The 57,671-nt window shown below is 42.2% G+C and carries 44 protein-coding genes and 2 riboswitches (2 of these 46 only partly in view); of the genes, 6 read left to right on the forward strand and 38 right to left on the reverse strand.

Translation table 11 applies throughout. From position 1 onward, the window contains the following. The 4 genes from AC4PM4_RS05370 to AC4PM4_RS05385 form a co-directional block, all read right to left on the reverse strand. On the reverse strand, positions 1 to 1,008 hold the 5' portion of the coding sequence (locus AC4PM4_RS05370) for a sensor histidine kinase (protein ID WP_240321317.1). 660 nt of this gene lie to the left of the window's left edge; the window shows 1,008 of its 1,668 coding nt (coding positions 1-1,008); the start codon lies at positions 1,006 to 1,008; the stop codon falls past the left edge of the window. Positions 1,009 to 1,170: 162 nt separating this feature from the next. Beyond that, on the reverse strand, positions 1,171 to 2,757 hold the full coding sequence (locus tag AC4PM4_RS05375; RefSeq protein WP_063563708.1) for an extracellular solute-binding protein: 1,587 nt from the start codon (positions 2,755 to 2,757) through the stop codon (positions 1,171 to 1,173). 64 nt (positions 2,758 to 2,821) lie between these two features. Continuing rightward, positions 2,822 to 3,691 (reverse strand): carbohydrate ABC transporter permease, encoded by an 870-nt coding sequence (locus AC4PM4_RS05380; RefSeq protein ID WP_063563707.1) that lies wholly within the window; start codon positions 3,689 to 3,691, stop codon positions 2,822 to 2,824. 13 nt (positions 3,692 to 3,704) lie between these two features. Further along, positions 3,705 to 4,652: an ABC transporter permease gene (locus AC4PM4_RS05385; protein WP_053781115.1), complete on the reverse strand. Its 948-nt coding sequence runs from the start codon at positions 4,650 to 4,652 to the stop codon at positions 3,705 to 3,707. A gap of 357 nt (positions 4,653 to 5,009) precedes the next feature. Here AC4PM4_RS05385 and AC4PM4_RS05390 point away from each other — a divergent pair, with 357 nt between their 5' ends. Both AC4PM4_RS05390 and AC4PM4_RS05395 read left to right on the forward strand, forming a co-directional pair. Then, a complete protein-coding gene (locus AC4PM4_RS05390) occupies positions 5,010 to 5,486 on the forward strand; it encodes a MarR family winged helix-turn-helix transcriptional regulator (protein ID WP_063563706.1) in 477 nt (158 codons plus the stop codon). Further along, positions 5,476 to 6,858 (forward strand): alpha/beta hydrolase, encoded by a 1,383-nt coding sequence (locus AC4PM4_RS05395; protein WP_491612933.1) that lies wholly within the window; start codon positions 5,476 to 5,478, stop codon positions 6,856 to 6,858. Before AC4PM4_RS05390 ends, AC4PM4_RS05395 begins: the two co-directional genes overlap by 11 nt. 159 nt (positions 6,859 to 7,017) lie before the next feature. On the opposite strand, the gene AC4PM4_RS05400 is transcribed toward AC4PM4_RS05395, so the two are convergent. The 12 genes from AC4PM4_RS05400 to AC4PM4_RS05455 all read right to left on the reverse strand — a co-directional run bounded on the left by AC4PM4_RS05400 (position 7,018) and on the right by AC4PM4_RS05455 (position 22,539). After that, positions 7,018 to 7,773, reverse strand: coding sequence for a class I SAM-dependent methyltransferase (locus AC4PM4_RS05400; RefSeq protein WP_491612935.1), 756 nt, complete (start codon positions 7,771 to 7,773; stop codon positions 7,018 to 7,020). Positions 7,774 to 7,790: 17 nt separating this feature from the next. Further along, the gene (gene secA2 / locus AC4PM4_RS05405) at positions 7,791 to 10,079 is read right to left on the reverse strand and encodes an accessory Sec system translocase SecA2 (protein ID WP_491612936.1); all 2,289 of its coding nucleotides are present in this window, start codon (positions 10,077 to 10,079) and stop codon (positions 7,791 to 7,793) included. Between the two features lie 182 nt (positions 10,080 to 10,261). Continuing rightward, positions 10,262 to 12,562 (reverse strand): stalk domain-containing protein, encoded by a 2,301-nt coding sequence (locus tag AC4PM4_RS05410; RefSeq protein ID WP_491612937.1) that lies wholly within the window; start codon positions 12,560 to 12,562, stop codon positions 10,262 to 10,264. 394 nt (positions 12,563 to 12,956) lie between these two features. Continuing rightward, entirely contained in the window at positions 12,957 to 13,130 is a 174-nt protein-coding gene (locus AC4PM4_RS05415; protein WP_161490550.1) for a hypothetical protein, read from the reverse strand. A gap of 169 nt (positions 13,131 to 13,299) precedes the next feature. After that, positions 13,300 to 13,504: riboswitch (cobalamin riboswitch) on the reverse strand. Positions 13,505 to 13,616: 112 nt separating this feature from the next. Further along, positions 13,617 to 15,164, reverse strand: a complete 1,548-nt coding sequence (locus tag AC4PM4_RS05420) for an ABC transporter substrate-binding protein (RefSeq protein ID WP_079693744.1) — start codon at positions 15,162 to 15,164, stop codon at positions 13,617 to 13,619. 7 nt (positions 15,165 to 15,171) lie between these two features. Beyond that, positions 15,172 to 15,933 carry a response regulator transcription factor gene (locus AC4PM4_RS05425; RefSeq protein ID WP_491612939.1) on the reverse strand — a complete coding sequence of 254 codons (762 nt, stop codon included), beginning with the start codon at positions 15,931 to 15,933 and terminating at the stop codon, positions 15,172 to 15,174. Between the two features lie 3 nt (positions 15,934 to 15,936). After that, positions 15,937 to 17,664, reverse strand: coding sequence for a sensor histidine kinase (locus AC4PM4_RS05430; protein ID WP_400345251.1), 1,728 nt, complete (start codon positions 17,662 to 17,664; stop codon positions 15,937 to 15,939). 174 nt (positions 17,665 to 17,838) lie between these two features. Next, on the reverse strand, positions 17,839 to 19,320 hold the full coding sequence (locus AC4PM4_RS05435) for an ABC transporter substrate-binding protein (RefSeq protein WP_491612940.1): 1,482 nt from the start codon (positions 19,318 to 19,320) through the stop codon (positions 17,839 to 17,841). Between the two features lie 165 nt (positions 19,321 to 19,485). Next, entirely contained in the window at positions 19,486 to 20,358 is an 873-nt protein-coding gene (locus AC4PM4_RS05440; RefSeq protein ID WP_491612941.1) for a carbohydrate ABC transporter permease, read from the reverse strand. 15 nt (positions 20,359 to 20,373) lie between these two features. Continuing rightward, positions 20,374 to 21,318, reverse strand: coding sequence for an ABC transporter permease (locus AC4PM4_RS05445; RefSeq protein ID WP_491612943.1), 945 nt, complete (start codon positions 21,316 to 21,318; stop codon positions 20,374 to 20,376). Positions 21,319 to 21,609: 291 nt separating this feature from the next. Beyond that, positions 21,610 to 21,903 carry an aldo/keto reductase gene (locus AC4PM4_RS05450; RefSeq protein ID WP_256337886.1) on the reverse strand — a complete coding sequence of 98 codons (294 nt, stop codon included), beginning with the start codon at positions 21,901 to 21,903 and terminating at the stop codon, positions 21,610 to 21,612. A 96-nt stretch (positions 21,904 to 21,999) separates the two neighbouring features. Beyond that, positions 22,000 to 22,539, reverse strand: a complete 540-nt coding sequence (locus AC4PM4_RS05455; RefSeq protein ID WP_063563693.1) for a cysteine hydrolase family protein — start codon at positions 22,537 to 22,539, stop codon at positions 22,000 to 22,002. Positions 22,540 to 22,727: 188 nt separating this feature from the next. Here AC4PM4_RS05455 and AC4PM4_RS05460 point away from each other — a divergent pair, with 188 nt between their 5' ends. Then, positions 22,728 to 23,000 carry a hypothetical protein gene (locus AC4PM4_RS05460; RefSeq protein ID WP_491612944.1) on the forward strand — a complete coding sequence of 91 codons (273 nt, stop codon included), beginning with the start codon at positions 22,728 to 22,730 and terminating at the stop codon, positions 22,998 to 23,000. A gap of 171 nt (positions 23,001 to 23,171) precedes the next feature. On the opposite strand, the gene AC4PM4_RS05465 is transcribed toward AC4PM4_RS05460, so the two are convergent. Together AC4PM4_RS05465 and AC4PM4_RS05470 are read right to left on the reverse strand one after the other, a co-directional pair. Further along, positions 23,172 to 24,470: an NCS2 family permease gene (locus AC4PM4_RS05465; RefSeq protein ID WP_491612945.1), complete on the reverse strand. Its 1,299-nt coding sequence runs from the start codon at positions 24,468 to 24,470 to the stop codon at positions 23,172 to 23,174. A gap of 444 nt (positions 24,471 to 24,914) precedes the next feature. Then, a complete protein-coding gene (locus AC4PM4_RS05470; protein ID WP_491612946.1) occupies positions 24,915 to 25,730 on the reverse strand; it encodes a GNAT family N-acetyltransferase in 816 nt (271 codons plus the stop codon). Positions 25,731 to 26,046: 316 nt separating this feature from the next. On the opposite strand from AC4PM4_RS05470, the gene AC4PM4_RS05475 reads away from it, so the two are divergent. After that, positions 26,047 to 26,448, forward strand: coding sequence for a VOC family protein (locus AC4PM4_RS05475; protein ID WP_491612947.1), 402 nt, complete (start codon positions 26,047 to 26,049; stop codon positions 26,446 to 26,448). Between the two features lie 117 nt (positions 26,449 to 26,565). On the opposite strand, the gene AC4PM4_RS05480 is transcribed toward AC4PM4_RS05475, so the two are convergent. The 7 genes from AC4PM4_RS05480 to AC4PM4_RS05510 form a co-directional block, all read right to left on the reverse strand. After that, the gene (locus AC4PM4_RS05480; protein WP_491612948.1) at positions 26,566 to 28,770 is read right to left on the reverse strand and encodes an ABC transporter ATP-binding protein; all 2,205 of its coding nucleotides are present in this window, start codon (positions 28,768 to 28,770) and stop codon (positions 26,566 to 26,568) included. A 40-nt stretch (positions 28,771 to 28,810) separates the two neighbouring features. Continuing rightward, entirely contained in the window at positions 28,811 to 29,395 is a 585-nt protein-coding gene (locus tag AC4PM4_RS05485) for a DUF1854 domain-containing protein (protein WP_491612949.1), read from the reverse strand. Beyond that, positions 29,392 to 31,689, reverse strand: a complete 2,298-nt coding sequence (locus tag AC4PM4_RS05490; RefSeq protein ID WP_491612950.1) for an ABC transporter ATP-binding protein — start codon at positions 31,687 to 31,689, stop codon at positions 29,392 to 29,394. Before AC4PM4_RS05490 ends, AC4PM4_RS05485 begins: the two co-directional genes overlap by 4 nt. 447 nt (positions 31,690 to 32,136) lie before the next feature. Beyond that, the gene (locus tag AC4PM4_RS05495) at positions 32,137 to 33,372 is read right to left on the reverse strand and encodes an MFS transporter (protein ID WP_491612951.1); all 1,236 of its coding nucleotides are present in this window, start codon (positions 33,370 to 33,372) and stop codon (positions 32,137 to 32,139) included. 244 nt (positions 33,373 to 33,616) lie between these two features. Then, positions 33,617 to 34,066, reverse strand: coding sequence for a nucleoside 2-deoxyribosyltransferase domain-containing protein (locus AC4PM4_RS05500; RefSeq protein WP_063563684.1), 450 nt, complete (start codon positions 34,064 to 34,066; stop codon positions 33,617 to 33,619). Between the two features lie 66 nt (positions 34,067 to 34,132). Continuing rightward, positions 34,133 to 34,933, reverse strand: a complete 801-nt coding sequence (locus AC4PM4_RS05505; protein WP_491612952.1) for a Cof-type HAD-IIB family hydrolase — start codon at positions 34,931 to 34,933, stop codon at positions 34,133 to 34,135. Between the two features lie 456 nt (positions 34,934 to 35,389). Beyond that, positions 35,390 to 36,133, reverse strand: coding sequence for an SDR family NAD(P)-dependent oxidoreductase (locus AC4PM4_RS05510; protein ID WP_064640818.1), 744 nt, complete (start codon positions 36,131 to 36,133; stop codon positions 35,390 to 35,392). Between the two features lie 333 nt (positions 36,134 to 36,466). Between AC4PM4_RS05510 and AC4PM4_RS05515 the strand changes: the two genes are divergently transcribed. Then, positions 36,467 to 37,426 (forward strand): LuxR C-terminal-related transcriptional regulator, encoded by a 960-nt coding sequence (locus AC4PM4_RS05515; protein WP_256337887.1) that lies wholly within the window; start codon positions 36,467 to 36,469, stop codon positions 37,424 to 37,426. 72 nt (positions 37,427 to 37,498) lie between these two features. Here AC4PM4_RS05515 and AC4PM4_RS05520 read toward each other — a convergent pair whose 3' ends face one another. From AC4PM4_RS05520 to AC4PM4_RS05555, 8 genes are all read right to left on the reverse strand, one after another. Continuing rightward, complete coding sequence (locus AC4PM4_RS05520) at positions 37,499 to 38,800, reverse strand: sensor histidine kinase (RefSeq protein ID WP_491612953.1); 1,302 nt, start codon at positions 38,798 to 38,800, stop codon at positions 37,499 to 37,501. Beyond that, positions 38,775 to 39,473 (reverse strand): response regulator transcription factor, encoded by a 699-nt coding sequence (locus AC4PM4_RS05525; protein ID WP_064640817.1) that lies wholly within the window; start codon positions 39,471 to 39,473, stop codon positions 38,775 to 38,777. Before AC4PM4_RS05525 ends, AC4PM4_RS05520 begins: the two co-directional genes overlap by 26 nt. Positions 39,474 to 39,810: 337 nt before the next feature. Beyond that, positions 39,811 to 40,848 carry a branched-chain amino acid aminotransferase gene (locus tag AC4PM4_RS05530; protein ID WP_063563680.1) on the reverse strand — a complete coding sequence of 346 codons (1,038 nt, stop codon included), beginning with the start codon at positions 40,846 to 40,848 and terminating at the stop codon, positions 39,811 to 39,813. A 284-nt stretch (positions 40,849 to 41,132) separates the two neighbouring features. Then, entirely contained in the window at positions 41,133 to 41,984 is an 852-nt protein-coding gene (locus tag AC4PM4_RS05535) for an NADP-dependent oxidoreductase (RefSeq protein WP_491612954.1), read from the reverse strand. Positions 41,985 to 42,307: 323 nt separating this feature from the next. Continuing rightward, positions 42,308 to 43,060, reverse strand: a complete 753-nt coding sequence (locus tag AC4PM4_RS05540; protein WP_090806790.1) for an SDR family NAD(P)-dependent oxidoreductase — start codon at positions 43,058 to 43,060, stop codon at positions 42,308 to 42,310. A gap of 83 nt (positions 43,061 to 43,143) precedes the next feature. Then, entirely contained in the window at positions 43,144 to 43,716 is a 573-nt protein-coding gene (locus AC4PM4_RS05545; protein WP_072733122.1) for a TetR/AcrR family transcriptional regulator, read from the reverse strand. Positions 43,717 to 43,810: 94 nt separating this feature from the next. Beyond that, complete coding sequence (locus tag AC4PM4_RS05550) at positions 43,811 to 44,848, reverse strand: aldo/keto reductase (RefSeq protein WP_090806792.1); 1,038 nt, start codon at positions 44,846 to 44,848, stop codon at positions 43,811 to 43,813. A gap of 382 nt (positions 44,849 to 45,230) precedes the next feature. After that, positions 45,231 to 47,222, reverse strand: a complete 1,992-nt coding sequence (locus AC4PM4_RS05555) for a Na+/H+ antiporter (protein WP_090806794.1) — start codon at positions 47,220 to 47,222, stop codon at positions 45,231 to 45,233. A 353-nt stretch (positions 47,223 to 47,575) separates the two neighbouring features. Between AC4PM4_RS05555 and AC4PM4_RS05560 the strand changes: the two genes are divergently transcribed. Further along, on the forward strand, positions 47,576 to 48,682 hold the full coding sequence (locus AC4PM4_RS05560) for an FAD-dependent monooxygenase (RefSeq protein ID WP_090806796.1): 1,107 nt from the start codon (positions 47,576 to 47,578) through the stop codon (positions 48,680 to 48,682). Between the two features lie 170 nt (positions 48,683 to 48,852). On the opposite strand, the gene AC4PM4_RS05565 is transcribed toward AC4PM4_RS05560, so the two are convergent. The 5 genes from AC4PM4_RS05565 to AC4PM4_RS05585 form a co-directional block, all read right to left on the reverse strand. Beyond that, complete coding sequence (locus AC4PM4_RS05565; RefSeq protein WP_491612956.1) at positions 48,853 to 53,334, reverse strand: NPCBM/NEW2 domain-containing protein; 4,482 nt, start codon at positions 53,332 to 53,334, stop codon at positions 48,853 to 48,855. Positions 53,335 to 53,490: 156 nt separating this feature from the next. Beyond that, positions 53,491 to 53,582, reverse strand: a riboswitch (cyclic di-GMP riboswitch). Between the two features lie 193 nt (positions 53,583 to 53,775). Continuing rightward, positions 53,776 to 54,264: an NUDIX hydrolase gene (locus tag AC4PM4_RS05570; protein ID WP_079693760.1), complete on the reverse strand. Its 489-nt coding sequence runs from the start codon at positions 54,262 to 54,264 to the stop codon at positions 53,776 to 53,778. A 371-nt stretch (positions 54,265 to 54,635) separates the two neighbouring features. Next, positions 54,636 to 55,850 (reverse strand): MFS transporter, encoded by a 1,215-nt coding sequence (locus tag AC4PM4_RS05575; RefSeq protein ID WP_063563671.1) that lies wholly within the window; start codon positions 55,848 to 55,850, stop codon positions 54,636 to 54,638. Between the two features lie 495 nt (positions 55,851 to 56,345). Next, positions 56,346 to 57,527: a NupC/NupG family nucleoside CNT transporter gene (locus AC4PM4_RS05580; RefSeq protein ID WP_063563670.1), complete on the reverse strand. Its 1,182-nt coding sequence runs from the start codon at positions 57,525 to 57,527 to the stop codon at positions 56,346 to 56,348. A gap of 2 nt (positions 57,528 to 57,529) precedes the next feature. Continuing rightward, positions 57,530 to 57,671, reverse strand: partial view of a purine/pyrimidine permease gene (locus tag AC4PM4_RS05585; RefSeq protein ID WP_491612957.1) — the end only. Its footprint extends 1,175 nt past the window's final position; the window shows 142 of its 1,317 coding nt (coding positions 1,176-1,317); its start codon lies off the right edge, out of view; it ends in the stop codon at positions 57,530 to 57,532.

Here is a 57,671-nt window from a genome sequence, read left to right on the forward strand (position 1 = left end):
CGCTCGCCGAATCAGTTCCACAATTTGCTGCAGCATACGATCGAATGCTCGTGAAAGATCTCCAAACTCATCGTTTCGATTAACCGTAATTGTCGTTGTGAGTAAGCCTTGCTCCACTTGCTTCATTTTTGTTTTGAGTGTATAGAGTGGTTTCCTTATATATTTGGCAACCAAAAAAGAAATGATCAAACTTAAGAGAAGACCTGCAGCTAAAAGCTCAATATAATAGGTTTCTAATCTGGACAAAGCTGCTTTCAAGCGTGATTCATCATTGATTGAGATGATGGTCCAGTTGAATTTCTCCGTCGGTTTTTTTAGAAGGGAGACCGGAATGCCATCCATGGTATGCAGTTGAAGACTTGTTTCTGTCGTATCCAGGATTTGTTCAGCTGACGTTTCCCCGATTGAAAACGTATGATCTTGAATATTCAGTAGTCCTTTATTTTCAGAAAATCCGGCAATGATTTTACCTGAAGCTGTAATCAGAGCCAGATTCATTTGTTCTTGTTTATTAATCTTGAACAAGGTTTCTTCAATGGCATTTAGATCCAAGTCAACCGCAATGGCCATTGGAAACGAAGCGCCGTTCAGATATCGAACCATCGTAACGGTCCAGCCGGAATACTTCGATTTGTAAGGTTCACTAACAAAAGTAGTCCTTCTGTTCTTGTCAGCCGCATCAAACAAAGGTGCTCTTTCAGATAAAGGTTCATCGAATATTCGGGTAGCTGTACTTCCGCCTAGAATGGATAAATCACTTTTGATCAAATAGATATTACTGACGTAATTACTATTGAGTTCATACAGTTCTCTTAATTGCTTTTTAATCACTTCCGCATTGTCAATATTGGCTTTCACTGATGTTTCGACTGAGAAGAGAATCGTCTGGAAGGAGGAAAAATTCACAGTGAAGTACTGGTCTACCTTGTCAAGGATTTGGTTGGTGTAAAAAATGTCATTGGTTCTTATTTCCTTTTGGACATAGCGATAAGACAATTGGCTTATCAAGATGATGCAACCTAATACAAACGCAAACACGAGAAAAAATAATTTTAAAGGTAAGCTGATTCTTCTTCGCATCGATCATCTTCCTTTTAGTTCCGTTTTAAACTAAGAATAGCATATGATAATAAAGAGAGGGGCTACGAATAGCCACTCTCTCCGTTTATTTTACTTGATAAGGCCGGCCTCTTTAAATTGCTTGATTGCTGTTTCCTTATATTTCTGCATGTCAAACTTAGTATCCAACGTTTGGAGAAAATTGTCCCAGTTCGAAAGAGGTTCTTTGCCCGTCATAAATTTAACTAAGCTTTCATTAATGAAACGAGTTCGGTCAGCATCCAAAGTATCGTTGGGGTCTGGAGTCAATAAATTTCCGGGCAACGTTGGCCCCACATATTGCTGATTGTCCTTGAAAGCCTCCGCCGTCTTAGGATTCTGGAAGCTGAAGTACTCCGCATCATCACCACGGCGCGGCATTCTATAATGATCGACCCACAGGTACTTCTCTTTCATTTCCTTCGATAACTCGGAGGTTTTATTTTTGATCTTGCCGTCCACCACATCCCAATGAATACCTTTAATTCCGTATGCAAAGTTAGGATAAGCTTCTTCGTCTGTAAAGAGATAATTCAGCATGGACAAGATCCGAATGATTTTGTCTTTATCCGCTTTCGCGGAAATGGCCCATGAATTACCTTGGAATGATTTTCTTTCTACAATTTGATCCCCGTAAGGACCTTTCATCGGAGGAATGACGATCCATTCCGGCACCTCGCCACTAATCTCTTTCATTTTCTGCTGATAATCCGGCTCCAGCCTACGGGCATCTCTGATCATGAAGCCAACTTTACCCTTAAACATCTTTTGGTCCAACAGATCAGGTGAATTCATCGTCACCCAGTCTGGGTCTACCACGTTGGCGGCCATCATTTTGTTAATGTAAGCAAGCGCCTCTTTCATTTTGGGATCGATAAACAGAAATACCGGTTCATTATCTTTTATCTCAACGGCCGAAGGAGGATTGACACCAAACATCCACATCAAGCTATCGAAGCCATAGGTTTGCAGATTACCTTCTTTATTCATACCGCCGATAAATCCGTACGTATCGTTTTTACCATTCCCGTCCGGATCTTTCTCTGTAAAGGCTTTCATAACTTCGAACAACTCATCCGGTGTCGTTGGTACCTCCATATTCAGCTTTTTCAGCCAATCATTGCGGATGAAGAAGCTTCGACTGATACCGTTAACATTATCATAGCCTGGAACTCCAATCGTTTTTCCTTGATAGGACATTGCATCCCATGAGTCGTTGCCAAACCGTTTCTTTAATTCAGGGAATTGATCCAGATACGGTGTCAAATCCGCAAGAACGCCTTGGTCGTAATATTGCGCGAGATCAGCCCGACTCTTCAAGAAGATCAAATCTGGAATATCTCCGCCTGCAATGAGTGTATTCAGTTTGGTTGTTGCTTGCCCAGCTTGAGGAATCATCATATCCAAGTCGATGTTCATCTCTTTTTCCAACATTTGACGTTGAACATCTTCATCACGTGGAGGTACCGGAGCAGCAGCGTTGAAAGTGCCTTGGTTAAACATTGAGATTTTCATTTTGGTTGCAAACTGGCCAGACTGCCCTTGCGAATTACCCGAAGCTGTCGATGTAACTTCTTCATTTCCCCCACATCCTGACAGTAGCGTTCCCAATCCTAAGATTGCCGACAGAATAGCAAATGAAATCTTCTTACGCTGCATATTGACCTCTCCTTTGCTTGTATATTATCACGGTTTCCCCGTAATAAGTTAGGTTGGAACACTTTTAACCTTTAACGGATCCCAAGAGCACACCTTTGGTAAAATGCTTTTGTAAAAATGGGTAAACGATTAAAATCGGAATCGTAGTCACAACAACTGTAGCCATCTGCACAGCGAACGTACTTACAGCTCCGGAATTGGCGAGCGACTCAGCGCTTTGTGTTGCGACGTTAAGCAGGATGTTGCGCAAGACTACTTGAAGCGGCATGAGGTTGGAATCATTGATATAAACAATAGCATCAAAATAACTGTTCCAATGCCCCACTGCGTAAAATAAAGAAATGGTGGAAATGACGGGCAAAGACAGTGGTAAAATGATCCGCCATAACGATTGAAGTTCACTTGCACCATCAACCCTCGCTGATTCCTCAATTTCACCAGGCAATTGCTCGAAAAAGCCTTTAATGATCACCAGATTAAATGCACTAATGAGATTTGGAATAATCAATACCCACGGACTGTTTAGCAACCCCAAAGAGCGAATTAGTAGATAAGTCGGAATTAACCCCCCACTGAACATCATGGTAAACACAATGAATAGTAAAAACGGACTGCGTCCCGGCAAATATTTTTTGGATAACGGATAAGCTGCTAAGACCGTAAATAACACATTAAGCACCGTGCCTACAATCGTTCGAAACAACGTAATTTTATACGCCTGCCAGATCCCATGAGAAATGAACACTTCTTTATAGGCCAGAAAGGTAAAAGATTCTGGTATAATCACAATCCCTCTTCTTAACACTTCCGATTCTGGCGTCACGGAGACAGCAATCACATACAGAAAGGGTAGTAAGCAAAGTAGTGATAAGAAAATAAGAATCACATAAACGACGGATTGCCAGACTTTTTCCCCGATTGTCAAATTGATCATTTTAAAAACCACCTCACCAAATTTGCCCATCGAATTTTTTGGCGAGCTTATTGGCTGCCAAAACTAAACCAAATCCAATGACAGCTTTAAACAATCCTACAGCAGTAGCCAAGCCAATCTTAAGACGCTCCAACCCTTCACGGTATACCCATGTGTCGATAATGTCGATCTTCTCCTGGTTAAAGGTGTTGGCAAACATGAATATTTGGTCAAAGCCAGCATCCAGAATATGGCTTAATTTAAGAATCAGCATCAGAATAATGACTCCTCGAATGCCGGGTAAAGTGATATGCCAGAGCTGTCTCCATTTGGAAGCGCCATCCATTCGAGCCGCTTCATATAAGCTTGGATCAATACCTGCTAATGCGGCGAGGTACAAAATCGCTCCCCATCCAATGTCCTTCCAAATTTCAGATGCGATGACCAGCAGTCTCCCCCAAGCAGGCTCCGTTAGAAATGAAATGGGCTGAAAACCACTTTCCTTCAAAATCATATTAAAAAGGCCATCACCTGGGGCTAATAAGGCTACCATCAATCCATATACAATGACCCAAGACAGAAAGTGGGGTAAATAAGTAATGGTCTGTACGATTTTCTTAAACCATTGGGTATGAACTTCATTGAGCAGTAAAGCAAGTAAGATGGGAGCGGAAAAACCGAACAATAGCTTATAGAGCGAAATAACAATCGTATTTTTCATGATGTCCCAGAAATAAACGCCGTTCATAAAATCCGTAAAATTTTTGAATCCCACCCACGGGCTATCCCAAACGCCCAAAGCCAGGTTGTAGTTTTTAAAAGCAATCAATATTCCCGCCATAGGAATGTATTTGAATACGGCAAAATAAATTAAGGCCGGTAATAAGAGAGCATACATCACTTTATATTTTTGGATCGTCCTTATCCATGACTTCCGCTTTTTGGAGAGGGGAATGGCGTCCGCTGCCAATTTCACTTGCATATCATCACCTCGTCTTTGTTTGTATTTGTATATTAGCACCCCCCTATCGGATAAATTTCTGAAATTTCAAGAATTTCTTATAAGATATTAAGGATGTGTGTCTTGGATCGTTCCAACAGCTCATACCGGAAAGTGGGACAAGAACTTGTATGGCTAAATAAAAAAAGCCGCTAAAATAGCGACTTTCAAATGGGACTATGTTCTTGTCTCTCGACAAGTGTTTAGAACGGAGAATCTTAACTAACAATAACATTTGTCTTTTTTCAATTGTTGACTTACAAAAAACATGCTGTTAATATTAGTTTCACAATCTAACCGTTAGACAATGAAACTAATCTCGTAAAGGAGCAATTAACTATGGATATGGATAGAAAGCAATTAGAACAACATATTGATCTGTATACTCAGAGAGCAATATCAATTTCAATCAGTATGCAATCTATTCAAAAGAATATTTCAAAAGATAGCAGTGTTACTCCAGACCAGTTTAATTTATTGAATGTCATTAATACGACTGATCATTGCACAGCCAGTTTTTTAGCTAAAGCACTTAATGTCAAGAAAAGTTCTATTACTGCTATCGTGAATCGATTAACGGATAAAGAATTAATTAAACGTGAGTACAATGAAAAAGATAAACGAGTGGTCTGGCTTGAATTAACAGAAAAAGGACAGCACATTGTGTTGGAAGAGAGACAGAAAATACTGGCTGTATTGATGCCTTTAGGAAATAAGCTCACTGTTAAAGAGCTGGAGGAATTAAACCAATATTTATCTGTGATTGATACACAATTAAATAATATAAAGAAGGATATGGTTAAAAATGAAATTTAGTATGAGGTTATACGGAGTTATTGTAGGGTTAATTACGATTTTATTGTCTTGGTCACAGTCATTTTTTATCAATTATCTTATCCCATTAGGAATCGTAGCCATGGTTGTGTCTGTAATTAATATTCTAATCGTTAAGAAGCACTTAAATGAAAAGGTCTATCGTGCCTGGTTAGGTATCTCGGCTTTGTTTATAGCTACTGAAATCTTCTGGATGATATTTGATAAAATCGGATTATTTGTAGTTGCACAAGTTTCATTTGCAGTAACCGGGTTTGCATTAATTATTTTTGCCTTAGGCATGCATAAGAAAATGAATCGAAGTTTCAAATCATTAACGTTGAGAATTAGCAAATGGGTTCTCGTCCTTGTCTTAATGTTGGGGACATCCATATTAATATTATTTACAGCTACGCCAAAACCAGTTGCTTTATATTTGCAAAGCAGTTCTGGAGCAGAAAATACTTATACAGCAGAACCATCTACTACCACAACTATTGATGGTAAATATCAGTTAACAACAAATATTCAATATGGAGATAAGTATCCAAGAAGTTTTTTAAATATCATTACACCCGATGGTCAATTGGATGAAGAACGTCCAACATACTTTTATGTGCACGGCGGTGGCTTTATAGCGGGAGATTCAATTGGAGGTGATCCTAACGCAGGAGCGGCTTCAAATACAATGTTATATCATTATGAATTAATGGTTGATCATGGTTATAATGTGGTGACCATAAATTATGCTTTAGCTCCTGAATATATACACCCTACACCCATAAAACAATTATCAGAAGCGGTGCAATATATGCAGCAAAATGGCAAACAGTACGGAATTAATATGAACAATGTAATCTTTGGCGGGGGAAGCGCAGGTGGATTTATCGCTGCAGACTTTGTGACAATTCAAGCTAACCCTGAGTATGCGAAAGAAATCGATATTAATCCTGTCATAGAGCTTACGGATATCAAAGCTTTAGTATTAGAAGTACCCATTCTTGACTTTAGTCGGGGCCATAGAACCGTAACCGAAGACATCGTGACTGACTATATTTTCGCTCAATCAGGAAGTGCATACATTGGTCAGCCGGTGGTTAGCGCTGATAAAGATATCTTGCAATCCTTAAATGTAATACCAAGAGCGACGAGTAATTTCCCTCCAACTTTTATAACGGATGGAAACACGGGGACATTCACAGATCAGGCTGAAGATTATTATAACCGCTTAAAAGAATTAGGGGTCAAGACAGATTTATATATTCCTGATATCCATGAGAGCAAAGAAGTTCATGGATATATGAACACGATTGATACTAAAGCAACTCGAACTTATATTCAGAGAAAATTAGCCTTCTTGGATAGTTTAGATTAATCATGATCGAAATTTAAAAACAAAAAATCGTTGCTTACTTTTCACTTAGGCAACGAATCAACATCTAGGCGTACAATCGTTAAAAGGCTCTATGGACGTAAACTCCACAAACATACCCAGCTATAGCTTGATAATATAGCTGGGTATCATTTTGTTGATCTATACTTCTCCCCAAAAAATCTCAGTTTCATAATCGAATTCAACAATACCATCTTGATTATTTTTATCAAATAAATTCCGCAGTTCTGTTATCATAGGATCGTAATTTGCATGCCCGGGTACAGGGCTGTAGGAAGATGATAGCAAACGGCCTTTCAAACCCTCGAAATCGAACTCCTGACTCATTCTGAATCGCATTTCATGCATTGAACCTTCCTTGAAAAAAGAGAGCAAAATCGTCTTAGAAATATTTTTATGATTGACTGTTTCGTAGTCGGTTCCGTATGTATGAAGCAGTTGATTGTACTCTTCACGAAATGGAGTACCGTTTGTAAGACGTGAATTCCAGATGAGTATTACTCTCCCACCTGGCCGTAAAATTCTGCGAAACTCCATTTGGGCTGCGGAGCGATCGAACCAATGAAACGCCTGAGCGCAGACAATAAAATCAACCGACTGATCAGGTAACCCAGTAGATTCTGCAGAACCTGATGTACTCTGAAATTTCGGATTACTTTCTAACATTTGCTCGGCGGCTTCCCGCATTGCCTGATTTGGCTCGACCGCGATAACATAGCTTCCGTGTTCCAAAAGTAGCTTTGAGATGATCCCAGTACCTGAACCGATGTCTGCTATGTTGCTGTTCGCACGTAAACCGACGACGTCGTACAAATGGTCAATAGCCTCTATGGGATAGCTCGGGCGGTATTTCAAATACGAATCGACCCGATTCGAAAACCGTTCTCTGTTGTTCATCGATCGTCACGCTCCCATCAATATTTTGACATCCTATATACCGGCCACAGTATCAGCTTCAAAAGCTTACTGCCCCAAAAAGCCAATACGGTCGTTCCGGTCCATGAACTGCGCTTATCTTGGCTGTATTGATCGTTGATCATATAAGTCCGAGTCGAAATAGGACTCTTCAGACCGAACTGTTCCCATTTCGCCGGATCATTCGAACCTCCGAGTTTTCTAAGCATATTCGCCGACTCATGATCTATTTTAGCCGGAATTTGCTCGAATGCTTGGGTGATTTGCGTATGAAACTCGTCGATCGGGTTGCGACTGGTAATGCTCTGGAGATGGATGCTTTCGCGAATGTAAGAAACGTATGCCAGATGGTCAGCCCAGAACTCGTCGATATAAAAAAGCCGTACCCGCTGCTCTGAAGGACTCATCTTCCTCTCGCCTTTCAATATTTCGAGCCGCTCCTCGTATAGAATTCGCCTCTGATCCTCCACCATATCCGAATAACAGTTCAATTCCCGCTGAATATCGAAGTTTTGACCGACGATAACGCGCTGAATATGCTCGATTTTGCTGCGGAGCGCCGGATCATTCAGAACCTCGTCCTGCCTGGGGGCACGAAACAATTTATGAATGCCGAAGCGAAGCATCAACTCGTCTTCCAGGCTTATATAGAATACGGAAGCACCCGGATCACCTTGGCGGCCGGAACGCCCGCGCAACTGGTTGTCAATCCGCATGCTCTCGTTCACATATGTACCTATCACGTATAATCCGCCCAGCTTGACAACCACTCCTGCCTGCGCTGGGTTGCCTCCACCGAGACGAATGTCGACGCCGCGTCCTGCCATATTCGTAGATACCGTTATGGCCCCGATTTCTCCCGCTTTGGCGATGATCTCGGCTTCTTTCGCATCGTTTTTCGCATTCAGAACCTGACAAGATACGCCGGCAATCGCAAGCGCCTCCGCCAGCATGTCAGACTCCTCGACGCTTGACGTACCAATAAGAATGGGGCGTCCCACCCTATGGACGGAAGAGATTTCTTGTACAAGCGCCTTATATTTGGCTTCTTTATGGGTGTAAATTCGGTGCTGGTGGTCTATCCGTATGTTTGGCTGGTTCGGCGGAATTTGCACGACCTGCAGCGCATAGATATCTTCGAATTCCATTGCTGAAGCGAGCGCCGTAGCCGTCATTCCGCAAATTCCCGAATACAGGCTAATGAAATGTTGAATGGTGATCGTACCGAGAATTCTACCACCGGCCTTCCACTGCAACCCTTCTTTCGCCACCAGTGCAGCTTGCAGCCCGTCCGGCAAATACCTGTTCTCAGCCACACGGCCGGTATGTTCTTCGATTAACTCAATTTCACCATCCCGGACGATGTAATCGACGTCTTTTTTTAATAACGCTTCCACATGCAGCGCACAATTCAATGACGTTAAAAAATGACTATTATGGCTATCGTACAAATTGCCGCATCCAAGCAGCAACTCCGCTTTCGCAGCACCCGCATCATTCAAGTAAACGTTCCGCTGGAACTCGTCAAAATCGTAATGCTCTGCTGGCAGAAGCTGCCGGGCCACTTCTGCGAAAAGAATACCGTCATTCTTGGAAGCGCTCGAATCGCCACTAATGACTAGCGGCACCCGCGCTTCATCAAGAAGCAATGAATCCGCTTCGTCGACGATGACGTAGTGGAAAGGACGATGTACGGTATCAGCTTCATTTAATGCTATTGTGTCACGCAAATAATCGAACCCTGCTTCTTTAGCCGTAACATAGGTTATATCCTTGGCGTACGCTTCCCGTTTCTCGAACAGGCTCATGCCCGCTTGAACCGAGCTTACCGTTAACCCAAGGAAACGGTAGATCGGACCCATCCACTCTGCATCTCGATTTGCCAAGTAGTCGTTAAATGTAAGCACATGAACGCCTTCGCCTGTCAACGCGTTGAGATAAGCAGGCATAACAGCAGAGAGTGTTTTTCCTTCACCGGTATGCTGCTCGATCAAAAATCTCTCGTGCAAAGCGATAGCAGCCAGAATCTGGACATCGTAAGGCTGTAATCCGAGTGTTCTCTTAGCAGCCTCGCAGACTAACGCATAAGCATCAACAAGCAGCTCATCCAAATGCGTGCCTGATCGTGCTTCTTCTTGCAGCCGAAGGGATTCCACTTGTAGACGCTGATCTTCCCAAGCTTCCAAATTCCGTTTCCTGATAAGCTCCACTTTGTCTCGATAATCTTTCAACAAACGCCGGGTATCGCGCTCCTTGAATTCACGTATCAACTTGACGACTACATTCATCGGAATTTGATTCCTCCTCAGTAGAAATAAGCGGTTCTATAGTGGCTTTTTAAGCAGCATCCATTTCGTATATCCTCATATCCCCAGTGAAAAGAAAAGACTCCTTATGGAGTCCTTCTTTCGATAGTTAATACGCCAACCCAATCATTCATTCCCGCTCTAGCTTATGTGAAACAACTTCATCACTTCTCCGATGGGAGCGGTGTAAAGAGCAGATTAACCGGCAGGTTGCTTCCTGGCGCGGCAGAGAAAAGAATCGTTACGCTCTCTCCATATGCCCCTGTGCGGTAAAGAACGCTTTGTTCACTTGAATTGCTAACAGCAACGTTACCATCGGCAATGGATACAACCTGATTGTTCACTAGAGCCACTCCTGAGTATTTCCCTCCACGAGGGTTAAATGAGATTAACGTACGCGGAGCCACATTATTCAGCGTGATTTTGTACAATACGCCAAAATTACCCGCGTTGGATGCGTCTGTGTAAGCCATTGGATCTGTTCCAACCAGATTGGGATCGCTTGCGTTATCACCCAGTGGCAGACGAGCAGGTTTGACTCCCACTAGCTGATCATACGTAATGATACGAGTCGCATTCGGGTACGTTCCACGGTTGTGCACACCGTCACGATCAAGCACAGGTAGCATTGGTAAAGTCTCGAACGGATCTTTATTTTCTTCGACGAGGATAACGTTATAGTCCAGGGAATAATCACTATAAGCATCCGAATAGAGTGAGATCACTTGTCCTTCTTTCATCGGAGTTTTATTTAGCTCGGTCAAAATCAGTTTGCTTTCTCCAGGTTGAATAACTTCTTTCTTCTGATCGGCTCCGGTCTGAATCGATCTGAACCATTTATCAATCGACAGTTTCCCAGCTACGGTAGCATACGGTGTAGGCCCAGCAAAGCCCATATTTTGTTGTTCGAATACGGCCGGATTGGGGTTGTTATTGGTTGCAATAACATACATTTTTACTCTTTTGCCTGTATTGTTAACATGATGAATCATGAAACGGGTCTGCCCTGAAGATGATTCTTTATATACGATGCCTTCCGTATTAACCGTTTCCGGACTGTTGCTGCGGATCAGCAGACTTGGCTCATCCCTGTACGTATAAGGCACTTTTTCCATGGAAGTTACTTCGCCACCGTTAAAGGTAAATTTCTGTCCTACCGGCGTGAAGAGTAAATTGAAATCGGAAAATGAATATAATGTCTCATTGGTTATGGTTATAACTTTGGAGTACGTGTTCGTCGCGCCGTGATTGTCAGTAACGGTGAGTGTTACCGTTTTTGGACCGGGTTCAAAGAAGGCCAGCGAATTGTTTTCCCATACCGTTTTTTCAATACTGTTTTCATCATCTGTACTTTGGTCGATGTATGTTATTTTTTCGCCCATTTTATATTGTTCCTTGTCTGTAGTGAACATGGCTACAGGAGGAAGATTAGGACTCAGTACTTGAATCGTCATCGAATAGGGATCGCTCCATTGACCATTGGAATCCTGTACTTGATATGAAATCGTATATGTACCCGCTTGATCAAATGATTCCTGACGACCTGTCCAGCGTTCGTCTAGGATATCCAGACCATTTGGAGAACTGGAAGAAGTCACATAGTCCACTTTATCGCCCGCAAAAATTTCCTTTTGGGAAATCACAAAGCTTGCAACGGGTTTAGTATTGAGATTCAGCACAACCGTTTTAGCCGACTGATTCACTTTATAGGTGATGTTCAGAGCTTGAGTAATGGAAGTTAACGGCACCATGAACGTATTTTTTTGCTGATAAGCAGGGCCTTTCATTGTTCTGGACTCTCCATTTACGGTATAGACCGTGCTGTTGGTTTTGAATCGGAGCTCATTATCACCACTGATGATGATCGTTTCCTTGGTTTTATTATCGTATTTGACCCCGTATCCCACACGGTCCACCAGTGCACGGATCGCAACATAGGATACGCCGTTTTTTACAGTCATGGGCTGGCCAGCAAGATACGTTTTGCCATCCTGCTCCATTTTGTTGCTATTCATGTACAACGTCAGATTGCCGCCTGCTGCTACGGCAGAATTTCCATCAATAGATGGTTGCTCTATTTGAGCTGGCGTAGCTGGCGTTTCAACATCCTCGGGGGTTCCCTCTTGGTTTACAGGTTTCGTACTCGTTTCGTTTGTAGTCGACCCTTCGCCATCAATGGCGGATTTCTCGATATCTGTTTTGGGTGTTGCCTCAGTGCCTGTCAAAGTTCCGGTTTCTTTTCCTTTAGTGGACGGCGTATTGGTGGATGCATTATTGCTCCCTGTCTTTACTTCACTCTCAGCGATCGGCTGCTCCTGCTTCAATACCTCAACCGATTCTACTTTGGCCGTATTTACTGATGCTGTGTCATCTTGCGGTGCTGATTGCGCACTCACTGAACCGACTGCAAATGCTTGAAAAACGGCTAAAGCGGTAAAAATGGACAATTTCTTCTTCATATTCATGCTTTGTCTTTGGCTCCTTCTGCTCCCAAGTAATTGTTATCCTCTCAAAAAGTCATACTATTAGACGCTAGATTTAGAAAAAAGTTTCTAGTAAACTTGTAAATTATGGATCGTGTTCAGCTATTTTCAATGGAAATGCTATTTATTCAACAAATGAATTATAAAAGAATCATTTAAGAGTCTTCAAAAGATTACCTTTTAAGCAGCGGATAGCGCAACGTATAAGCCTTCACTAACATTACTGGCTAACCGTAGTAATACAAAAAGCCGCTATAAAATAGCGACTTTGAATTGGAACAATCGTTTTCTCCCTCGACAATTGATTTTTCTTACGTTCTTTATGCATCGATTTTACCAGCCAGAATGTACTATAATGTTCTACTTGCTAGCAAATCTAACTTAGTACTTTTCGTAGTATCTTCTGCCAGCGCTCTTGTGTGTCTGGAGATGTATATTCCAGATGATGAAGCAGGTCGCCATATGCATCGGCATTTAAATTTCGAATGACTCTGATCATCGTTTGTTCATTTTCTACGTGAGACAAAAAATGGACTAATTCATACCGCATTGATGGACTCCCTCCTCATAACCCACAACCTTGTGGACATCTGTACTCATGACATCTGTAGACAACCAAAAAAGACGTCTTTCCCCTGAAAAAGCATAGGGAAAGACGCCTCCATAATTATGCAAATTATGACGGTTCATCTAACACCTTCCTATCTCCCGTAGGTACAGCAGTGCTGTCGAAACAGGCAGGTCTCCTGGCTCCGGAATCGTCACATGGCAGCGGCCTTCCCGATTGATCTCAATCAGTGGCTAAGTAGGCTACCTGCTCCTCCGTCACAGTGGCGGGACCGCGTCGGCATCGCACCGACTTCCCTTTTAAGTTTGGCCGACAAGCAATGTTTGCGACCAGACACCTGTTCCCGATATTTAATTTGGGTATTTTAAAATCTCTTACATCTTACTCGACAACGAAAGACAAATACAAGCGTTCAATTACAAAGGAGTAAATACCACATCCTGAACACCCTTTCAATTGGCAAATAATTTAGTGAGCTTTTTGACGAACACTGTGAATGCCATGCATCTGATCAACACGCCAAACGTCAAGTTGCCTCTGCACTTCTGTCCGCACCTCGTCCAGACCTGCCTGCTTCAGCTCCTCATTAAATTTGGGCAGTACCCTGTCCACATCCACACTGCCGGTCATCAGGCTTGGATAGTACTTTTCCCAAACCATTTTTATGAGGTTGACCTGAATGGACATACTGGTTAAATTCGGCGTAAATCCGAGCAACTTCGATGTAACGTATTCCGCGTTTGCTGCTCGGTACTGATCCCACTTATCCAACGGATCGGGATATTTTCCACCGATCGTTTTGAGAATGAACCAGTTTCCTTGTGTATATTGCACACCTTCATAGCCGACTTCTGATACCGGATCATTGCCGCTGTCTCCCGAAGATTTCAGCAGCACCTGCCCGTTCTTGTCCAACGTATAATGCACACCTTCAATACCGTAATTAAACAGATTGCGGATCTCCGGGTCCGTGTTGAGCAAATTCAAAAACTTTACGCTTTCAACGGGGTGCGCTGACTTTGCGTTTATTGCCATAATCCCGCCGCGAACGGATTCCGTCGTGATTAGTGGCGGGGTCACAGGATAAGCAACAACTTTATAGCCGCGATCCTTGCTCCAGCTGTTTTCCGAAAGTGGTCCCCCTCCCGCAGATTTCCAGAAAACCCGTTCTTCGCGTTTGAGATTTTGGCTCTCCCGCAGGGCCGCGTCTTCATTGATGTAACCCTTGACGTAATAGCTGCGGAGTGTATCCAGCACCTGCCTTGCTTCCTTGGCCTCAAATATATTGATCACATGCGCGTCGGGATCCAGTGAACGCACCATGAGCGGTAGCGGTTTGTCCAGCACATATTCGTAACCGTACATGGCGAAGAAGTTCTGGGAATCCTTGTCCATCTCCATCAACTGATAGGAGGGTTCCTTTTCCTTGATCATTTGGAACAGCGGATCCAGAGATTCCAGGCTGTTGTACTTCGTAATATCAATGTCATACTTTTGGACAAGCGTCTCCGGATACATCCATTGCATGCGGACCGCAAGCTCCTTATTCGTGGGCACGCCGTAGATGCCTCCGTCTTCCATGCGAACGCCCTGCCATAGAACGGGGTCGATCGCGTCGTACATATCCTTGCCGAAGTTGGATAAGTAGCTGTCCAGTCTCAGCCATGCTCCCCGTTGAACATAGCTTGAGTAATCCGTGGTAAAAGCGATATCAAAAGGAGTTCCCGTCGAAATTAGTGTATTGATCCGGTCATTGTACTCCTGCCAACCAATCTTGATATATGTAATAGTGATTCCGATTTTTTGAGCCAACAATTCATTGATTTTATCGTTTACCATCTTCAGATCCGGATCAGAATTGCCAAGCGTATAATAAATCAGATTCACTGTGTTGATATTTTTGTCGAATTCCTCGTTCTTGCCCGATATGGAAATACACCCGGACAGAAGCAGCGTCAACATCACTGTAATCAGGATAGCCTTGATAAATGTGTTCCAGATACATGAATGTATCATTTCTGAACTACTCCTTTCTCCGCAGATCGGAAGGCGATTTGCGGAAGTAGGCTTGGAAATGCGTGTAAAAGTAGTTTAGATTGGCGTAACCGACGGAAAGCGCAATCGTCGATATCTTCTCGTTTGTAGCCTGAATACGATCTCGCGCACATAACATCCGGTAAGCCATAAGGTACTCCGAAAATTTCATCTTGGTTTCCTTCAGAAACAACTGTCCAAGATAGGTTCCGTTCATGCGAAAACGGCTCGCCAACTCTTTGAGATTAAGATTTTGATTGTATTCAGCCTTAACCATTAGCAAAATGCGGTTGGTTAGCTTGGATAAGCTGTCGTAGCGCACTTCCAATATGGGGTCTATATCACGGTGGTTCAGATTTCTTCCCTCCAGCGTACCGTTCAAATTTTCGACGATGACTCGTTCAATCAGAGCTTGAAGCTTTGCTCGCTCAACGGGTTTGAGTAGATAATCCTTAACCCCACAATGAATAGCCTCCAGGGCGTATTCGAACTCACCATAACCGCTCATCATAATATAGGTAGTCGGGAGCCCGAGCTCATTAAGCTTGTGAATGGCGTTATAGCCGCGATCCTTGCCAATGCAAACGTCAAAGATTGCTAGGTCCGGCCAAAACTCCACGGCCTTTGTTAGCGCATCCCCATAGGTTTCGCTGGTCTCGATCTGTCTGAAGCCAAGCATTTCCCAATCCAGCGTTCGCTTGATTCCTTCCAGGATTAGCGGCTCGTCATCAACGATTAGAAGTTTGTACATACGTTATGCCTCCTTCGCTATGGTTAAGGTAACTTTGACACCAGCTTCCACATTATTTTCAATTTGCATGGTAAAGCCTTTCCCATAGAAAAAATGAAGCCGTGTATAAACGTTGCGTAGGCCGATGCTCTCCGATGCCGAGTCCCCGACAAAAGACAGATTGCGGCGGATATCAGCTAATCGATCTTCCGAGATCGAGTTCCCATTGTCTACAATCTCCAATACGTATGAGTGGGCATTTTCCAATCCATTCACAACAAGCAGATTAAATTCGTGGTCCGAATGGAAGCCGTGTACGAAAAAGTTCTCGGCGAGCGGCTGCATCCAGAACTTAACGGTAGGTAAAGCCAGCAGTCCCTGGTCCACATTGATTTGATAATAGAATTTGTCCGGATATTTAAATTCCATGATCTTTAAGTATTTTTCAAGCAAAGCCAGCTCACTGCCCAACAGAATAATATCTTCGTTTTTCACAATTTCACGATATAACGAGCCCAGTGTAGCTACCGCTTCGGCTGTATCAACCGCACGGCCTGCCAGCGCAAACGATCTGATAATTTCAAGTGTATTGTACAAAAAATGAGGGTTAATTTGATTTTGAAGCGCTTTCATTTCTGTTTCCTTCTGTTTCAGTTTTAGCAAGTACTCGGTTCGAATATGTTGGTTGAGCTGATGCGTCATATCGTCGAGTTCCCTCGCGATCATTCCGTACTCATTCTTTCGATAGCGGGTCGGACTGATTGGCGTAAAATTGGCGGATTTTACACGTTGGATGGAATAGATAATTCGTTGCAGAAAACCTGCGTCTTCACGAAGATTGTATCCGATTAAAAGGAGAAAACTGACCATAGCTGCCAAGAAGATCAAGAACACGATAAGCAGCATACCGGTTTTTTGTCGGATAAGCACTGCCATGTCTACAATACTAATCAATTGGTAATCGTAAGCATTGGACGAATGGGTCACATAAAATGCGCGATCCAGCTTGCCTAACTGCATAAACCCCTTGGTACGTTCTTTTGAAGCAGCCTTTATGAATAATTCCTGGGTGGCTCTGCCTCCAACGTCCATGAGATAGACATCCCCAGCCGCGCTGACGACTCCGTTTTCGATCCATTGATTGTTCTGCACGCCTTTGAATAATACATCGCTGCTGACCAAAAAACGAAACTCACCGAGCTGGCGTGAGATTTGATTTTCGTCCAGCAGCTGCTTACGGATGACGAAACCTCTTTGGATTGTCTCTCGAAATATATCATCCGTGTTAGGCAGATTAAACAAAAAGCTCGTCGCACCGTTACTGGCGAAACGTACTACGTTGCCTCGTTCCTCGGTATGCAGACTCACCTGGATAATATCTTCCTGCCCACTGCCGAGAAAAGCTTTCACATCCTCTGGAAACGATGCGAGAGGCTGATCATAGCGGCTGTTCTGGAGTCTTCCCGTCAGATAACCTTCCGCGCTGTTGGCGAGAAAATAACGAACGTCTGCCACCAGACCGTTATTGGAGTAAACTCGCTGTAAATAGGATTCGATCCGCTCAGCATCGTTTTGAAGAATGCTTTCAACCCGGGAGAATGCATCTGCCGCTTGATTCTGAGCATTCTCTAACCACTGCTGCAGCAAAACAAGTGTGGTCAATACGCTTAAAATCAGACCCATGAATAACGTAAAAATCGCGTAAGCAATAAATTTGCGGCGGTAGATTTTGATTTGAAAGAAGGAAAACATGCAGCTCTCCTTAGCAGTTGGATTATATTGAGACTTATAGTTTTACCATATAGCTATTTGTCGGACAAATCAATCCGTTATAAACTCAAATTAAATGCAAATGTCTCCAGTAAGATTGGAAAACCCGAACGGCCACAACGGCTCCGTTCGGGTTATTGTCGCAAGTCTCAAGGATTATGATTTGAAATATGCGTTGATCTGTTCTTGTGCGGCTTCCATAATCTTATCCAATCCAGCTTTCTTCAACTCTTCTATAATTTGCGGTATCTTTTTTTCCGGATCGGATGCGCCAGTGATCAGCTCATAATTGTATTTGTTCCATACAGCCTTCACATTGGCTACTTCAGTGCCGAGTTCGCTAATATCCAGTGCAAAGCCAAGGATCGAAGATGAGGTGGCTGCTTCATTCAGCTTGCGGACCTGATCCCACTGATCTTCAGGTGCGCCTTTTGTGACAGCCATGTTGAAGAACGTTCCTTGTGTATAGGCCGCCAGCGGCCACGAATCCGTTTTCCGTTCAACTGTATTGTCGTTTACATAATCGAAATCGACACCCTCTTCGCCATAAGCAAGCATATTGCGCAGCTTGGGGTCGGTGTTTACCAGTTCCAGATATTTAAGCGCTTCTTCCTTGTACTTGGAGTTGGCAGAGATTGCGTTCATGGATCCCTGGATTGTGCTGGTTGTATAGATCGGACCCAGAATTTGAACCATGTCGTATTTATCAATACCCGCCGAGATCTGCCAATTCACTTCTGCACCAGGGAACGCCTGCGCACTGAAGAACGGGCGATAAGGGTCGGCCTCGATTTTGGTTGGCGCATCCGGATTGATAATGCCGTCCTTGTACCATTGATACATGAGCTTCAGTTTTCCCTGTATATCCGGTTGTTCCAGAACAGAAACGACTGTACGGGATTCATCTTCGGCCTTTACGCCGATCGGCTGAAAGCCGAGAGTCATATCGTCATAGTCATTAAAGAAACCGTTAATGCCCTCTCCTTGAGTCAAGGACAGTGGATAGAACCCTTTGCCTTCACCAGCCTTGAAGTCACGGAATGGCTTGTCCAGATCCTGTAGTGTCTTGATGCTGCCGAGGTCGACATTGTACTTTTGAACGAGCGCATCGTCAAACACCCAGTACTGGGTTAATGAAGAATCCTTGTACGTTGGAACAGCGTAAATCTTGCCACCGACTTTCGTTCCATCCCACACCAATTCTGGGATATAGCTGTGCAAGTCCGGTACCGTACTTGGCACAAGGTCGGTAATATCCGTGAATGCGCCCATGTTGACCTGTTGACTGTATTTTCCGTTATTCGTAAACATAATGTCGAAAGCTTCACCGGAGTTTACAATCGTATTGATCTTCGTGTCCCAATCGCCCCAACTGGCAACGCGGAGATCGATTTTCACACCAATCTTCTCTGCCGTATATTCGTTTATCTTCTCAATTGCCTTATCAAAATTGGCTGGCACTTGTCCGCCGATCGTCCACCACACCAGCGTAGGTACCTCGCCGGAACCTTCGCCTGCATTCGATCCTGAGTTTTCCGCTGACGTGTTGTTTGACGCGTTATTGTTGTCTGAGCCGGAACAGCCTGTTAAACCAAAGATTGCCAGCGTTACCACTCCAATCAAAAGCGGAGTTTTCATCCATGCTTTAAACCTTGTCCTCATTCCTCTATTCCCTCCCTTAAGTTAACACGCACCGATCCTGCGAAAAAATTATGATAAACCTGAAATTTCCAGATTTATTTCGATTTATCCCTTCACTGCACCCACCGTCAAACCGGAGATAAAGTATTTCTGGAAGAAGGGTTAGGCCAGAGCAACGGGCAGTACAATAATGATCGCAACAGCCATACGTGCCGATTCTTTGGGCATGGTGGCGACAAGCTCGGCGTAGCTTATGCCCATCGTCGAGGCGTTTTTAGCCAGCGCATCAACGTTGCTCATCAGGCTGTTCAGTAGCGCCTGCAGCGAATACAAGCTTTGGTCGTCAATATACAACATCGATTGAAACCAGTCATTCCAGTACGAGAAGCAGAGAAACAGACCAATCGTCGCTAGAACTGGCAGTGAGATCGGGAGCACGATTGTGAAGAAGATGCGGAATTGACCTGCTCCGTCAATTTCAGCCGATTCGATCAGCCCGTCCGGAATGGTCGTCTTGAAAAAAGTTTTGCAGATGATGACATTAAAGGAAGAAACGGCTAATGGTAAAATCAGCGCCCAGATTGTATTGCTTAATCCCAACATCGTCGAATTGATGTAATAGCTGGAGACAAGACCGCCGTTAAAAACCATCGGGATGAACACAATCCATGTCAAAAGTCCTTTTAGCTTAAATTGGGGACGGGACAATGCATAACCCATCGTAGTGGTGAGCAGTACGCCGATCAGTGTGCCTATTACCGTAACGAATACGGAGACTCCGAGCGCACGTACAATCATCGAGCCCTGCTTAACGATATAGTTGTAGGACTCAGCCGAGAATGCCGACGGCAGGAGTTGGTAACCGGTCTCTCGAATGGATGCTTCGCTAGACAGTGAAATAGATAGCACCACGACGATAGGGACTACGCATAACAAAGCTAAAATGATAAAGATGAGGTGAAAAAAAATGTTCGTTCCTTTGCCGACTCGGTTAAACTTTTCAAGACCGGAATCGTAGCTTGATTGTGTTGACATCTTCCTGCCTCCTCTCTAAATCAGTGCGCTTTCTGGATCAACTTTGCGAACGATCCAGTTCGCGAATAGGATCATTCCGCAGCCCAGTACAGATTGCATGAAGGCAGAGGCGGACGCCATCCCGACCGTCGCGGTTTTGAGTTGTTTGTACACAAGCACATCGACCGTCGTGGTTACATTGTAGAGAGAATTGGAGTCCCGCGGCACTTGGAAGAACAAACCAAAATCCGTGGAAAAGATGCCTCCGACTGACAGGATAAACATCAGCACAATAACAAATTTCATCAGGGGCAGCGTAATATACCGTGTCTGCTGCCACTTGCTAGCGCCATCAATAACGGCGGCTTCGTAATACGTTGAATCCATGCTTGTGATTGTCGCCAAGTAGACAACCATCCCATAGCCGAGACCCTTCCACATGTTCATAAACACAAGGAGATAAGGCCAATACGATGGTTCCATGTACCAATTTTTTGGATCCTGGTTGAAATGGGTCAGAACTTGATTGGCAATCCCCTTGTCATAGCTCAAGAATGCCCAAAGCACCGCGGAAACGACAACCCAAGATAGGAAATACGGGAGAAACATCATCGTCTGATAGATCTTGGCTGCCTTGCGGCTGTGCAGCTGTCCAACCATCAATGCAAGTGACACAGGCACGATGATACCCAGAATAATAAAAATCATGTTGTAACCGATAGTATTGCGAATTACGATCCAGACGTCGTTCGAACTGAACAGGAATTCAAAGTTTTTGAACCCGATCCAGTCGCTGTTTATAACATTACTGAGAAAATTCCCGTGAATCTTGAAATTCTTAAAAGCGATAATGACACCGAACATCGGCAAGAAGCTGAACAAAATGTACCAGATTGTGGTCGGAAGCACGAGCAGCGCGAGCTCGGTATCATGCTTGCGCCAGCGTGTTCGTACTCTTTTACGGGTGACTTTTGCTCCCATATCATTCTTCCCTTCTTGTAGAACCTATCCTCGATTAGTTGTAATTCTATGTAAATCACCAGATGATTCCTAGATCAAAAACGTTAGATAATAGTCAAAAAACAATAGGTTTTAATATATTCCACATCGATACTTGGTGAGAGAATATAAGAAAGACCTTGAGAGTTTACCACCCTCAAGGTCTGGAACTATCTATTAACTTACGGACGAACCACAACACCATTTTTAAAATTCATCTGCGGAAACTCCCACCTGCTATTTCATTCTCTGGAATTGCGGCTTCAATTCTTTTCAGGTCACTTTTAATAAATTGGACATCCAGAGACCGGATTGATAAAGATCGATATATTCTACGTTTAACCGTTTTAGCGTGTAGGCCAGATAATTTTTTATATGTTGAGGCCTAACTTCCAGGCCGTACATGAATCCGTCTAGCGCCACTAATGCTCCAAACTTTACAGCTAAAAAAGCCTTCTCTCTTTGGCTGCCTTTAAGTGCCTCACCAATAAGCATTTCATTATGTCCGCTGCTATAAAAATCAGCCGTATTTAAATGAGAAATTCCAGCATCCAACGCGGCAACCACTGCTCAAAATAATGAATAAGGGACTCGATTTCTCCACGAAACTGCTCTAAGCCCTTAAGTTTTAGATCCGTCTCAGCAAGGTGTTCACGAAGGGTCTCATCGTGAAATCGACATTATGATATCCTGGGTATCGCTTAAAGAAACAAACCAGTTTTGTAGAAGGATATTATGATGTGTAATGATTTGATCTGCAATTAAAAAGGAAGAGTCCGCAGTACTGTGACCATCTTTGGCTAAAATAACATCATATCCTAAGCTAAATGCTCTACGACATGTAGCATCAACACATATCTCAGTCTGAATTCCTGCGACAATCAGTTGATTAACGTCTAGCTGATTTAAATGTGATTCAAGGGTGGTATCTTGAAATGAATCTGGAAAGTCCTTTTCAATTTTCACATCTTGAGCGATCAAGGGTAAGGCGGGATGAAGACTCCACCCTGAGGATTTTTTTGAGGTTAGCGTCCCTAATTTCCCATTATGCTGCGTAAGTATGACTGGAATCTTACTTATGTGGGCCCACGTAATAAGTTGTTTGATATTATCTAATAATTTTTCACTGTTATGTATAAAGAGAGGATTCATAAATGATCCGATTTGTACATCTATGATCAATAATGCTGGCTTATAGATCATAACTTTCCCCTCCTCATCCTAGATACTTCTTCATTCATTCATTCTAGAGGTTAGAATTGCCCGTAAGCATAATTATATTCATCATTTTTTACACCTAATCAGTTATGAGACAAAGTTCTTGCCCTCTGTTTGGTACAAGAACTTTGTTTTGAATAAACTCTGAAATACTCATACTTCTTATGAATTCCATGCATGTTGAGGAGGCTCAAAAAAAGCTGCTTCAAAAGTATGTCTCTATAGATATTATTGATCAGGTGTTTCCAGAGGATATCTCTAAGCAAACGTACTTGGATGGACAACTTTACAATTTGTTATTGCTTGTCCATCGAGCTATCGTAAAGGATCTTAAACCAGACCATCCTTTCATACAACAGCAGTTGCATGGCATATTTGCAGATACTCCATTAGGTAATCTCATTTTCAATGACGAGGCAAATAACGAAGAACTGTATAAAACGTAAAACCCTATGAGTCGTTGGTGCCTAAGCATACTATGGATTTTTTAATAGAAGCATTTGAGGTATTAAATACGAAGAAGAATTCTTCTCTAAAGGATTAAACCGAGGGTTACATATAAAAAAGGAGAGCCGCCTTTATATAAGCAGTTCTCCTTATTTGGATTAAACCGTTTCTTAGTGGTCCAGGAATACAAGCTGGATGAAGAACAATACCGCAAAAATGTAGAATATCGGATGAACATCCTTACCCTTTCCGCGAAGCAGCTTGAGTACCGGATAGAAAATGAAGCCTACGCCGATGCCTGTCGCAATACTGTGCGTCAACGGAGTAAGTATGATAATCAGGAAGGCAGGAAATGTTTCTTCGAGATCCTTCCAATTGATTTTGCTGATTACGCTAATCATAAAGTAACCCACAATAATCAGTGCCGGAGAAGTGATCGCCGGGATACCTGATATCACACTAACGATAGGTGTAAAGAACAAAGTAAGAGCAAGCAGTACACTTACCGTAACCGCCGTCAGTCCTGTTCTTCCTCCTGCAGCCACCCCTGTGCTGGACTCGATATAAGCCGATGTTGGGCTTGTTCCGAGCAAAGCGCCAGTCGTAGTCCCTACAGCATCTGCCAATAGGGCGCCGCGTGAGCGCGGAAACTTACCTTCCTTCAGCAGTCCTGCTTGTTCAGCAACGCCGAGCATTGTCCCCGTCGTATCAAACAGCGTGATCAACAGGAACGTGAATATGATGGTATACAAACCATTAGAGAATACGCCTGCCAAATCCAGTTGGAAAGCCGTTGACGTGAGGCCTTGCGGCAAGGATACAATCGACTCCGGCATTTGAAATAGTCCCATGATCCAGGCAAGAACCGCTGTTACCACCATTCCGATGAACAGATAACCTTTTACATTGTAAGCCATAAGCACAACCGTGATAATCAAACCGATAATGGTCAGGTAAGTCATAGGCTCTGCCAAGTTCCCGATCGTAATCAAATTTGATTCTGAATCGGCAATAATCCCGGAATTTTGCAGGCCGACCGTTGTAATAAACAATCCAATCCCTGCTGTTATCGCGTGCTTAAGACTCGCAGGAATGGCATCAAGCAGCATGTAACGAAATGAAGTAAGCGATAAAATAATAAACAAAAGCCCTGCTATAAATACAGCTCCTAGTGCAACCTGCCAAGACACCCCATATCCAGCAACTACACTATAGGCAAAGAATGCATTCAGACCCATGCCAGGCGCTATGACAATCGGATAATTGGACCCGATTCCCATAATCAGCGTCGCCACAATACTCGCCAACACCGTAGCAATGAATACTCCGTTAAAGTCCATTCCTGTGCTGCTGAGTATTCCTGGGTTTACGATAACTATGTATACCATTGTGAAGAAAGTCGTGATCCCTGCGATGATCTCTGTTGGAACAGTCGTACCTCTTTCTTTTAGTTTGAACCAATTATCCATGATTAAAGCCAGCCTCCAACTTTCAAATTATTCTCCAGAGCAAAAACAAAAAAATCCTAATCATCGTAATAGGATTGTAATATTACCGCTCCTATATTCGTCATTAGGATTAAAAAGCTAAGATTCTAAACCAATGATAAGGATATTCATATCTGCTTTACCCTGATGCCCTTTCGAATTTTAATAAATATAACACTCATTGTCAATGAATTAACGTATTGTTCACAGTTATTTACGAACTATATAGAGATGAAATTAAGTATTCATTCGTTTTTCTGGAATAAGTTATACTGAATTTAATTCCCAATTCGCATGTATTTGCTTAAATGTTTTTAATTACGGCGATCAAAGAAAACGCCGATATACGGCAAAAGAGGCCCATTCCTTTAAATACTTATACCGATAAAACAAAAAAGCCGCTGAAATAGCGACTATAAATTTGGACTATATTTTTGTCGTGGATAAAGTAAAATTCACAATAGAAAGTTCCGTTGTTGTTTGATACCCCAAGCCTTCATATAAGCGAACAGCAGGCAAGTTATTTGCCAATACGCCCAGATAGACATCTGGTGACAGTTTTTTACCGAGGTGTGTCAATTCACTTGTTAGGCGTTTAGCTAATCCTCTTCCTCTGTAATCTAACCTGGTAACAATGTTCCCAAGCTCTACTAGCTGAGAGTCATAAAAATGGTATCCGCCCACAGCTATGAAATCTTCACTTTCCTTAATTCCAAGAAAAGGATAATCCACTAACTCACTCCTTGTGAAAAACCTCATTTCCCCACTATGTAAAAAATCAATTACCTCAGAATAATCATTTTCATTTATCTTATTTGCAATGTTAGATTCAAGGAGTTTCGATTCATCCTGATGTTTCATAGTTAAAAAACGTTGAGGAATTCCTTTGATAAGACCGAAGGATTGAAAAAGTTCAAGGTCCCGTTGACAGAGTATCGTGCCACATACAGCACTTTCGTCAAGTTGGATCGTTTCTCTTGTAAAAGCAATGAGTTCTGGAAAAAAGATATCACGATCTTCAACTCGGAAGAAAGAAAATGCAGGAAAGGATAGTTCGCTAAAATAAGCTAATACGGCTGTAAGTTGACTATTCGTAAATTGACCAACATATTGAGCCTTATCCTTACGTTGCGTTAAATAACTATAAAAAAGCAAATTCTGTTCTGTATTAATGTGGGGCAATAATTCAAGAATTGTATCGTGAGTAAGCAATTGATGCGAAACCATTTTAACACCTCTCAAACTATAATTTCTATTCTGTTTTTTTATATTGTTTTCTTTCAACAAATACCCAGATATAGTATATCAACCAAAATACAATAGGAACTAAGAATACATAAGCTCTCTGATTTACTGGAAGAAAATACATTATAAGCAGTCCAATTATTAACATCGGTGGCATCAGGATAAAGTACTTTTTCTTATCTATGTTCATCCCTCCATTTGTTCAATATTCATAATAATAACATTCATTTATTTCTTTGATAAGATTCGCATCTGCTGCCAAAAGTAGAGTATAGTAGGCGTAGTTAAAATTATATTCTAGGAGGCTACAACCATGTCACAGGAGATCTGGATTAACCTGCCTGTCAAAGATGTTGAGAAGTCAACTGCCTTTTTCAATGAAATTGGATTCCATGCGGTGAGCGTTGGTAACGAGAGAGCCCAGCTTTCCATAGGTCAAACAACGATTTTGCTGTTCCCGGAGTCGGCGTTTGAGAAATTCACAGGTTCAAAAACAGCAGATACTTCCAATAGCGCTGAAGTAATATTTTCTATTGGCGCTGAAAGCAGAGAAAAAGTAGATACCTTTATTCAAAAAGTAGAGTCTGCCGGAGGAAGCATCTTTGGCAAACCGAGTGAAATCGACGGCTGGATGTACGGCGCAGGATTTGCCGACCTGGACGGTCACCGCTGGAACCTGCTTTACATGGATGAGAGCAAAATGCAGAAAAAATAAGTGAAAACGCCGGTTACCTGTTTAAGGTCATCCTCGTTCCTCCTATTTCTAAGTACAACGCAGCTGCCGGAGCATACATGTGACGAACAAACTACAAAATGGATTGAGATGGATAAGTTACCCCGTCTGCTCTTTCTTCGACATCTCCCTCTGGGCTGTAATCAGTGTGTAGTAAATGCCCTTTTTCTCTATTAGCTCGGCATGGGAGCCAATTTCTGCAATCTTGCCTTTCTCCAGTACCATCAGCCGGTCGGCATTGCGGAGTGTTGACAGCCTGTGGGCAATCGCAATCGTTGTCCTTCCTCTCATTACCTGCTGGAGCGCCGTCTGAATGACACTTTCCGTCTCAATATCGAGTGCAGAAGTCGCTTCATCCAGAATAAGAATTGGCGGATCATTCAGAATCGCTCTTGCAATTGCCAGACGCTGGCGCTCACCACCGGATATATTGTTCCCGTTCTCCTGAAGCAGCGTGTCGTACCCATCCGGCAGATTGATAATAAATGAATGCGCATTAGCAATTCTGGCCGCCCGGATGACTTCTTCCTCCGTCGCTTGCGGCTTAGAGTAACGGATATTATCAAGTATCGTGCCTGTGAATAGGAAGGTCTCCTGAAGCACGACACCAATCTGGGAGTGAATGTCATCCTTCTGGATGTCCCGAATGTCTACACCATCAATTTTAATTTGACCTTCATTCACATCATAGAAGCGGGAGACCAGATTAATCAGGGTAGACTTGCCCGATCCCGAATGACCCACCAACCCAATCATTTCCCCATTACGAATATCAAAAGACACATCCTTCAGCACCGGCTCATAGGAGTTATAGCCAAAGTACACACTGCGGAACGAAACCTCGCCATGAATCGTATGTCTCACTGTTTTATCAGTCTCCACTACATCCGGCTGCTCGTCAATGACCGAAAAAACGCGGTCAATGGAAATCATCGCATTGGAGACCCATCTTGGCATGAACATCATCCAGGCGATCGGTCCAAACACCATGGACGCATACATGCTGAACTTGATCAGTTCACCTACATTCATCTGATTGTTCAAAATCATGTTAGAGCCAAGCAGCAACACAACATATTGGCCAAGCTGAATTAAATAATTCGTTATCGGGGCCAGCATGTTGAACAGACTCTCGGTTCTTATCGTAGCGGCAGCAAAATCACTGTTATGGGACCGGAATTTTTTGATCTCCGTGGATTCCTTGCCAAATGCCTTGACAACCCGGATTCCGCTCAGCACATCATGCAGAAAAGAACTCCCCCGGTCGTAGATTGCCCACTGTTTTTGATACAGTTTCCAGAGCACATGTTTCCAGATGTACATATTCATGTAGGCGACAATAGGGGCAGGCAACAGCACAACACATGCCAGGCGCCAGTCAGCGCTGAAGAGTAAGCTACTAGCCGCAACCAGCAAAATCATTTGATAGATTGCTGTTGTGCATAGCTCTTGAATCAATTGCCGAATCCGGTCTGTATCCGCCGTTACCCGGTTCATTATATCTCCCGCCCGTTGAGAGGTCATGAAGCCAAGCGGCAGGCTCAGTACTCGTTCATACACCATTTTGCGCAGATCGGCGGCAATATTGGAGCTGACATTCGCCATGACCCGTGCCCGAATAATCGCCAGCAGTTCTCCGGCCACAAGTCCTCCGATCATGGCGGCAAGTGCGAGATAGAACAGCTTCATGCTCGGACTATGTCCGTCAGACGGCTGCAAGACACCGTTAATCAGAATTTCCTGAAAATAAGGTCCTGCCAGTGCAATAGCGGAAGCCGCTATCATGACAATAAGACCCATCGCCAGCGGCTTCCAATGCTGCTTCGAGACACCGAACAGCTTTTTGAACGCCGCGGACTTGCTCATGCATCTGGGGCATACACGGGTTCCTTGCACTAGTCGATCACCGCACTTAACACAGACGTTTTCCTCATCATTATTGAAAATCCGAACTTTGCGGGCTGCTGATTTATCATTCAGCACTTGTGCAATATAACCGAAGCGTGGAGCATGCTCCATGGAGGAGCGGACGAGGATACGCTTTCCCTGCTCATCTTCGGTCTCCAGCACAATATTTCCGATAAGCGGAATGACTTTGTACTCCCATGAGTCAGCAATAATACCGGTTTCCTTCGCTTGACCATGCTCGATGTAAGCCCATTTATTCTGCCCGATAACCAGAAATCCGGCCGTACGGTAGCCAAGTAGCGACAGATTAGCGGGCACACAATATTCAATGTCAGTTCCGACAGCCTGCACAGCAGCTTTCACATCCGGCTCTGCAAGCGAAAAATTCAAATCCATAGGCATTCACCATCCTTCATGTCCGCTCTAGTCAACTTGATTAACCATACATACATAGCTCTACCATCCGGTATTCCTTGTCTGTCAGCTTATTTATATTTGGGATGACAAACCGATTACCGTCCACGTCAGTGACGAGCAGTCGGTCTGGGGTTACCAGCTTGGCGTTGCCACCACCACCTCTGACTGTGAATCGGCATAGTCCGCCTGTCGTCTCTGCTTCCCAGTAGGAGTAGCCAAACTCCTCCTTCACGTTAATCAACCTGCTAATTTCTGGAGTGAAATAACGGATTTGCAGCTGCTCCTCTAACAGCTGCGCTGTCTCTTCCGTAAAATCCTCCAGACTGTGGATCATACCAACTTCCTTGTTTTCAACCGTCCGGATGGACAAATACATGCGTCTATTCGTATGAGGGAAAGAGCAATGTACATACACGACTGGATGCGTCTTTTCCCCCACCGTTACGGATAACATCCGACCTTCCGTTTTATGAAATGTTGCATTATCCTCTGTGAGATAGTGAATGTCGGCGGCATCGGACAGCGAACCGGCCACGCCCTTTTCCTCCTGTAGCTCTGTATCCTGGGCTGGAGTTGTCTTCTTCTGTGATGCAGACGAACTCATGCTGAAATCACCTCACTTATTTTTAATGCTTCATCATGCTTTTTCACCAATTGATAATAAGCGCCCTCGGTACTCATTAGCGATTCATGTGTTCCTTCTTCCACAACCTTGCCCTGATCCATCACGACCAGATAGTCGGCATTGCGAAGCGTGGAGAGCCGATGCGCAATGGCAATCGTTGTACGTCCCTTGATAAGTTTATCCAGCGCCTCTTGGATTTGCAGCTCGGTCTCCGTATCCAGAGAAGCTGTCGCTTCATCTAGAATCAGTATTATTGGGTTATGCAGAATTGCCCTCGCAATGGAGAGGCGTTGCTTTTCACCACCTGACAGATTGTATCCGCCCGTACCCACGATCGTATCGTAGCCGTCCGGCAGCTTCTCAATAAAATCATGGGCGTTGGCTATTTTCGCCGCATGAACGATATCCATGACACTGCAATCCGGCTTGGCATAGGCAATATTTTCAGCAATACTGCCTGATAGCACGTACACATCCTGCGATACGATTCCGATATTGGAGCGCAACGATTCAGCAGCCAAATCCTTCACATTTACTCCGTCGATCGTAATTGCACCTTCATTCACATCGTATAGCCGGGAAATGAGGTTGACGAGAGTTGATTTTCCTGCTCCAGATTGTCCGACGACGCCAATCATTTGTCCTGCCTTCACCTGCAGCGTAACATTCTTCAGAATCGATTTATTCGGCTCATAGCCAAATACAACATTTGATACTTGAATATCTCCCTTCATGACTGGAATCCGAATCGCATTCTCCTTCTCCTTCACATCAGGGTTTGCGTCCACAATTTCAAATAATCGCTGCGAAGCCGTCATGCAACGCGACCACCAGCCTACAATATTGTTCATAAACTCAATGGGCCCATATAACATATACATATAATTGACAAAGGTCAGCATAAGCCCGAACGAAATTTCACCCTTGAGTATCATCCACCCTCCAAATCCCCAGATGAGCATACCTCCCATTTGAGTCAGCCCATTAAGTACTGGAAAGATCGTACCGCTCAAACGGTTATAATTTTGCTCCGAGCCGGAGAAGTTCGCATTTGCCTGCTGGAAGCGCTGCATTTCTTTGTGCTCCATGCCAAATGCCTTGACGACACGGACACCTTTGATCGAGTCACTAATAATGGAGTTCAATGATGATACCTGGCGGTTCATCCGCCATGATAGCCTCGACAGCTTGGGGAATACTTGGCGTGCCAGAAAAATAACAATCGGCATCGGCAAAAAACATAGCAGTGTGAGCTTCCAGTCCAATACCAGCAAAATGACGGTAATGCCGATGATATTCATTACATTCACAACAAAATAGGACAGTACATCAATGAAAAATATTTGCAGTTCAGCGGCGTCGTAATTAACTCTGGTCATCAGCTGTCCGGTCTGCTTCCGCTTGAAAAAGTTTAGTGATAAGCGCTGCATTGCAGTAAAAATGACAGATTTTATATCAAAAACAATGTTTGCGGCCAGCCTCGCATTGATGATTCCGAAGAAGACACCAAATAATAGAGATAAAGTGCGAAAAATAATGACTAGCAAGATGACTAGCCCTACCTGTCCGCCAAAATATCCTTCGCCTTTTAGCGCCTGATCAAATAAGGCCGTACCCGTCAAATATGGAATGACAAGCCCAGTCACGGAATTTAAAAGCATCAACACAATAATGAGCAGCAAAGAGGCTCTATAGGGCTTGGCAAACGATAACAGCCGGAGGATCAATGCGCTTTTCTTCATGCATTTCGGGCAAATCTCTCGACCTTCTTCCGGGTAAATCCTCCCGCATTTGGGACAAGAGGCATTTGCCTCCTCATCCTTCAGTAACTCGCTGTCCACCTCCTCCTGCTTTTTCAGCTTCGTAAAGATTGCTGCCAGCCTGGATGCCTTGCTCATCAGTCCATTCGTGAACGCCGCTATGATTCGCTCGTCTGGAGCCTTCATTACAAGCATCCCGGATGCAACAAGGTTCACAATGAAAACGGATTCAATTCCACTGATTTTCAACGTTTGAACCGACCATTTCCCCTCCTCCTGCGGATCCTGACGTGGATAACTTTTGACAGGGATCGAATAGCCCTTAAAGGTCTTTTCGTGATCCGGTTCCTTGAGACTTGTTGCAATAAGCATTTCATGCTGGGACAAGGCTATGTATGTATCGAGAAAATGCCCCTCTGGCGTACGATCACATGTCATTTCGAACAGGATATCCTTCTCCGCCCATTTCTGCTGCTGCAGCAATATTAATTTTTCTGTAGATTGAATAGTCATCAACTCCATATAAAATATCGAAACAAAATCCTTTTTTTACTAATTTTATTTTTAGAATGCTTCTATCTTATTTTCGGACCTTTACTTTGTCAACATTTTTGTTTAAAAAGTGTTGGATTCTGAATGCTCCATTCACATCGTAAATAAATTATCTTAAAAGTGCGTATTGACACTGAAATAATTGTGTATTAAAGTTACGTCATACATTTTACACTTTTATATTTAAAAAGTAACAAAGTGAATATTGATAGGTTTTTGCTGAAAGAAATGAATCTGAAGTAGACGCTCAATAATCGAGATAGAGGGGGATTTTGAAGGCTTTGTTGTTCAAAAATCAAGGGACTATGTTATATAAAGAAAGACTATCCATAAGTTCTGGATAGCCTCGTCATAGGATTCAACATTTTTAGCTGACAAAATAGAATATAAATCTCACTTCATGAATACTTAACTCACCTTTTCTTCCGTATCGATGTATCTATTTACTTTTAGTCCATTCCTCCGATACGTAAGAGCACCGATAAAGGAAAGAGAAAATCCAATTGATGCGTAGATGTAGAGCGTTTGAATACCTACAGTATCCGCTAACCAACCAGATAATAATAATGATACACCATATAGAATTGAGGTAAGTGATGATTGGGCCGCAAATAACGGTGGAAGCTCTGAAGCGGGAACGCTTGTTTGGTAAGAAGTACGTTCCGCTAAATCCTTTATGGCTTGAGAAGCCCCGATTGCGAACATGATAAAGAGTGTCACTAACGGGCTAGTAGAAAAACTGAATGCGAGTGTTAGCGCAGCAACGCATCCACTGCCCACCGCTAGCATGCCCCCTAGATTCCAGTTTCCGTTCGATAAACGGCTCATAAGAATGCTAATGAGAACGAATCCACCTAAATTGGCGCCATTCATCCATCCCCACCATACTTCACCCACATGTAGTCGTTCTCCTACGAACACGAGCAATAGCGCCCCTGCGAATGCACCTCTAAATAAGCCTTCCCATACATCCATCCATAACAAAACACGTAACTGCGGTAACCTAAAATAATTCTGCCATCCATCTTGAAGCGATCGTCTCCAAGAACCCACTGGTGTTTGGTGTGTACTGTTTCTGGTTTCGTATATCATGGAGGATGATAACCAAGCACCGCCTAATAACATTGTAGAAAGGAGCAGCACTTGACTTGCACCAAGCCAACTGACTGTCATGGATCCGAACGCCCATCCGGCCAGAGAACATGACTGTACAATACCCACTAGCACGCTGTTCGCTTTAAGCAACGATGCTTCAGGCACGGTTAGAGCAACAAGAGAAGATCTTACTGGGCCCGCTACCCCCTCCAGAATTGATATCCCAAAAACCATTCCGATCAATATAGCAATATTAGGATTGTCTTTGCCCATTAGAAACATATATATGGTGAGCAATGCCAAGCCAATAGTTTGCCCTCCAAGACTAGATACAAGTAAGCGGTTCAAGCGCAACTTACGCATGATAAGAGGAGCCGCGATGCTGCCGATTGTCATACCAGCAACTCTAAGTAGGGGATACAAAGCCGTTACGGTAGCAGAACCAGATAGATGGTAAAGCGTGACGACAAGCGCCAAAATGTACCAGATATCTCCTAAAGTAGATAGAGCCTGACTAAGCCAGAGTCTATGAAATGATTTTGTAAGCATTGTACTCATCCTTTTCAATATTCAGTTGTATTCAGGAAAAGGAATGAGATTCTACAATGGTCTGCCTCCGATCAAATTGAAAAAGATTTTTTTATTATAGCATTTGTTTTTGATTTTAAATAGTTTTGTACCTACTTTATATGTGTTGAAACTAATCATGTTATGACCTTCATGATCACTCTCATTCATTGAGGATACTTCTATCTCACCTATTTGTTCAGCTAGTTCATTCTCTGAGATGATATCATTTCTTGTTATATGAACTACTTTCTTTAGATTTATCATTTTGTAATGTAAGATCTAATTGTTCTTTGAGTTCTTCCACATTATGACAAACAACTGAAGAATTCATCAACATCAGATGTCCCCATTGATTGATATTGAATTCACCTTCATGTAGACAAAAGATTGGTTTCTTATGCGCATAAGCATAACCAAGCTCCCAGCAGGTATTACTTAAATTCAAGCCATTGTTGTTTAAAACAGCAACAAACATATCACATTCTTCTATTGCCTTAACTGCAGATTTGAACATTTCATCTCCACTTTTTGAGTGTATAGATTGATTTTCTATGTCTCTATGTGGTAGATGTGTGGTTAAAAAGTGTGCTTCCATAATCGTATTTAACCGTTCCAACTTTCGTCGTTCCCCAGAAGTAAGTATAGAGCCTGACAAATATACATTTTTACGCAAATATCCCACGCTCCTTTTCACAGGCTTCGTCATATAGTAATTTCTATTTGAATGATTAGAGCAGTCCTACTGTAAATCCATCATTTTTTGAATGGTTATAAGAACACCATTTTCTTCATTAGATTTTGTGATGAAACTTGCTGCTTTTTTGGTGTTCTCGCAAGCATTGCTAACAGCAAAGCTGTATTTAGCAATTGCCATCAGTTCAACATCGTTCTCTCCATCACCGAACGACATCGTTTCCTCCGCAGTTACCCCCAGCATATCCTGTAATTTTTTTACCGTTTCGCCTTTATGAATATGAAGAGCAGTAATATCGAGCCACCTGGCTTCAGAGTCGACAATGTAGATTTGGCCATTTAACGTCTGTTCCACATGTTTTCTAAGCATTGTGCTTCTGCCTTCTGTATCAAATACGGTTATTTTGATAAAATCACTATCGATTTCGGAGAAGGAATCCACTTTTATGACTTGTTCATAAGAGCCTTTAACTACGTTGTACATATCATCAGAGATAGAGGAATGTACGTATGCTGCATCGCTTGCACATACAATGATTGTCATGTGGGGATCAAAACCTTGAATTTCTTCAATGGCTCGCAGAACGAGTGTGCGATCAATGCTAAACTCTTTGACGACTTTTCCATCTTTCTTGATTCTGGCTGCGCTATCTCCAAGAATCCAAATCCCTTTTCCATGGTCACCAAACAACTTTTCTACTCGTTCACACTGTTTTCCCGTGCAGGCTACAAACGTTATTCCTTTCTTTTGCATTTCTTCATGTACTTCATTAAAAAGTTCAATATCAAACGAACCTTGATTATTCAGAAATGTTCCGTCCAGATCAGTTACTACGAGTTTAATCATTTAAAATCCTCCGAGTTCAAGTTGGATTTATTATTCGTCTTTATAAAGTTAGCTTATTAAGTATTCATGGCAAAACCTTTATCTATTCAAAGAAATCATTAATTGATCGAATTGGCTTCACTTCTATAGGCTGATTCGACAATTTCAAAGCCGCATATGCCCCAATCCAAATGATAACTGCTAAAATTATATATACCATAACCCTCACCTCCCGTATTTCCGTAGATCCTTCTAATGTAGCCAGCGCTTTTTGTAACCCTCTTTATAAAACAACTTTATAAAGTCAGTATGCAGCAAACCTTAATGCTCTGTCAAAGGGTAATTAAGGAATCTTCTATAGCCTCCGACGTATGTAAAAGAAAACCTCTACATCAATGAAGAAGTCTTCAATGATATAGAGGTTTATTTCGATTTGAAAATTGGTTTTCAGGTAAATTATCTTTTATCTGACCTGAATTAATGTGCGGTATAGCCTCCATCAACAAGCAAGGTAGTACCATTCACGAAACTAGCATCATCGCTGGCTAAGAACAACACAGCTTTTGCGACTTCTTCTGGTCGTCCAAGTCTGCCCTGTGGGTGAAGTGAAGTTAAATATTCTTTGCTTTTTGCATCTACGTTCTTCAAGAGAGGCGTTTCAATGTATCCAGGACATACGGCGTTAACACGGATTCCCTTACTGGCATAAGCAGTACATAAATTCTGAGTTAACAGTTTAACGCCTCCTTTTGCCGAGGCATAAGCTGTCGTTTTAGGCAATGCAACAAAGCTGTGGATTGAGCCAGCATTAACAATAACGCCGCCATTTCCTTGCTTAAGGAACTGCTCAATAGCATATTTATCGGAAAGAAATACACCTGACAAGTTAATATCGATGGTTCGTTTCCATTTATCATATGACAATACATCAGCGGCTTCGTCATCGGCAACCCCTGCATTTGCATACATAATATCCAACTTACCATATTTCTCAACGGTTTCATTAATCATGTGTTTAATATCTTCTTCTTTAGTCACATCTGTTTTGACAAATAACGTATCATGACCTTCCCCATTGAGTTCGGCAGCTAGTTCTTTACCATGTTCAGAGAAGTCAGCAATGACCACTTTTGCTCCTTCTTTTGCGAAAAGGCGAACGGTGGCTTCACCAATTCCACTAGCACCACCTGTAACAATAGCTACTTTTTCATTTAATTTCATAAGATTCAACCGCTCCATTTCTTCATAGTAAGATTCATGAACTTGTACTCCTCAATCTTACTCCTTTAATTTTGAAATACTATCCTATAAAGTTCTGTGTAATAATGGATTGTATACCCCCCATTTGTAGGGTATTTCACTTGAAGGGAACGGCTTATTATGACTCAAAATTTTCATCCATATACTGAAATGACTTTTCAGGAATTTGTATTATTTTTCAAAACGCATAGCAAACAGCTCGAAGAAAACACAAATATTTACCTGATCTCGGAAGCTAACATCTCTGAGACACATCGGAACGAAACGGGAGTACTGATGAGATCCTTTTTTCAGATGTTTACTTATTCAGACTTGGATCATATGGATAATCATTATTCTTCTTATTTGGATACCTGGGTTCAATCCCAGCTAACCATTTTAAATATGGCAAGCTTACAATGGCTTCAAATTATATTGGAAAAAGCTTTAATAACACTATTAATACAACTGAAACATCAACGGATGATGGACCCGCTCATGTTCCTGTTATCTGTCTTTTCGTATCTGATGCATAGCTTTCATAAGTGGGCTGATACGGTGTCTGGTAATCATGAAACGGAGGAAAATGAAGAATTAAAAAAACTGCGTTTGCTGGACCAATTAAACCAACTCCTAGTCAGTTCTTCCGGAGCTTCAGATCTCGCCTTTATCCTGAAAAAATGTGAGAAGTATTTCAATTATAAACGCTGTGTCTTCTATGCATATGTACCTTGGTCCAACCAGTTCTATGGGGTCATTGGCGAAGAACTTCCGAAAATTCAGAGTATGAAAGGACAATTGACTGAGCAAAATCTGATCTTCAACTCTAAAAGACCGATCTATTTGAAAGACCCAAAACCTTATTTAAGGGACGAGCATATCCAGTTATTTCAGCTGTCTTCGATTATTTTTATACCGATTGCCCACGATCATCAATTGTACGGCTGGGTCACTTTTGACCAAATGGGAGAATCATTTAATTGCACAAAGGATGAGCTGGATTTGCTTGAACAAGTGGGAAAGAGAATTGGTTTGTTTTTATCCAGGAAAGAGAAGGAAAACACCGCCAAAACGATGGCCATCGCTTTAACAGAAAGGGAGTCTACCGTGCTCGAACTTCTGGCGGAAGGTTATGATAACAAGAAAATCGCTTCCTTGTTGTTCCTCAGCGAGTATACAGTAAGAGATTACGTAAGCAGCTTGATGACTAAGCTGCGTGCAAAAAATCGAACACAGGTCGTTGCCTATGCTTTTCGTTGGGGGTTATTGAGTTAGTACCTTTGAATTTAGTTCGTCAAAAAAATAAGATCACCAACATGTGTATCATGTTGGTGATCTTTTATTCATTCAGCCCTTCTTGGGTAAATGCACAATAACGTTGAATTGATCGCCGTGAATCTCGGCCTTAATCTTGCCTCCATGCAACTCAACGATGCTTTTCACAATAGCCAGCCCTAGTCCCGAGCCTTCTGTCTGGCGGGATTCGTCTGCTCTTTTGAAACGTTCGAACAGTTCTTCCGCATCAAAATCAATCTCATAGGCAGAGGTGTTTTGAATTTTGAACCTTACCAGATCATCCGTCTCGTCCAGATAAATATAGATGCGGGTTCCTGGAAGCGAATATTTCTGTGCGTTGCTAATTAAATTTTCGAATACACGCCATATTTTATTACCATCCAAATTCGCATGGATCGGAAACTTGGCAATCCTCTCCCGAATTTCGAGCGACGCTTGTCCCATATGGGTGTTTGATTCTGCTATCGCTTGTGTCAATAACGTTGCCACATCGACATACTCCATATCCAGCTCTATTGTACCGCTGGCCATCTTAGAGATATCGAACAGGTCTTCAATTAATAGTTTCAGTCGAAGCGCCTTGCGTTCCAGCGTTTCAATATAGGCTCGGGTTGTTTCCGAAGGATGATTTTCTTTTTTTAATAAATCGACATAGTTGATAATTGAAGTAAGCGGAGTCTTCAAATCATGCGATACGTTGGTAATCAGTTCCGTTTTTAACCGCTCGCTTTTCATTTGATGTTCCAACGCGCTTTGATACCCGGCTTTCATATTGTTAATATAGCCGGCAAGTTCAGATAGGGAATCGTTTCCATTATCTTGAATTGAGTTCTGAATATTCCCTTTGGCAATCTCTTTACTTCCATTGATGATGGCCATGAAACGCCCAAGCTTGGAGAGCATATAAGGAACCAGAAACAGCACAAATAGCAACAAATAAAGAATGAGCCATCCCTGTCCGTAATATGTGACTGCTTCCCAAAAACAAATGCCGGCTAAGGCGGTCAGCAGAAACATAAGAATGAGGCCAAACGTTAGTCTCCCGTTTTGCAGACTGGCTCTAAAGCCGGTTCTCCAAATATGAAAATAATCTATCAACACACTGCCATCCCAGAAGGAACGTTTATTATGTGGTGCCTTAAAATAACGAAACAGTCTGGCTACCAACAAACCCAAGATAATACTGGAAAGCAATTCCCAGATGAAACGTGAAGTTGAAAATCTCAGACTCAACCCCAGGTATAAATACTCGTTTATAAGTATAAAGATCCCTATAATAACTGCGATTATGATGACAAGAAGGTCGATTCCAATCTTTCGATCTTCTTTACTTTTTCTCGATTTTGTATCCAATTCCCCATACCACCTTCAAATATTTTGGGTCTTTAGGATTGATCTCAATTTTCTCACGAATGTTTCTCACATGTACGGCAACCGTATTCTCTGAAGCAAAGACCGGCTCATTCCACACGCGCTCATAAATCTCTTCAATCGAGAAAACTCTGCCCTTGTTTTCCATTAACAACTCCAAAATTTTGTATTCCTTCGCCGTCAGTCTAACGTCCTCTCCATCCACTTCAACAGTCTTGGAGCTTTTGTTCAGCACAAGTCCTTTGACTTGAATGATCTCTTCTCCAATGGAGTGAAAGGAACCTAAATTCGTAAACCGGCGCAGCTGGGATCGGACTCTTGCGATCAGTTCCAAGGGATTAAACGGCTTCGTTATATAATCGTCAGCTCCAACATTAAGTCCCAAAATCTTGTCACTATCCTCCGATTTGGCGGAGAGCATAATGATTGGTATATTTTTATCTTCACGAATTTTAAATGTCGTCTTGATTCCATCAAGCTGCGGCATCATGAGGTCCATGATAATAAGATGAATCGTTTCTTGTTCAAGGATCTCCAGTGCCTCCACTCCGTTAGAGGCCGTAAATACGTCTACATCATTGCTTTTTAAGTAAATAACGAGAGCTTCTCGAATTTCCGGTTCATCGTCTACAACAAGAATATTATTGATCTCCATATTTCTCACCTTCATCGCGTAATTGCTCCTACAACTCTACAATACTTTCTGCGGAGGCACCAGTTATGTAAAGCGAATACATTTTTCCATTTTCGTTTCATCAGACCATCATACACAATCTATATGAAAAATCTCTGGTATAAAAACGAAGGAATTTATGAAGTTTTAATACATCGTTAGATAGTGATTGAGAACTTAATGAATCTCATGGGCAATGTTTATTCAACATGGTTATTCCCTTCGCATACGTTTATGCGTGTCGAAAAAAAGGATGAAATCGAATAGATATCATTTTCCCTCTATGCACCCTTACATTTCAATAGAAAAAAGCGGGGCATTAAGCCCCGCCAATAGTAATGTTTGTAATCCAGCCTTCAGGCGCTGGGAGAACTCCCATCTGGATACCAGTAAGAGTTTCTAGTAGTTTCTTTGAAATAGGTCCCATTTCTGACATACCACTTGGGAAATATATTTCTTTACCATGGTCATCTATTTTACCCACAGGAGAAATAACAGCTGCAGTTCCACATAAACCACATTCTGCAAAATCTTTTACCTCTTCGAAAAGAACTTCCCTTTCCTCAACTTCAAGGCCGAGATATTTCTCAGCAACGACCATTAAAGATCGTCTGGTGATGGACGGAAGAATACTTTCTGACTTAGGTGTAACAACTTTATTGTCTTTGGTTATAAAGATAAAATTGGCCCCGCCTGTTTCTTCAACCTTGGTTCTGGTTGCAGCATCCAAAAACATATTTTCATCAAATCCATTTTTTTGGGCTGTTCTTAGCGCATGAAGACTCATGGCATAATTCAATCCTGCTTTGATATGTCCTGTACCATAAGGCGCAGCACGATCATAATCACTAACACAGAGGGTAAGGGGCTTGGCTCCTCCTTTAAAATAAGGGCCTACTGGTGTAGTAAATACTCTAAACTGATACTCTTCAGAAGGTTTAATCCCAATAACAGGACCACTTCCGAATAGAGTAGGTCGTATGTATAGTGTAGCACCAGAGCCATACGGTGGTACATATGATGCATTTGCTTTTACTGTCTCGACAATAGCATCTATAAACCTATCCTTTGGAAAGGGTTGCATATGAAGTCTTATAGCGGAATCCTCCATGCGCTGTGCATTTAAATCGGGACGAAAAATAGCAATTTGTCCGTCTTGGGTGGTATAGGCTTTTAAACCTTCAAAGCATGTCTGCGCATATTGGAGAACGCCTGCCGATTCGTTGAGCACTACATTGGTATCCTCTGTTAAAATTCCATCATCCCATTTTCCTTCTATAAAATTTGAAACATATCGTTTTTCTGTCTTTCTGTAATTGAATCCGAGATTACTCCAGTCCAAGTTTTGCTTTTCCATTTTGTCACCATACCTTTATTTTATCATTTCATTTTTGAACCATTTACTGCGATACTGCCTTTTCTAAACCTTTAGGAATTCTTCCATTTGTAAGTTACACAATTAAATTCTATTGTCAAAATAACACGTTCAAACAATTCAGGTCAATTAATAACAATAAAAAGTTGGAGTTGTTTAAGTCATATATGTATCTATCCCCGTTCTTTCTTTAATATCTAAAGAAGAACGGGGATCTTCATTAATAACATCAACCTTAGTAACGGGACTCAGGTTTCGTAATACCTTTAGAAGGTCAGAATCACTTTTCCCTGAGAGTGACCCGTCGACACTTTATTCAATGCCTTTTCGATATCATCAAACGTGTAGGTTGAGTCTATAGATGGCTTAATATCATCTTTTTCTATTAGGCTTGTGATCTCTTGTAATTGAATTCCACTGGCTTGTACAAATAAAAAGCGGTATTCATTCTGATTCTTACGCGCTAGAGAATCCAATCGAGCACCTGCCAGACCAAACAATGCTTTTTTCCACATCGGAAAATCATTATCAACGGCAAAGCGATAATTAGGGCCAGCTTTCAAGGATACCAATTTCCCATGTGGTTTTAGAATACCCAGTTCAGCTTTGATTTCTTCGGCACCCAAGGTGTCTATCACATAATCGATATCGGACAAGATGTCCGCATAATGTTCTTCCTTATAATTAATGAATCGATCTGCCCCGATCGATAATGTACGTGATCTGCCTCTTTCACTGCCACTTGTAATAACCGTTAATCCCATGGACTTGGCAATGGGGATAGCCATCGCACCGAATCCTCCGGTTCCTCCAGGAATAAACAACTTTTTATTGGTTTTGGCTTGAAGTACATCATGTAACGCTTGATACGCAGTTAAGGAAGTAAGCGGCACGGCAGCAGCTTCAATCACACCAGATAGTTCATTCCCTAGAGTTAAAGGCAACTTATAGTTGGCAATCATCCGAACGCTGCCGTTCATATTCATGATATCCAGTGGATTGACACCCGCAGCTTTTACTTTGACAAGGACCTCTCGACTATCGATATGAGGGATGTCCATCCGGTTTAATTCTACATGAATGGTTTTGGAATACTTCTGTATTTGAGCTGCTCTCATCATCTTCCTCTTCCTCTGCTATTAGACTAAAAATATGGCGTACAATGTTCAGTTGTACGCCACGTTTCACGCTTGATGTTAGTGTAGCTCCTCTGTTGAAAGCTAAATCTAATTGAGCTAATTCCTTTACAAGGTAGATATAAAGTTCAGGACCTTGTTCACCATCTTGGACTCCACCCAGAGGTGTATCCTCTCTGTCATGTGTGCCATTGCGAGTCGATGGGGCGGGGCAATTCTATCTTACCGATTTTCGTTGTAGTCCATAATTTCACCAATGGTATTCACTGCTGTTTTGATGTATTCCACAGCTATGTGAATTGAATTTATAATTCTGAAATAACTGGATAGATCGGACCTCTCAGATTGAAATTATAGTTCTGATCTACGATCCCTACCACTTCGTTGTGATCATACAGTTCCACCATAAAGCCCGCCATTTCTTTAGCCGTGTGGTACTTAGGCATGTTTGCTTTGTAGTCAAATTCTTCAGCATCTATGGATCTCTTCACGAATTCCGTTTCCGTTATCGCGGGTGCCAGGATTTTCGCTTTTAGTTTTGCACCTTTCAGTTCCAGTTCTTTGGCAAGACCTTCTGTGAAGGCACTAACATAATATTTCGATGCAGAATAAGCAACACTACCAACAGCAATGGCATATCCGAGTGCGGAAGAGACGTTAATTAACTGAGTACCTTCAACCTCAGCATAATTTCGCACATACAGTGTAGAAAGGATGGTCAGGGATTCAATGTTCACTCGTAACATCGTTTCAACTTTATCTAATTTCTGTTCTGCTATAGATGAACCTTCACCGAGCCCTGCATTGTTGATCCAGGTCTCAATCTGGTATTCCTTCAGATTGTTATATAGTGTATAAGCCTGATCTGTAACAGATAGGTCACTTGTCTGAACAATAACATTTACTTGGGGATCTATACTCTGAATGGTTGATTTAAGCTCCTCCAGTTTATCCAATCTTCTAGCTACCAAAATCAAGTTTTTTCCACGTGCTGCAAATGCTAATGCCGTTTCATATCCAATCCCTGAACTTGCTCCAGTAATCACTGTGTATTTCATCATAATCTCTCCTTAGGTTCCTACATTTTTTTAGAATGATCGTTCTCTAATGTGTAAAAAAACAGTTAGATCTAACTTGCTGTTTAATCTAAAGCAGACAGTGTCATATCAATAATATTCATTATTTTTTGTTGATCTGTTGTTGTCTTAACCAACGTACGCAGTCCTAGCCAAGCGTTCATTAGATAATGAGAAATAACGACCGAGTCAAGATCAGAATTAATCTCACCCGTTTGTTGCCCCTCCAGAACAAGGTTAGTCAAACATTCCTCGGTTCGCGCATAACTCTCACCCACGAAGCATGAAACTTCAGTGTCTAATACACCTAACTCCACACCTGAATTCACCAAAAAGCACCCCAGAGGTTCTCCTTCGTTTCTTACAGTAAACTCAAACATCTCACGGATTAATTGTTTGATTGGTTGTTGTTTTTCAATCAGAATCTTCATTCTGCTGGTCTGCTTCGTTTCATATCGTTCCAGAGCTTTCATAAATAAAGCATGTTTATCCCCAAAGGTATCATAGATACTTCTTCTATGAATACCCATAAACTCAACCAGGTCTTGCATTGAAGTTTTCTCATATCCTTGTGTCCAGAAGAGATGCATTGCTTTATCTAATACTTCATTAACTTCAAATTCTTTGGATCTTGCCATCGTCATCACCTCAAATAATCATTATACATTAAGTGATTGTTCGGCAAACTGAGATAGTTAAATTGAACATATCTCAGTGATAAGACATGTCGAATTAAGCCTGGATTCTTCGTTTGTTTGCTTGTAGCCAATCCGGTGTCCAACCTTTTTCCATAGCATCCAGGGTCACACCCGGCGGAACGATGGCGTCGATTGCATCCAGGATATCAGTGTTTAACCGGATATCGCTGCCTTTTAATGTTTCACGCAGTTGCTCAATTGTTCTTGCCCCCACTATTGCAGAGGTAATCGACGAATGAGCTTGTGTAAAAGCCATGGCAAGATGAGGCAACGTTAATCCTGCTTCATTTGCAAGGGTTTGGAGCTTGGCAACGGCTTCGAACTTGGTACGATTTTCTTCTCGATTCGGGTCGACAACAACCGAAAGTTTCCCTAGTGATCCCGCTGCTCTTGAATCTGGAGCAGCCGCTTCTCCCGAGCGGTATTTTCCAGTTAATAAGCCACCCGAAAGCGGGCTCCAAACCAGGACACCCATTCCATATTTCGCGGTCGCGGCAAGCAAATCGAATTCGATACTCCGATTCAAAATGGAATAAGGGGCTTGCTCAGATACGAAGCGTGCCATATTTTTACGTTCACTAGCCCATTGTGCTTCGGTTACCTGCCATGCTTGAAAATTGGATGTACCGATATAGCGAATCTTCCCTTCACGAACCAAATCCGTCAACGCGTCAAGACTCTCTTCAATATCGGTATGGAGATCTGGCTGATGCAGTTGATACACATCGATATGATCCGTTTGCAGCCTTCTCAAGCTTCCCTCGACTGCACGCTTGATCCAATACTTCGAGTTACCAGATTGATTAAGTCCACTGCCCATGGGCATTCCGCCTTTTGTGGCTAGAATAACATCCTGTCTGCGGCCCTGTAGGAGCTTACCCAGAATCTCTTCGGATTGACCACTGGAGTAAACATCCCCCGTATCAATCAGGTTAATGCCTCCAGCCAAAGCCTCATCCAACATGACTGCAGCCTCTTTTTCCGTATTATTTCCCCAAAAACCAAATGTGCCTGTACCTAATACAAAACTGCTTACTTTAAGACCTGTATTTCCTAATACACGATACTCCATGTTCAATTCATCCCTTCTACATATTGATATATTGAGAACGAACATTCTAATATAGGCATAAAACTACGTAGTAAGATCTTACACCGAGCCCCATCACTCTCTGCTTTGTAATCGTTTATATCTCCTACGCCAACAATATAACATATCTAGAACGATTGGTAAAGAATCGTTTTATAACTGTCTTGTGATCGTTATTAGTGAACTTATAGAATAGTAAAATCCCCTTTCAGCATCCTCGACTTCGAACAAGAACATGTGCCGATACAACAAAAAAGCCGCTGTAATAGCGACTTTAATGGTTTTGTTCCACAATATTTTGTCACAGATGTTACTTGTTTTTCAACGGGTTAACATGTTGTTCCATATGCTCTTCTCATAAATTCTAAGCCATTGCCTCTTCTCGCAGATCATGCTCCATGAAGAGAATATCACGTTTCATTTCTTTCATGCCCTGTCTTGAAATCCGCCCTGTCTCAAACATAGATTGAATGTTGTCTCGCTCCAGTTGAATTCCGACCCGGCCCAGATCCTGCATCGATAGGTCGAACTCTCGTCGGGAGTATGTGTCCGATTCGTTTCTGGTCATACGCAGCAGTATACTTTCATATTGCAAGATCAGTGAGCTGACTGCCTCTATATCTGATTCGCCTTCTGAAAGCAGACCTTTTAGCTGCTCAATGACATAAGCCATATTTTGAATTTTGAGTCTGGTCAATTCAGCGCGTCTTTCTCGAATGCTTAGTCGGGCAGGATTCAGCATCCCGAACATTTCGACCCATTGCTTAATGGGAAAAACCTCTTTTTTATAGCGGACATCTCTTGTACGCATAAACAACAGTTGGTTAATTCTTTTAAGGTAATTGTACGCTGTATATGGATTTACTTCTTTCTTTTCAAGAGCAAGCAACGTATTCTCTCTTTCCCATTTCATGACAGACAGACCCAAGGACCGCTGTGTCTTATCTTTCTTTTCATCTTTCCTAAGTGTTCGGATTCTGGAAGTATACATATTGATAATATGGGCGGTCGCAAGCCGGTTCTGGTCCGTGGTCAGTTCATTTAATCCGGTAACCACATTCCTCAGAATCTCAATTTTTGCCTGAATTTCGTCCTCTTCCTGCTCCGTTTGTGTTTCTTTACCTAATAAAAGCGGCAACAGATAGTTGGATGCCAGAAGAGTCCACAAGATTACTCCAGCCGCAAGGAAAATGATCAGATCTCTGGCTGGAAATGCAGTTCCATCATTCAGAAAAAACGGCAGTGACAAGGTACTCGCCAGTGTAATCGTTCCCCGAACTCCCGATAGACTGAGGATAAGCGCATTCTTCAACCGGAGCCGCCAAGGTTCGCGCGATTTGGCACCTTCAGGATTATCCATTAGCATTGCCCAGATGAGACGCAGCCCGAGTACAGCTAAAGTCAATAATAGTGTGTACATAATGACTTTAAAATTCCCTATGTCCGGGTTACTCCAAATCGTCTGGATAATATCAGGAAGCTGTGTTCCAAGTAGTAGGAAAACCAGTCCGTTCAATACAAAGATAATGACCGACCAGGTGCTTTTGGATACAACACTCAGCTTGGCTAACTCGGGGTTCATTTTCTTGTAACCAAAAGAATGGGCGATTCCTGCGGCGACAACAGCCAGGATACCGTTGACCCCTAATTCCTCCGCAGCCATGAAAATCAAAAAAGGAGTCAGGATCTCAATCAGCATGTGGAGCGTGACATTCTCCATCCCCAATTTGCGCAACCACTTCACCACACCATATTTTACTAAGGTAAGCAGAAGGCCTAACACCACACCGCCAAGTGAAATGGCAATAAAACTGATACTGGCCGTTTTGAAAGAGAATACACCTGTGACCATTGCAGCTACAGCGAATTGAAAGGAGACCAGCCCTGATGCGTCATTTATTAACGACTCTCCCTCAAGAATTTGCATCGTCTGATGGGGGATCTTCACTTTCTGCTCCAGTGCACCCACGGCCACAGCATCGGTAGGTGCTAGTGCAGCTGCCAATGCGAAGGCTGCCGCCAGCGGGATGACCGGAAGTAGCCAATTCAGAAAATATCCCATTACTGCTACCGTTACAAACACCAGACCCAGCGCTAGCAAAAGGATCGGTTTCTTCAGCTTCCAAAGCGCTTCTTTATCCGCATGCCTGCCATCATTGAACAGCAACGGGGCAATGAATAAAAGTAAAAACAACTCTGGATTTAATTTCAGTTCATAATGCAAGGGCAGCAAAGTAATTAACATCCCCAGCGCAATTTGAATAATAGGTACGGAGACCGAAGGGATAAACCGGTTTACTAAATTGGATAAAGAGACTGCCGCCAGCATCAACAAAATAAATTCAAACAATTCCAAACGTATCTTACCTCCATATTTATCTGCAATAAGCAGCTTTTCGTAAAACAGGTTTCTAACAAGAAGTCATCTTATTTTAAAATGCATTTATGAACTGTATATGAATCGCTTTGCACCTAGCCTGCCCAGAGCAATATTCTATAATCCACATAGGTATTTTTATCGGAATTGCCGATAATTTCATTAATACTTTCTAATCGAAATTTCTTTTCAGAAGGTACCCCGCGCTGTTGAAAAACAAAAGCAGCCGCTTAGCGGCTGCTTCTGCATAACTACATTCATATTCAGTTCACAAAGCTATTTTATTCTATACAACATCATTAGAAATATTATGGATCATGGGAGGAACGAATATGAAAAAAAATATTCTAGTTAGCGGGGCGAGTTTCGCCGGAATTTCAACAGCCTATTGGATGAAGCAGTTTGGCTACAACGTGACCGTTGTTGAGATCGCTGAAGGTCTTAAAAAAGGCGGCACACCTGTAAATATCCGCGAAAATACCGCCGACATCGCGAAACGTATGGGGCTTCTAGACCAAATCCAGTCGAACAAAATAGACATGGAATTGATGGAATTCAAAAATTCCGATGATGTCACTGAAAGAGTCGAAATCCGTGAGCAGCTTGCAGAAGATGAATATGAAATCGAGCGAGATGTATTGCTGGATATCATGTTCGAGGTTGTCCAAGATGACGTTGAGTTTATTTTCGGAGATAGCATTACGTCATTAAAGGAAGAAAGTAATGGCGTTGAAGTAGTTTTCAAAGGAGGACAAAAGCGCTCGTATGACCTGGTATTCGGCTGTGATGGTATTCATTCGGCCGTCAGAAAATTATACTTCGGCGAGGAAGCGGAATTTTCGCATTTTCTTAAAACGTATTTCTCTATCACGATCGTGGATAAGTTGTTGATCCGGGAGAATACGACACAGATGTACAACGAGCCGGGCAAGGCGGTCATGCTGAACTCTTATAACAATAAAACCGATATCGTGCTCTGCTTTTCTTCGGAGAAGGAACTCCCTTACGACTACCGAAACGAGGAACAGCAGCGGGATATCATTTTGAATCAATTTTCCGGACTAGGCTGGCGAACGCCGGAATTGCTGGAAGAAGTGAAGAACTCAAAAACTTTTTACTTTGACAAGCTGTGCCAAATGAAAATGCCGTCGTGGACAAAAGGCAGGGTAGCCCTAGTCGGTGATGCTGGATACTGCGCCTCTCCGGCTGCTGGCATGGGTGGATCACTCGCAATAGATGGAGCGGCAGCCTTGGCTGATGCTTTCCAAAAAAACCATGGGAATTATGAACTTGCGTTCCAAGAATATAATCAGAGTTTCCGTCCTTTCATCGAGGAAGTTCAAGCAAACGCAGAAATGATGGTAGATTTTCTAGTCCCACGAACTGAAGAAGACATTCGCGAAAGAATTTCGCAAACGGCATCCATCAAGGACATATAAGGACCGATCTGTAGGATATTGAGACTATCATTTGAGGGTATTTTTTCAGTGTGTATTTGTTGAGTTTAATGATTAGAATCAAGTTCTTGTCCTCAGTTGGGGGCAAGAACTTGACTCCTCAAACAAAAAAAACCACTAAATTAGCGGTTTTCAATGGATGCATGCAAAGTTTATTGGTGATTTATCATATAGATCAATCCTATAAGATTACCTTTTACCTCGTATACCAAGTTAAAGGTGTAATATCCTTTTTCTTCATTGGACATATCTATAGTGAACTTGTCGGGGCTCTGTTCCCATTCGCTCACATTGATCAGTGTTTCTTTAAACGTTTTATTGTTTCTAACACTTGCTGAATAGGGGATCACTTTATTACCATCTATTCCTGTAACCAAATTTGTGACTTCAATGCTAGGGCCCGTTAGCTCTCCTACTTCAATGATTTGACGATTTGCCAACAAGTTAGCGAGTTTGGTTAACCCTTTTAATGGCGAGAAATCCGTAATTGCATTGCCTGTGATATCTAACGTCACCAAGTTATTTGCGTACTGCAACCCCTCTAGGGATTTAACTCTTCCAGATTTACTATTAAGTGTTGTCAACTTCAGCATATCGCCAAGGGTTAGATCTCCCGTTATTCCTAGCGTTGTCTTAATAGAGTCTCTTAAATATTCATCTTGTATGACTATCGGTGCAGTTAAATCAACTTCGGTTAATCCAGCTATTGCTGCCTGTAATGCCGCTAGTGCTGTATCCACTTCTTCTTGCTTAACTTCCTTATTAGCCAGGATCTCCTCGGCGGCGGATAAGCTAGCGGTGAACGCCGCAGCACTCTCCTCTGTGTACCCATCAAGATTAATCACTTTAGCATCTGTAACAACTTGTTCCAGATCTCCAGTATATAGTCTAGCCGCGTTGACAAAATGTAGCTTTGTATCTCCCCATGTGGCATGGTCAGATCCATTGCCATTTCCACCATCTGTCACGACTAATTTAAGCTCTTTCGCTCCGTTAATGTCTACTTCAATGAATTTTTGCGGATCTCTAGAGTTCATAACTCCACTGTCGAATTTCTTATCTCCATCCACATAAACCTCAAAGCTTACAGAGCCGACAGAACCATACATTTGCCGATCTACACCCACATAGGACGTGAAGTAATCATAATTCTTATCGCTTAAATCATACACAATCGTAGAGTTCGAATGTGCTCCAATGCCTCTGTCATAGATTACTTCACGATTATTCTCATCCGTTAATCTCAAAGCATGATTACTAATCGAAATATCCTTTTGCAGAGCAGCATAGCTATTTTGGGTAGAAGTCCAATCAACATCTGTCAGATACTTGTAATCCTCCATGTTAACGACAGCGATCGTACGTGTTTGCGTCACTACATTACCATCGCTATCCGCTACAGTGTAAGTGATTGGATATTCTCCAACTCGATTGAAATTCACTTGCTCTCTTCCCGTAACCACTACACTAGAAGTTAAATCCCCATCCTCAGCATCCACGGCTTTATAATTTTCATCGATCTGGAGGGTTTGTCCTACTTTCATCGATATCGATTTCGGTATCGTAAGTGTTGGCACACTATTTAGTACAAGGAACTTTGCATCTGCCCATACCGTGTGATCCGCTGTATTTCCATTGTGGTTCGCATCGGTTGTGACGAGCTTCACTTCTCTTGCGTCTGTTACAGGGATCTGTACAAATTCATGTTCTGTACTCGATTTGAACACATCACTGCTAAATTTCTGTTCCCCGTCGACGTAGATTTCGAACGTTGCAGAGGAAGCCGCATTACCTTTCACAGCCTGATCGATACCAATATAACTTTCGAAAAAGTCATACCCTTTGCCTTCAATGTTGTACACAACTTCAGAGTTGGCATGAACACCTAACCCCTTAGTATACATTGCAGCTAGACCTTGTCTTACTAAAGTAATTGCGCTACCTGATGGTGCCTTGTCCTTCTTCAAGGAGCCCCAGCCTACACTAGCTGATGCCGTATCCAGATCGGAGGCGTACACATAATCACTTGTTACGGTTACGTGCGCCGTTTTGGTTTCGGTAGTTCCTTCATTCTTGATTTCATAGACAACCTCATAATTTCCTTTTGTCGTGATATCCACGTTATTTGATTTTACAGCGATAGTATCGGTAAGATCTTTCCCTTGATAATTCGCTGCCTTAACGTAGCTGATTGGATCAAAAGCCTGATTCAGCTTGAGCGTAATATGCTCTTCAACCGATAGCATTGGTTTGAATGCCTTAACCTCTACCGGGCTCAGCGCATTCAATTTTTTATCATAACCAATGATCTTATAGGTATAGTTTTGAGCCATATCGACATTGGCGTCTACAAATTGGTCCGTACCCGTAAATCCAACTAAGACATTGTCCCGGTATATTTCATAACCCAGGAAATCTTCCTTGTAGGCTTTATCCATATTAAAGGTCAACGTATTCGTTTTTGCTGCTGCATTCGAGCTAATATTGATGTTGATAGGAACATTTTTATTAGCGATCCCTGTTCCTTCATAGTGGACGACTGAATTATTTAAATACCATAACTTGTTGGACGCCGGGTATTTGCTTACCTTCACTTTGGTCTCGGGATTGACTGTAAAACCGTGTCTAGCAAAAAAGCTGCTCAAATCCTGACCTAATACTTCTGACGAGAATTCTACTAAATATTGTTGTCTGGAGCTTTCCCCATTAGGAAGGGATACTTTACGATCTCGATATAGACTATTTAACTCCGCCCAGTACCCTGGATGGGCCAATTCTAATTGCCAGAATGCGCCGAGTCTCGCAAAAAGACCCTGCTGTTCCATCGCTACTTTATTTTCTTGAATAACATATTTATAAATATCCGATTCAAATGGGATGCGTGTATCTATGGAATTACGCTCTACTGACATCAACATAGGTAACATGTTATTGCTGACCTCACCATACTCCCGTTCACCTACAGCCATGCGGTGCCCGATCTCATGCGATAAACCCCAACCTGGATATACCTTGCTGAAATCTTGTAGCATCAAAGGTATGGTTTCAGCCTGAATTCCAGTATGGTCACCTGCTGCATACATCGCACCATACGGCTGCATTAATCTAATATTCTCTCGAATAAGCCTAGGATCATGGTTCTCACTGCGGCCATCTAGACCAAAGTAATCAAATAATCTATTAATCCATACATCATAACCCGTTAAGGTAGCCACAGGATTTTGACTCTTCGTAATAAACTCATTGTAGGCTTGTGTAGCCGTACCTGTAAAAATAATACGATCACTCACCATTTCAACTACGTCGATCATTTCACGGTCTTTAATGTTCGGATGGGCTGCTTTATCTGCATCTAATCTTTGTTTATAATCGTTCAAGAAAGCTTTAAATTCGGCCGGATCAGAGTCCTGCGTCATCATCGGGAATCGTTCTACACCTTCAAAACGAATACGAGGCGCTTGGCCTTGCTCTTCAGACGTATAAGGATTAACGATGTAGATAGGTCCACCTTTTGTTACATCATGGGCGTAAGCACTGGTTGTAGGGTTTTCAGGTACCACGATCGTATTTTTTCCAAGACGCAATTGCACTCCTTTTGCCCAGCTATTCCAAGCACCTTCTTGCTGCGAAAAGATTAATGAAGGCACTTTATCAGTAGAATCGACATCCACATATACGTTAATCGTATCGCCCGGCATGGCTACAAGTCCGGTAGGCTGGTTATTGGTGCCCATACTAAATCTTAAGTTTTGCTGCGCATGCTTCTTCATATCGCCATGTTGTTCAGCTGTAATGATCATTCCTGCGGTTTGCAGTTCACCGCTCACGATCTTTTGGGCTACATCAAGCTGAGCTTTAAACTGAGAATATAAAGGATGGGACTTTGCCTCATTTTCCAAAGCAGTTATTTTCTCTACTGTGTTAAACTCCCCGCTAACCTGACTATATGTATTATCCGTAAACAGTTTGTTCATCTTATCCGACAGAGCATCTTCTTTATAAAAAGCAAACTCAGCCGCACTCGCCCAATCTTGATTTGCCTTCTTGAAGACAAACTTGATTCGCTTAAATGCTGTTGGCGCAAATTTCATTTCAACTACGTCACCTGTGGAGCCTTTATACTCCCCCGTGGATACTAACGTGAAATCATCGCCTGCATCCGTCATTGAACTGTAAATCTCAAACTCTTGAGCGAATCCTTTCCCTTTAGCTCCAGTTTGTCTAGCTGCGTACACGATTCTATTTAATGTAGTCGATTCATCCAAAAGAAGTACGACCTCATTTGTAAATGTTGAAGAATTGGGTTTACCTGTTTCCCAGTGTGTATTTATATCTCCATCAATCCCCTTATTTATGGTGGAACTTGAGTAGTTCCCCCCATTATTAGTGATTGACTTAATATGAGTAGTGTTCATTTTAAAGACATCATTATAAGCATTTAAAATGTCTTTTCCGTATAAATCAAACAGTTTAACGGATGCCACAGTGGGTACAATAGTGCCACGATCCCCTGCCTGGTTTGTCACAGTAGCATTAGAAACACTGGATAGTTGACTTCCTGCAGCATACCCTGCTTCACTTGACAGGCCAACGAGTAGTGCTGCAGATGTAGCGATTGCAATCATTTTTTTCATAATTGTTTCCTCCTGATGAATGATAGTTATGACAACTGACCTAAAATAGCGCAAAAAAAAACTACCCATAAGAGTAGTTTTATTGCACGCAAAGCTATTAAAAGATGAAGACTTCACCTTTTATAAACTTCTAAGAACAAAAAGCATCATATACTCTTTGGCAACTGGCTGACATTGTCATAAAACTTGAAACTTTAGTCCCTGTAGCTTTGCGTCCCTACGTTTCCATAGGTTTGCCTATTCAGTTGTAAGTACATTTAGACATATTATCACAGCAATACATCAATCACATGGTTAATTAGTATGATATAGGACTAGGTAATTTAAATTATTTTTTAATGATTCTTGGCAGCTAATCACGTTGATTAGCTGCCTTCTTGATTTTATTGATCTATCGTTACTCGTTAGTGCAAAGTTTTTTAAACGCAAACCCACTTACAATTAAACACGCTTTTGAAGCTTGACATCACATTCTGACATATTCCCAGTGACGTATTCGATATAATTCACAGAGCCATTAAAGTTCAAATATGCTTCATAACGCATGCGGATGGCGGGTAATGTAATCCAATCCAGAACATTTTCCTTTGGAACCCAACTACATTCGCTCGTTTCATCAGAAGTCGCTAACTCTCCACCTACAGCTTTGCACACGAAATCAAACATAACCTTTGTGGGAACATCCGTCACACCGTCATACCACTTATGTATCGCTGTATTCGAAACAACATTAATTAAATGGTTAACCTCCGCGTCAATTCCACTTTCCTCTTTTATTTCACGAATCACACCATCAATCAGATTTTCTCCAACTTCAGTTATACCACCAGGATACACCCAACCATCATCATGGGCTTTTACTAATAGGATATTTCCATTTCCATCTTCTACAATTCCACCTGATGAGACAATATGTGTCGGAAACGTCATTTCACAACCTCCAATTTCAGTAAATTTGTATATTTATTCCACAGACTCCCTGAATTGTCCTCCTTTTGTGAACATACTTGAAAGTGGCTTAAACTCAGCTTAAGCTTATTTCCCGAACAAGATCAATGTATGGAGATCGAAACTTTAGTTTTTGATATTCTAGGGACCTTAGTCGACGAGGATGGCACCATAAATCGTGAGGTATAGGCAAAATGAGCTGAACCTACACGAAATTGCAGTAAGCAAAAAGTCATTTGTATCTAAATCTGAAATTTGATTAAAATCATTAAAATTCAAAAAGGGATCTGAGATAATTTGTTTAATGTCCGAATCTTAATCTCTGGACCATCCTCCACAGTCCGCTCAATTCATTAAGTTCGTACACGCTGTACGCGCTTGATTCCTGTGCGCAGTGAAAGCCCAAAGCAAAGAATCAGGATGATTCCGGCAACCACATAAGGGTAGTTAACATTGATATCAAACATCAGTCCAGCTACTACCGGCCCGATGATATTGCCAAGGCTGGTAAAAGCGGAGTTAAGTCCAGCCAAATATCCTTGATGTTCTTTTGCGACCATGGACATTTGAGTGCTGATGGCCGGACGCAAAATATCGATGGACAAGAAGACAACAAAGGTGACGGCGAAGATCAGCCAGTATTGGTGTACGAACAACGTCAACAGAACAAATACCCCGGCAAGGATCAAGCAGACTGTAATGACTGTTTTCTCACCATAACGGCTTATAATCCAACCGAAAATGGTTAACTGAATCAACGCGCCCCCAATAGAGCCGAATGTGAAAATGAAGGCAATATCCTTTGGTGTGAAGCCAAACTTATGGTCAACGAACAGACCGTATACCGCTTCATAGTTGGCAAGTCCAAAGGACATGACGAACACAATAATTAAACTGATAAAATAAGGCTCGCGGTATGTAAACCGCAACTGTTGAATTAGACTTCTTTTGGGTTCCAGATTAGGCATTGCTTTGTCGCTATTCCCATTACCCTTTACAAGGGATGAAAGAGATTCCGGCAGGACAATCATAGTAAGGATCGCAGCGATTAGACCAGCAACCCCCGCAGCATAGAACGGAACACGAATGCCGAATTCGGCAATATAGCCCCCGATGCCGGGGCCAATGATGTAGCCTGTCGAGATCGAGGCATTAATGAATCCCATTCCCTTCGCACGATCTTCCTCGGAGGTTACATCCGCCACATAAGCCATAACCGTTGGCATGATGAGTGCTCCACTAACGCCACCCATCATCCGGGATACAAAAAGCAGCAGAGCTGAGTCAGCTAACCCAAATATCACCTCGGCACAGGCGAAAACTAGCATGCCGGCGACAATCATTCGCTTGCGTCCTAAGGAATCGGATAATCGTCCCGCCAGTGGTGAGAAAATCAACTGTGTAAATGCAAAGGAAGCAGTAAGCATCCCAGCAATCGTACCGTTAATATCTAAAATAGTAATATATTGCGGTATCACTGGTATGACCAGACCGATACCAGCAAAAACTAAAAATAGGTTAAACATCAGAAGCAGCAGAGCGCCCCGATTTTTGAATAATAAAGCCATCTAAATTGTCCTCCCTAAATCAAATATTGAATATGTATGCTAAATATGTAACTTCCGCAGACGCTGATCTAACCCATTGTGAAGTAAAGAATAACCAACATATGGTACCTATTTTCATTCAAATATACTTTTTAAATATAAAAGTTTAAAAAGTATGGAGTTAAATGTAATACACATTTTTTCCGCTGTCAATATATACTTTCTTAAATTTAATGTGTTGATCGGTGAGTGAGCCGATTCCCTCGATCGGACGTATTGGACTGACAGTCTGTAATTATTCAATGTACAGTTCAGGCTGAAAACCCCGGTCTGACCGCTCATGACTATATAGACAGCAACCGGTTCGTCGTCCCGAATATGAGCAAACAGACGAAAAAAAAGCCGCTAAAATTAGCGACTTTTAATGTGATAATTTTTATGTCCCTCTGACATCAACTGTCTTTTTGGAACAGCTCCATTTCGAGTTCAATGGTATTCAAAATAGAAATGATTCAACTAAAATATAATTCCGATAATTATAGCGGATAAAACGCTTACAAGTGTTGCGCCATATAACAGCTTCAATCCAAAGCGAGCAACAATATTCCCCTGTTTTTCATTCAGCCCTTTTACTGCACCCACGATAGTACCAATGGACCCAAAGTTAGCAAATGAGATTAGAAAAACGGAAACAATAGCTGTAGTACGGCCACTTAAACCGTCTTGAATCTTAACAAAGTCTAGCATGGCAACAAATTCATTCGCAACCAGCTTCGTTGCCATGATACTCCCCGCATGAACCGCTTCATGCCATGGCACACCGATCATAAAGGCAATTGGTGCAAAGACATACCCTAGAACTCCCTGAAATGATATTCCAAATATGCCACTAAAGACCCCGTTAATTAAAGCAATGATTCCAACAAAACCAACTAACATTACCCCAACTACGATGGCTACTTTAAATCCATCCATAATATATTCGCCCAGCATTTCAAAAAACGTTTGTTTGCCCTCTTCCTTAACTTCAACGATATCTTCTTCTGCTGTAACTTCATACGGATTAATGATGGATGTAATGATAAAGCCGCCAAATAGGTTTAAAATTAATGCAGCTACTACATATTTAGGTTCCAGCATCGTCATATATGAACCAACAATGGACATCGATACCGTCGACATTGCAGATGCACATAATGTATACAAGCGATGTTTTGGCAATAATCCAAGCTGATTTTTCACAGAAATAAATACTTCATTCTGTCCTACAATTGCGGCTGCAACCGCATTATAAGATTCCAATTTCCCCATGCCATTTACTTTACTTAGCACCAGACCAATATACTTGATAATGAACGGCAGTATTTTGTAATGTTGCAGGATTCCTATTAATGCTGACATAAAAACAATTGGCATCAACACAAACAGGAAAAAGGTATGAGCTCCTTCATTGGCAATCCCACCAAAAACAAAGTTCGTTCCTTCGTTGGCATATCCAAGTAATTTCGAAAAACTATCGGCAAACCCTTTAATTAAGAATTCGCCTATACTCGTTTTTAGTATAATTAATCCCAAACCTAACTGAATAACAATCATTATGATGATTGGACGATATTTGATTTTCCGTTTATTATTACTCGCAAGCCAGGCTAGTAATAGAACAATAACCAGACCAACAACAGAAATTAGATAATGCATAATTAACCCTCCAAATTATCGATACTTTTATTGGAATCCTCATATCGATTTGCATCTTTCCACATTAACCCTTGTTCCAAAATAATCGCCAATAGACTTCCGCAAATTAACCCATTATTCAAAATGGCTATTACAATCGGAGAT

This window comes from Paenibacillus sp. MDV22-iso6, from assembly GCF_058408365.1.

What these genes read in the sequence shown, in the direction of transcription:
- AC4PM4_RS05375 (WP_063563708.1), bottom strand. Translation starts at nt 2,757, where the DNA reads ATGCAGCGTAAGAAGATTTCATTTGCTATTCTGTCGGCAATCTTAGGA.
- AC4PM4_RS05380 (WP_063563707.1), bottom strand. Translation starts at nt 3,691, where the DNA reads ATGATCAATTTGACAATCGGGGAAAAAGTCTGGCAATCCGTCGTTTAT.
- AC4PM4_RS05385 (WP_053781115.1), bottom strand. Translation starts at nt 4,652, where the DNA reads ATGCAAGTGAAATTGGCAGCGGACGCCATTCCCCTCTCCAAAAAGCGG.
- AC4PM4_RS05390 (WP_063563706.1), top strand. Translation starts at nt 5,010, where the DNA reads ATGGATATGGATAGAAAGCAATTAGAACAACATATTGATCTGTATACT.
- AC4PM4_RS05395 (WP_491612933.1), top strand. Translation starts at nt 5,476, where the DNA reads ATGAAATTTAGTATGAGGTTATACGGAGTTATTGTAGGGTTAATTACG.
- AC4PM4_RS05400 (WP_491612935.1), bottom strand. Translation starts at nt 7,773, where the DNA reads ATGAACAACAGAGAACGGTTTTCGAATCGGGTCGATTCGTATTTGAAA.
- secA2 (WP_491612936.1), bottom strand. Translation starts at nt 10,079, where the DNA reads ATGAATGTAGTCGTCAAGTTGATACGTGAATTCAAGGAGCGCGATACC.
- AC4PM4_RS05410 (WP_491612937.1), bottom strand. Translation starts at nt 12,562, where the DNA reads ATGAATATGAAGAAGAAATTGTCCATTTTTACCGCTTTAGCCGTTTTT.
- AC4PM4_RS05415 (WP_161490550.1), bottom strand. Translation starts at nt 13,130, where the DNA reads ATGCGGTATGAATTAGTCCATTTTTTGTCTCACGTAGAAAATGAACAA.
- AC4PM4_RS05420 (WP_079693744.1), bottom strand. Translation starts at nt 15,164, where the DNA reads ATGATACATTCATGTATCTGGAACACATTTATCAAGGCTATCCTGATT.
- AC4PM4_RS05425 (WP_491612939.1), bottom strand. Translation starts at nt 15,933, where the DNA reads ATGTACAAACTTCTAATCGTTGATGACGAGCCGCTAATCCTGGAAGGA.
- AC4PM4_RS05430 (WP_400345251.1), bottom strand. Translation starts at nt 17,664, where the DNA reads ATGTTTTCCTTCTTTCAAATCAAAATCTACCGCCGCAAATTTATTGCT.
- AC4PM4_RS05435 (WP_491612940.1), bottom strand. Translation starts at nt 19,320, where the DNA reads ATGAAAACTCCGCTTTTGATTGGAGTGGTAACGCTGGCAATCTTTGGT.
- AC4PM4_RS05440 (WP_491612941.1), bottom strand. Translation starts at nt 20,358, where the DNA reads ATGTCAACACAATCAAGCTACGATTCCGGTCTTGAAAAGTTTAACCGA.
- AC4PM4_RS05445 (WP_491612943.1), bottom strand. Translation starts at nt 21,318, where the DNA reads ATGGGAGCAAAAGTCACCCGTAAAAGAGTACGAACACGCTGGCGCAAG.
- AC4PM4_RS05455 (WP_063563693.1), bottom strand. Translation starts at nt 22,539, where the DNA reads ATGATCTATAAGCCAGCATTATTGATCATAGATGTACAAATCGGATCA.
- AC4PM4_RS05460 (WP_491612944.1), top strand. Translation starts at nt 22,728, where the DNA reads ATGCATGTTGAGGAGGCTCAAAAAAAGCTGCTTCAAAAGTATGTCTCT.
- AC4PM4_RS05465 (WP_491612945.1), bottom strand. Translation starts at nt 24,470, where the DNA reads ATGGATAATTGGTTCAAACTAAAAGAAAGAGGTACGACTGTTCCAACA.
- AC4PM4_RS05475 (WP_491612947.1), top strand. Translation starts at nt 26,047, where the DNA reads ATGTCACAGGAGATCTGGATTAACCTGCCTGTCAAAGATGTTGAGAAG.
- AC4PM4_RS05480 (WP_491612948.1), bottom strand. Translation starts at nt 28,770, where the DNA reads ATGGATTTGAATTTTTCGCTTGCAGAGCCGGATGTGAAAGCTGCTGTG.
- AC4PM4_RS05485 (WP_491612949.1), bottom strand. Translation starts at nt 29,395, where the DNA reads ATGAGTTCGTCTGCATCACAGAAGAAGACAACTCCAGCCCAGGATACA.
- AC4PM4_RS05490 (WP_491612950.1), bottom strand. Translation starts at nt 31,689, where the DNA reads ATGACTATTCAATCTACAGAAAAATTAATATTGCTGCAGCAGCAGAAA.
- AC4PM4_RS05495 (WP_491612951.1), bottom strand. Translation starts at nt 33,372, where the DNA reads ATGCTTACAAAATCATTTCATAGACTCTGGCTTAGTCAGGCTCTATCT.
- AC4PM4_RS05505 (WP_491612952.1), bottom strand. Translation starts at nt 34,933, where the DNA reads ATGATTAAACTCGTAGTAACTGATCTGGACGGAACATTTCTGAATAAT.
- AC4PM4_RS05510 (WP_064640818.1), bottom strand. Translation starts at nt 36,133, where the DNA reads ATGAAATTAAATGAAAAAGTAGCTATTGTTACAGGTGGTGCTAGTGGA.
- AC4PM4_RS05515 (WP_256337887.1), top strand. Translation starts at nt 36,467, where the DNA reads ATGTTTACTTATTCAGACTTGGATCATATGGATAATCATTATTCTTCT.
- AC4PM4_RS05525 (WP_064640817.1), bottom strand. Translation starts at nt 39,473, where the DNA reads ATGGAGATCAATAATATTCTTGTTGTAGACGATGAACCGGAAATTCGA.
- AC4PM4_RS05530 (WP_063563680.1), bottom strand. Translation starts at nt 40,848, where the DNA reads ATGGAAAAGCAAAACTTGGACTGGAGTAATCTCGGATTCAATTACAGA.
- AC4PM4_RS05535 (WP_491612954.1), bottom strand. Translation starts at nt 41,984, where the DNA reads ATGAGAGCAGCTCAAATACAGAAGTATTCCAAAACCATTCATGTAGAA.
- AC4PM4_RS05540 (WP_090806790.1), bottom strand. Translation starts at nt 43,060, where the DNA reads ATGAAATACACAGTGATTACTGGAGCAAGTTCAGGGATTGGATATGAA.
- AC4PM4_RS05545 (WP_072733122.1), bottom strand. Translation starts at nt 43,716, where the DNA reads ATGGCAAGATCCAAAGAATTTGAAGTTAATGAAGTATTAGATAAAGCA.
- AC4PM4_RS05550 (WP_090806792.1), bottom strand. Translation starts at nt 44,848, where the DNA reads ATGGAGTATCGTGTATTAGGAAATACAGGTCTTAAAGTAAGCAGTTTT.
- AC4PM4_RS05560 (WP_090806796.1), top strand. Translation starts at nt 47,576, where the DNA reads ATGAAAAAAAATATTCTAGTTAGCGGGGCGAGTTTCGCCGGAATTTCA.
- AC4PM4_RS05565 (WP_491612956.1), bottom strand. Translation starts at nt 53,334, where the DNA reads ATGAAAAAAATGATTGCAATCGCTACATCTGCAGCACTACTCGTTGGC.
- AC4PM4_RS05570 (WP_079693760.1), bottom strand. Translation starts at nt 54,264, where the DNA reads ATGACGTTTCCGACACATATTGTCTCATCAGGTGGAATTGTAGAAGAT.
- AC4PM4_RS05575 (WP_063563671.1), bottom strand. Translation starts at nt 55,850, where the DNA reads ATGGCTTTATTATTCAAAAATCGGGGCGCTCTGCTGCTTCTGATGTTT.
- AC4PM4_RS05580 (WP_063563670.1), bottom strand. Translation starts at nt 57,527, where the DNA reads ATGCATTATCTAATTTCTGTTGTTGGTCTGGTTATTGTTCTATTACTA.